This is a genomic window from Mesorhizobium sp. CNPSo 4684 (genome assembly GCF_057784315.1).
This window is the reverse complement of sequence record NZ_JBWLUX010000023.1, coordinates 1-56,857: the sequence shown is the minus strand read 5'-3', so window position 1 is coordinate 56,857 and position 56,857 is coordinate 1. Positions and strand designations below refer to the sequence as shown.

Genomic DNA, 56,857 nt, shown 5'->3' with positions numbered 1-56,857 from the left:
TTGAGATAGGCGATCAGCGCGCACAGCGTGATGACGCCCTCGACCACGAACAGGATGCGGAAATCGTTGGTCACGGCAGGCCCGGCGCCGGCCAGGAAGGACAGCAGCGCAGCTGCCAGACCGACGCTGATTGCCACCGCCAGCTGCCACAGAATGTAGTAGAGCGCGCTGAAGCGGGCGAGCTGGTCGGGCGCAATGTCGGAATAGGCGAGATTGCCGGTCGACGCCCACTGCGCCGAGCGCAGGACACCGAAGGCGAAGATATAGGCGAGCACGATCCAGACCGGTGTGGTGGCCTCTATCAAGGCGAAGCCGGCAACCATGGCGGCAACGATCGGCGTGTTGACGACCAGCACGCGGCGAAAGCCGAAGCGGTTGAGCAGGCGCGGCATGAAGACACGCATGATCAGCGATCCGATTGCGGCAACGAAGGTCAGCGATCCCGCCTGCACCGCGCTCATGCCGAAGCCGAGCTGGAACATCAGCGGCAGCAGGAAGACGACGGAACTTAAACCGATCGTGTCCAGCCCGCCGCCGGTGAGGAAGGAGATGCGGAAGGTGCGGATGCGCAGGAGCTTCAGGTCAAGCAATGGGTTGCGGGCACGCAGGCAGTAGAAGGAGGCAAGCGTCAGGATGACGATCGCCAGCGCCAACTCGGCCGCGATCATGCTGCCGGATGCATCTTTCGCAGCAAGTGAGTCCATGCCGAAGACCAGCAGCACCATGCCGCTGCCGACCAGCAGGAAGCCTGAAAAATCGAACGGCGTGCGCACCGGTTTGGTGACCGTAGGGAACAGCGACGCGGCAAGGACGGCTGCCGCCAGCGCGAACGGCACGTTGATGAAGAAGATCCAGCGCCAGGAGATGTAGGTGGTCAGCGCGCCGCCGACGAGCGGGCCGACCAAGGGGCCGGACTGGCCGGCCAGCGAGATATACATGTTGATCTTCAGCGTGCGGCTGCGCGGGAAGGTCGACAGAATGACGACCTGGCCGAGCGTGCCCATCAAGGCACCGCCGAACCCTTGCAGGGCGCGGGCGCCGACCAGCGTCCAGATGTCGTTGGACAGCCCGCAGAGCGCCGATGACGCAGCGAACACCAGCAAGGCAAAGCAGTAGACATTGCGCAGGCCGAAGCGGTCGGCGGCCCAGCCGCCGAGCGGCATCGAGATGATCAGGCTGGCGACATAGACGGTGATCAGCAGGCCGAGCTGGCTCGGCGGGCGGCCGAGGCTTTCACTGATGCCGGGCAGCGCGGTGACCACGACATTCTGGTCGAGGCTGGTCATGAACACGCCGCAGGCGACCGTCAGCGGCAGCAGGAGCAAGGCTCTGGCCGACACATCGGCGCGATCCGTGGCGCCGGCGGATAGTTCTGCGGTCATGGGGATGTTCGAACCAAACGACGATGCCGACCCTGAGACGGGATCTTTTGACCCCTTGGACCGGTTGGACGGCCACATCTTCCATCATGGGCGTCTGCAGCAGGATTCTCTAGCGGCAGAACCGGCTGGCCTTGATGCCAGGACGGCTATTCGGCCACCTACTGCACTTCGTAGCCGACTTCCTCACTGGCGTGACAAAGCGCCCTCCAGAACGAACGGGCGAAGGAGCGGAAGACATAGATGTCGAACTGGTCGGCGCCGGTGCGCTGGATCTGGGCGAAGATATCGTGATGGGTGGTTGAGCGGCCGGCGCCGGTGGGGAAGGCGGGCAAAGCGAAGTCAATGGCGAAGAATTTCGCCAGCACCCATTCGGCCTTCGGCCCGGCGATGCGGATGGCGGTGCGGCCATGCGACAGGTCGGTGACGGTGCTGATGGCCGGGGTGACGGCCTTGGAAAAGGCCGAAGCCAGGCCCTCGGCATCGTCAACGACCGTGAACTTTCCCGGCGCGAAGCCGAATACGGCCTTGCCGTCCCTGGCAACGCCGCCGCCGGCGCCATCGGGCAGCGCGAGGCCGGTGACCTTGCGGATCGCATCGATCAGCTGCTTCTCCGCGCCCGGCCATGCGGCAAGCTGCAGGATCGAGCCCGGCCGGGTCTCGGTCAGGATGACATCGACGCCGTGTTCGAAATTGCCGTGCGAACCCGGATGGAATACCGGCTCGAGCGGCGAAAGGCGTTCGGGTGATTGACGCTTAGCCATGCATGCGGCTCCCGTCCGGGTCGTAGAAGTGGTTGGAGACGATCTCGACCGGCCCGAAACGCTTGCGCAGCGGATCGGAGACGAACGCACGGGTCCCATGCCTCGCCTTGCCGCCCTCGACCAGGGCCAGCGCGATATGCTTGCCAAGTGCCGGCGAATAGCAGCAGGCGGTGATGTGGCCGAGCGAATCGTGCGGATTGGTCTCGTCCAGCTCCGCCACGATGTGGGCGCCGCCGTTAAGCGGCAGGTTGTCGAGCGAGACCAGGCCGACCAGCTGCAGCCGGTCGGGCGCGATCAGGCCTTCGCGGTCCATCATCGCCGAGCCGATGAACGGCTTCTTCTTCGATAGCATCCAGTCGAGATGCAGGTCGCGCGCCGTGGTGCGGCCGTCGATCTCGGCGCCGGTGACGTGGCCTTTTTCGATACGCATCGTGCCCAGCGCCTCCAGCCCGTAGGTGACCAGGCCGAACGGCTTGCCGGCTTCGATCAAGGCTTCCCAGACATGTGTGCCGTAGCCTGCGCCGGAATAGACCTCGAAGGCCATCTCGCCGGAGAACGACAGCCGGCAAATCATCACCGGAACGCCGGCAATCTGTCCATGCACAATGCCCATGAAGGGCAGGGTTGTGTTGTCGACGGCAGTGCCGGTGACGCAGGCGGCGAGGATGGCTCGCGCTTTCGGTCCGCCGATCGCGGCACCTGCCCATTCGTCGGTCACCGAGGTGACGTGCACCTTCAGCTCCGGCCAGATGACGTCGAGGAAATATTCCAGATGCTGCATCACCTTGCCGGCGTTCGCCGTGGTGGTGGTCATCAGGAAATCCTGTTCGCCGAGCCGCCATGTGGTGCCGTCGTCGAAGGCCAGCCCATCCTCGCGCAGCATCAGCCCGTAGCGGGCCTTGCCGACGGCAAGCGTCGAAAACATGTTGGTGTAGACGCGGTCGAGGAATTCCGCCGCATCCGGTCCCTGCACGGCGATCTTGCCCAGCGTCGAGACGTCGACGATGCCTGCGCTTTCGCGCGTGGCCTTGGCTTCACGAACATAGGCCTGCTCGATCGTCTCGCCGGCAAGGCCGTAGATCATCGGCCGGAACCAGAGACCGGCCGAATACATGGTCGCGCCATTGGCGAGGTGCCAGTCATGCATCGGCGTCAGCCGCTCGGGCTTCAGATCGCCGAAACGTTCGGCGGCGAGCGAGCCGATCGACACCGCCGAATAGGGCGGGCGGAAGCGTGTCGTGCCGACTTCGGGGATCGGTTTACCCAACGCCTCGGCCATGATGGCGAGACCGGGCACATTGGAGTTCTTGCCCTGGTCGGTCGCCATGCCGAGCGTGGTGTAGCGCTTCAAATGCTCGACCGAGACAAAGCCTTCGCGATGCGCCAGCCGCACGTCCTCGGCGGTGACGTCATGCTGGAAGTCGACAAAGCTTTTGCCTTTCGCCCTGATCTCGAACACCGGCGCCGGATCGGGATCCCCAGGGGCTGCTTCGACATCGGGCAAGGCTGCCGGCGCGCTTGCGCCGCCTGCCGAGGACAGGCCGGCGGCGCGGCCCTCAGTGATGGCTTCGACGGTCGAAAAGCTGCCATTGAAAGCGCCCGCACCGATCCAGCGCTGCTGCGTCGGCTTCGGTGGCAGGAAGGCCTGGCGGTCGGCGTTCCATTCTGCCCTGGCGCCAGCCTGGCTGGCGAGATGGATCGTCGGCGACCAGCCGCCCGACATCAGCAGGCAATCGGCGTGGATGCTGCGGGCGTCGCCGCTGAGCAAGCCGGAGTTCACGTCGAAGCGCTGTACCTTGAGGCCGGAGAGCGCCTTGCCGCCCTCGGTGGCGACCACGGCGTGGCCAGAGAGGATTTCAGCTTCGGCCTCGGTGGCGAGGCTTCGCATCTCAGAGGAAAGCTCGGGGCGCACGTCGACGATGGCGACAATGGCCGCGCCGGCCTTCTTCAGCGCCAGCGCCGAGCGATAGGCGCTGTCATTGTTGGTGAACAGCGCGATCCTGTCGCCGGCCAGCACGCCATAGTCATTGGCATAGCGCTCGGCCGCATGCGCCAGCATGACGCCCGGCCGGTCATTGCCTGGAAACACCAGCGGCCGCTCAAACGAGCCGGTGGCCAGCACCACCGTTTTGGCGCGGATGGCCCAGTAGCGATGGCGCGGTTCGCCCTTGCCAGGCACTTCCTTGTGATCGGTGACGCGCTCGAGCGCGGCCAGCGTGTTGCCGTCATAATAGCCCCACACCGTGGTGCGCGGCAGCAGGCGGACCGTGTCGTGGCCTTCGAGCTGGCTGACGGTGCGCGCCGCCCAGTCGGCGGCCGGCGCGCCGTCGATAGTCTCGCCGGACCAGTTTGCCGAGCCGCCAAAACGCGGCTCGAGCTCGGCCAGGATGACGCGCGCGCCCTGATCGGCAGCCGTCTTTGCGGCCGACAGGCCGGCCGGGCCGGAGCCGACCACCAGCACGTCGCAAAACGCATTCATCCGCTCGTAGCGCGAAGTGTCGGCGGCAATGCCGGCCTTGCCGAGACCCGCGGCGCGGCGGATGAAATGCTCGCAGAACATCCAGAAACGGGTGCCTTTCAGCGGACCGAAAACCGGCCCCATGAAGGTCTTGTAGTAGAAGCCGGCGGCCAAGATCTTGCCGCCAAGCTGGTTGATGGCGTTGACGTCCCAGGCGAGCGAGGGAAAGCGGTTCTGGCTGACAGCCACCAGCCCGTCATAGATCTCGACCATGGTCGCGGCGATGTTGGGCTCGCGCACTTCGCCGCGCAGCACCGTCACCAGTGCGTTCGGCTCCTCGACGCCCGCCGACAGCAGGCCGCGCGGGCGGTGGTATTTGAACGAGCGCCCGAACAGCGTAACGCCGTTAGCAAGCAAGGCCGAGGCCAGCGTGTCGCCGGCATGGCCGGTGTAGGGCACGCCGTCGAAGGTGAAGCGGAGGGTGCGCAGCCGGTCGATGCGGCCGCCGGTCTCGATGCGGCGCGGGCTCACGACTTGCCCCCCGCCTTGTGCCGGGCGGCGGCATTGTGGTCGCCGCGTACGAAACCGGTGCTGGAAATCTCATGCGTGACCGTGTTGCGCACCATTCTCAGATGCGTGCGGCAGCCGCCGGAATGCTGCCAGATCTCATTGTGGTCGCCAGCCGGGTTCAGCCGGTCGTAGACATAGGCGTTCCAGGCGTCGAGGTCCTGCGAGTTGGGCTGCGGGCGCTCGCGGTTGCCGTCGCCCTGATAGGTGAACTCGATGACGTCGCGCGGGCCGCAATAGGGGCAGGTGATCAGCATCTTGTTCTTTCCCTAGTGCAGCCGAGGCGTCGCGCCCTGGCCCTTGTCGTCTATGACGAGGCCACGGTGGAAGCGGTCGAGCGTGAAGGGCGCGTTGAAGTCATGCGGCTCGTCCTTGGCGATGGTGTATGCAAAGCACCAGCCCGAAGCCGGCGTCGCCTTGAAGCCGCCATAGCACCAGCCGCAATTGAGATACATGCCCGGCAGCGGCCCGGCGGTGATGATCGGCGAACCGTCCATCGACATGTCGCAGACGCCGCCCCACGAGCGCAGCATGCGCACGCGGGCAAGGCCGGGAAACAGCGCCAGCATCTCGCTCATCACCTCGTCGACGATCGGCAGGTTGCCGCGCTGGGCGTAGCTGTTGTAGCCGTCGATGTCGCCGCCATAGACGAGGCCGCCCTTGTCGGACTGGGACATATAGAAATGGCCCATGCCGAAGGTCAGCACCGTGTCGATGAAGGGCTTTAGCGATTCGGTGACGAAGGCCTGCAGCACATGGCTCTCGATCGGCATTCTGTCGACGCCGGCAAGCTGCATCACCCGTCCGGTGCTGCCTGCAACCGCCACGGCGACCTTCTTGCCGCGGATTTCGCCGCGCGTCGTTTGCACGCCGGTGATGCGGTCGCCGTCGCGCAGGAAGCCGCTGACCTCGCAATTCTCGATGATGTCGACGCCGCGCCGGTCGGCGCCGCGTGCATAGCCCCAGGCAACCGCATCATGGCGAGCGGTGCCGGCGCGCGGTTGCATCAGGCCGCCGACGATGGGAAAGCGCGCCGAGGCCGAAACGTCCAGCGCCGGCACCAGCCGCTTGATCTCGGCGGTGCTCATCAACTCGGCGTCGACGCCGAGATGGCGCATAGCGTTGCCGCGCCGTGCATAGTCATCGAACTGGGCAGGCGTATGGGCCAGGTTCAGGCAGCCGCGCTGCGAGAACATGACGTTGTAGTTGAGGTCGTGTGACAGGTTCTCCCACATCTTCATCGAATGTTCGTAGAAGCGGGTGTTGGAGGGCAGCAGGTAGTTGGAGCGCACCGCCGTGGTGTTGCGGCCGACATTGCCGGAGCCTAGCCAGCCCTTCTCCAGCACCGCGACATTGGTGATGCCGTGTTCCTTGGCCAGATAGTAGGCCGTCGACAGGCCATGGCCGCCACCGCCGATGATGATGACATCATAGGAGGCCTTGGGCTCCGGTTTGCGCCAGGCCGGCTTCCAGTCCTGGTTTCCCTTGAGCGCGTTCGTAAGAAGCGAAAGGGCTGAATATTCCGCCATTCTTCATGCCATCCCTAGAGCATGATGCCGAAAAGTGTGAAGCGGTTTTCGGACGACATCATGCTCTATATCTTTGATTTTTAGAGCCGGATGACTTCAGGTCGAACAGACCTGAAGTCATCCGGCTCGGGTGCGATGCGGCAGACTATAGAGCAGGCGGCGGGCGCAAAGCCAAGATTGCGCCATGGCTTTTCGACTGGCCGACGCCGCGATGCGACGGCTTGCCCCACGATATGGCCGTCTTTATCAAGGACAGGCGCTTTGAATGCCTTTGCCGCCCGTGAGTCGCCAATAGTCATGCTTTTGAGATTGCTTCGCCTCATTTTGGCTTTCACGCTGATCATTTCGGCGTCGCCTTCGTTCGAGGCGATGGCGCAGGCGCTGGGCCAGGGCTCCGCCGGCTTGATCACCGATCAGCAGAAGGTCATCCAGGGCCTGACGGCCAAGACCGACGATCTCGAGAAGAAAATACAGCAGGACGGCGAGGATGATGCCGCCCTCGTCGATATCCGTCTGCAGCTGGAGGATCTGTCGCGGGCGGCGCTGACCAGTGCGCTGGCGTTCCGTTCGCGGCTCACCGACATCAACAATCGCATCGAGGTGCTAGGTCCGCCGCCGGCGGCGGGCCAGCCGCAGGAGCCCGACATCGTGACCGGCGAGCGCCAGGCGCTGGCGTCGGAAAAGGCCGAGATCAACGCGGTTGTCGCCAGCGCTCAGAACCTGTCGATCCGCATCAGCGGGCTGATCGACAAGATCGGCAATATGCGCAGCGAACTGTTCCGCAACCTGCTGACCAAGCGCTATGTGCTGTCCGACGTGCTGAGCCCGCAGGTTTTTTCCGACGCCCGCGACGAATACGCCAACCTTTTCAGGGCGGTGTCGTCCTGGCTCACCTTTGCCTTCAAGTTCAAGTTCAAGGCGATGCTCGCGGCGACCTTCATGTCGTTGGGGCTGGCCGCGATATTGTTCATCGGCGGGCGCCGCCTGTTCGGGCGTATCTTCGAAGCCGATCCATCGGTCGAGGACCCCACCTATCTCAGCCGCCTGTCGGTGGCGTTCTGGTCGACCTTGCTGCCGACGCTGGCGGTCGGCGCCTTTCTCGCTTCGACGGTCTTCCTGTACAATTATAACAATGTGCTGCGCGGCGACATCGGCCTCTTCCTCAACGCGCTGGCTGGCGTCATCGCCGTCGTTTTCTGCGTCAACCGCCTGACCAATGCGGCGCTGGAACCGCGGCAGCCGAACTGGCGCCTGATCCAGGTTGAGACCGGCCCGGCGCGTTGGCTGGTCCGGCTGACGACAGCCATGGCGATTGTCATCGGCGTCCACTATTTCCTGGCGGTGGTCAACGACAGTATGGGCTCGCCGCTTTCGCTGACGGTCGCGAGAAGTTTTGTCGCCGCCATCATCGTCGGCGTCATCCTGATCCTGATGGCGCTGCTGAGGCCGTACAAGGGCTCCGACGGAAGCTGGCGGCCATGGCCGACCTGGCTGCGCTATACCGCCATCGTGCTCGGCCTGGCCACCATTGTGGCAGCGCTGTTCGGCTATATCGGCCTGGCCATCTTCGTTTCGGTCCAGGTCGTGGTCACCGGCACCATCCTGGTCACCGCCTATATCGGCTTCCTGTCGGCGCGCGAGATCGGCGAGGAGGGCGGTTTCGCCGGCACCTCGATCGGGCGCTGGCTGTCGGCCAATGCCAGCTACGAGGACACCGCGCTCGACCAGCTCGGCCTGGTGGTCAGCGTCGCCATCAATCTGATGATCGTGCTGGTGTTCCTGCCGCTGATCCTGTTTATGTGGGGGTTCCAGCCCGGCGACATCCAGGCCTGGGCCTACAAGCTGGCAACAGGCATCACCATCGGCTCGGTGACGATTTCGGTCACCGGCATCCTCAGCGGCATCGTCGTTTTCATCATCGGCTATTTCCTGACCCGCTGGTTCCAGGGCTGGCTCGACGGCTCGGTGATGGCGCGCGGCAAGGTCGATACCGGCGTGCGCAATTCGATCCGGCTGGCGGTCGGTTATGCCGGCGTCGCGGTCGCCTGTCTGGTCGGTATCTCGGCGGCGGGCATCGATCTCTCCAACCTGGCGCTTGTTGCCGGTGCACTTTCCCTCGGTATCGGTTTTGGCCTGCAGAATGTCGTGTCCAACTTCGTGTCCGGCCTGATCCTGCTCGCCGAGCGGCCTTTCAAGGTCGGTGACTGGATCGTCGCCGGCGACACCTCAGGCACGGTCAAGAAGATCAGCGTGCGCGCCACCGAGATCGAGACCTTCCAGCGGCAGTCGGTGATCCTGCCCAACTCGAACCTGATCAACAACGCCGTCGGCAACTGGACGCACCGCAACAAGCTGGGGCGTGTGGAGATCAAGGTCGGCGTCGCCTATGGCAGCGACGTCAAGCGGGTGCACGCCATCCTCTTGGAGATTGCGCGCGGCCATCCGCTGGTGCTGAAGAACCCGGAGCCCTTCGTGCTGTTCACCAATTTCGGTGCGGCGGCACTCGAGTTCGAGATCCGCGTGTTTCTTGCCGATGTGCTGAACGGGGCCATCGTGCAGAACGATATCCGCTTTGCCGTGCTCGATGCTTTTGACGCCGAACATATCGAAATCCCCTCGACGCCGCGCGCCGAAGTCAAGGTCAAGCAGACCGAGGCATGGCCGCTCGACGACGACAAGATCGAAGTCGAATTTGCCGAGAAGGAGCAGGCGGAGGCCGAAGCCGCCGCCGAGAAGGCGCGCCTGGCCAAATCAGGCCGCAAGGCGCGCAAACCCGATCCCAGCTAGGGCCCGGGCTTCCTCCCAAACCAATTGCGGCATGAATGCGGCATTCAGTTGCGGTTCAGCTTGCATCTCATATAAGCTCACATGCAAAGGCGAGAATGCCTTGCGAAATGCAACAGAGGCGGTGTGGAAACACCGATATTGCAAAATGTGGAAGTCGCTCGTCGTCGCCATCGCTCTTACCGCAGCGAATGGCTCGGCCTTTGCCGCCAGCGCGGTCAACAAGGACGCTGAGACCCGTACGCTGATTGTGACGGAAGGCGGCGGCAAGACGGAGCTGGCGCTGGCCGCCGGCGAAACAGTGGAATTCTGCCCCAACGGCTGTTTCGTCACCTTACCCAATGGTGACCTCGAGGCCTTGACCGGCTCGGAAACGGTCGAAATTTCGGGTGGCGTTGCCCGCATCAAGTAAAGTCGGCGGGCAGCTCTTGCAAAGGCCGGGCAATGCCCGGCCTTTTATTGTTCCTGGTAGTGATTGCTTAACAATGACGCGGGAAATATCGTCGCGCCTACCGGCTGCAACCAGGCGTTTTAACGTTCACTACGCCGTTCCACCGCTATACCCTTGCGAAGACGCCGAAACACGGCGCGACGGGTTTATGAGCAGGACAGGACAGACATGGATGCGCGGTCGGACAAGAACGCAATCCCACTTGCGGTCGACCTCGACGGCACGCTGATTGCGACCGACCTTTTGTGGGAAGGCCTGTTCATCCTTCTCAAGAAGAATCCGCTCTATATCTTCCTGGTTCCGTTCTGGCTGGCCGCCGGCCCGGCGCGGCTGAAGCAAGCCATCGCCGACCGCATCGACATCGATCCGGCCTCGCTGCCCTATCGCGAAGCGCTGCTGGAGCGCCTGCGCGCCGACCATGTGGACGGCCGCAAGATCGTGCTGGCGACAGGAACGCCACGCAAGTTCGCCGAGGCGATCGCCGCCCATCTGGGCATCTTCGACTATGTGCTGGCGACCGACGGTCCACACAACATGACCTCAGGCCGCAAGCGCGACGCGCTCATCGCCGCCTATGGCGATGGCGGTTTCGACTATGCCGGCAACAGCCGTCACGATCTCAAGGTTTTCGAAGCAGCGCGCGACGCCATCGTCGTGGCGCCCGACCGCCACGCGAAGCGCTGGCAGGCCGCGCATAGCGCCGAAATGGTGCCGGCGCCAAAAAGGACATTGAAGACATTCGTCAAGATGCTGCGGATGCATCAGTGGCTGAAGAATTCGCTGATCGCGGTGCCGATGGTGCTGTCGCACGAATACTTCAACGCCAACATGATCTGGCAATGCATGCTGGCGTTCGTCTCCTTCAGTGCGGTGGCTTCGGCGATCTACATCCTCAACGATTTCTTCGACCTTGCGCTCGACCGCAAGCACCCGACCAAACGCAACCGGCCGTTCGCCAGCGGCGCGCTGTCGATCCCGTTCGGCCTCGGCGCGATGGCCGGCCTGTTGGCGATCGGCATTGCAGCTGGGTTGCTGTTGCCGATCGAGTTCCTGGGTGTGCTCGCCGGCTACATTGTGGTGACCACGGCCTATTCGCTGTCGTTCAAGCGCATGCTTCTGGTCGACGTGCTGACGCTGGCCGGCCTCTACACGGTGCGCGTGCTGGCGGGCGCCGCGGCAACCGGCGTCGAGGTCTCGTTCTGGCTGCTCGCCTTCTCGATTTTCTTCTTCCTGTCGCTGGCGCTGGTGAAGCGCTATGTCGAACTGCGCACCACGGCCATTCCGGTGGGCGAGCGTATTGCAGGCCGCGGCTACCGCATCGAAGACCAGGACATCGTCGCCCAGGCCGGCATGGCGTCGGCCTTCTCCTCGGCGCTGGTGCTGGCGCTCTATATGGACAGCGCCGCCGTGCGCGAACTCTATCCGCATCCCTGGCTGGTCTGGCCGCTGGCGCCGATCGTGCTCTATTTGACCATGCGCGTCTGGATCCTGGCGCGCCGCGACGAGATGAATGACGATCCGGTCGTCTTCATCATCCGCGACTGGCGCAGCCAGATCATCGTGGCTATCGGCGCGGCACTGCTGGTCGCCGGAGGCTGGTAGAGCATGGCGGGCGAACGGTTCCAGAGTTTCGGCCGCGCCACGCCGGCCGCAAAGCGGACCATCGCGGCCGATACGGCTGTCGAACTGATGAAAAGCGGCAAGGCAAAGGCAAACGGCTTGCTCGCCTATGGCAACGGTCGCTCCTACGGTGATTCCTGCCAGAACGAGCCAGGCGCGGTCGTCGACATGCGGCCGCTGAACCGTATCGGCGCCTTCGACGCCGAGACCGGCCTGCTCGAGGCCGAAGCCGGCGTGCTCCTGTCCGACATCATTGCGCACGCCGCACCCTACGGCTTCTTTCCGGCGGTGGTTCCCGGTACCCAGTTCGTCACCCTTGGCGGCGCCATCGCCAACGACGTCCACGGCAAGAACCATCACCGGCGCGGCACCTTTGGTTGCCATGTCGAATCGCTGACGCTGCTGCGCTCGGACGGGCGGACCTACATTTGCTCGGCAACGGACAATGCCCGGCTGTTTGCGGCGACGATCGGCGGCATGGGGCTGACTGGCCTGATCCTGTCGGCCTCGATCCGGCTGATGCGGGTGCCTTCTCTCGACATCGTCGAGACGGCAGCGCGATTTGCCGACCTCGGTGAATTCTTCGAACTGGCCGAGGCCGCCGACCAGGCCAATGAATATGCCGTCGCCTGGATCGACCAGCTTGCCGGCGGCCATGGCCGCGGGCGCGGCCTGTTGTTGTCGGGCAATCACGCCGAGCAAGGCTCGCATGCGGCGTCGCGCGCCGGCTCCCGCCTTTCGGTACCGATCCAGCCGCCGTTCAACGTCCTCAACCGGCCGTTCCTGACTGCTTTCAACGCCGCCTATCGGTGGAAGAAAGGGCGCTCGGCGGCGCCGCGCCAAACCGGCTATCAGGGCTTTTTCTTTCCGCTGGACGGCGTCGGTGACTGGAACCGGCTCTATGGCCCCAAAGGTCTCTACCAGCACCAAAGTGTGGTGCCGGAACATGCCGCGCGCCAGACCATGCCGGCGCTGCTCGACGCGGCGCGGCGGGCCGGGCAGGGCTCTTTCCTCACCGTGCTGAAGCGCTTCGGGTCGATCCGCTCGCCGGGTCTGCTGTCGTTCCCGCGGCCAGGCTTTACGCTGACGCTCGATTTCCCCAATGGCGGCAGCAGGACGCTGGCACTGCTTGGCGAACTCGACCGCATCACGGTCGCGGCCGGTGGCGCGGTCAACCCTTACAAGGATGCGCGCATGAGCGTGGAGACTTTCGCCGCCTCCTTCCCGGATTGGCAGCTGTTGGAAGCGCTGCGCGACCCGGCGTTCATGTCCAGTTTCTGGTTGCGGACGGCGAAAAAACTGGAGATGCCAAGGGGACGCGTCGAGGCGGCGGAACAGGTGTAATTCGAACAAATCATGGTAAATAGATCGTAAATTCCATGGTTTACTCAAAACACTCAAAACATTGTCGTGACTTCACGAAATGTTTGCAGGTTAGTGGTAGGACCGTCGCAAGCGGCCGGTGGAAAATATGAAATATATCGTCTTTATTCTGTTCACAGTCATGACCAATGCCGCCGCGCAGCTGATGCTGAAGCAAGGCATGATGTCGCTCGGCCCGATCTCGTTCGAAGGCACCAACCCGCTTCTGAAGCTGTTGCAGATCGTCTTCAGCCCATGGGTGTTCCTCGGCCTGTGCACCTTCGTCATCTCGATGGCCTCGCATCTCTATGTGCTGTCCAAGGTCGAGCTCAGCTTCGCCTATCCGTTCCTCAGCCTTGCCTATGTCGCGGTCGCCATCTTCGCCTATTTCATCTTCCGCGAGGACCTCAACGCCTGGCGCATTGCCGGCATCGCCTTCATCTGCGTCGGCACGGTGCTGATCGCGCAAAGCGGGCGCGGGCATGACGATCAGACGGCTTCCCTTGACCCCGACAAGATCCAGACAAACGAGATCGTTCGATGAGACATATAATTTTCGGCGGTGACGGCTTCGTCGGCCGTCATCTTGCCCCGAAGCTTGTGGCCGACGGTGAAGAGGTTGTCGTTGCCGACATCGTCAAGAGCGAACTGCCGCATTATCGTTCGGTTCGCTTCGTCACCTGCGATGTCACCGATCCGGCCTCGGTGGCCAAGGTCGGATTGAAGGCCGACGACATGGTCTACAATCTGTCGGCCAAGATGCTGTCGCCGATCCAGGTGCGGGCCAAGCGCCACGACTTCTTCTTCCCGGTGAATTTCCACGGCACCGAACACATCATGCAGGCCATGGGCAAGGCCGGCGCACCCAAGCTCGTCCACTACACCACCGACATGATCTACGGCCACACGGTGACCCAGCCGATGACCGAGGAGCATCCGGTCGCGCCGCTCGGCGAATATGGCTGGTCGAAGCAGAAGACAGAAGAGCTCGCCGCCGAATGGCGCAAGCGCGGCATGTCGATCTCGCTGTTCCGGCCGCGCCTGATCATCGGTCCCGGCCGTCTCGGCATATTGGAAAAACTGTTCAAGCTGATCGACTGGAACCTTCCGGTGCCGATGATCGGTTCAGGCAAGAACCCCTATCAGTTCATTTCTGTTTTCGATTGTGCGGAAGCTGCGCGCGCGGCCTGGAAGGCCGGCGTACCGAATGAGGCCTATAATCTGGGCTCGCTCAATCCGCCGCCGGTTCGGAAATTGCTCAGTGACCTGATCAAGCATGCCGGGTCGAAATCACTGCTGATCCCGACGCCGGGCTGGGCGGTCAAGCGCACGCTCGACCTGCTCGATCTCATGAACATGCCGATCATGGATCCCGAACAATATCTGATCGCCGATGAGGAGTGCGTTCTCGATGTGTCCAAGGCCGAGCGCCAGCTCGGCTGGGTGCCGCAATATCGCGACGAGGACATGCTGATCGCCGCCTACAGCGAATACCGCGCTAAGAAGGACGGCCTTGCCGTCAACGCCAATCATGTCCCTGCCGAATAAGATGGGACGACCAGGAGAACTCCGAGATGACCGTCATGGCCAAGCCTGAGCAGACAAACGCGCGCACCATGGTCAGTGCGCCGGCGCTGTCGCCCACCACTATTGCCAAGCCCGATCTGATCAGCGTCGAGCAGGCGAAGTCGATGGATGTCGCGCGCATGACCGACCTGTTCAAGGCGCATCTCAACCCGGGCCAGCTGCATTTCATGAAGCTGCTCGGCTTCCACAAGATCAAGATCGAACGCGCCGAAGGCATGTTCTATATCGACCAGAACGGCCGCAAGATTCTCGACTTCTTCGGCGGCTTCGGTTCGCTCGCCTTCGGCCACAACCATCCGCGCATCCTGGAGGCCCGCCGCAAGTTCCAGGAGGAAAAGCGCCAGGAAATCGCCATCGCCTTCATGTCGCAATATGCGGCAGCGCTGGCGCACAACATCGCCAAATGCTCGCCCGGCGATCTCGACATGGTGTTTCTGGGTTCGTCCGGCTCGGAGGCTATGGAAGCAGCGGTGAAGCTCGCCGAGCGTGCCGCCGGTCCGAAGCGTCCGAAAATCGTCTACGCCGAGAATTCCTTCCACGGCAAGACCAAGGGTGTGCTGGGCATCACCGACGGCCAACTCTACCGCGCCGATTTCAAGATGGCGGACAACACGGTGCGCATCCCGTTCGCCGACATCGAAGCGGTCGAGAGACTGTTCCGCTCCGATCCGGAGGTCGGCGTCATCGTGCTCGAAACCATCCAGGGCGGCGGCGGCATCATCCAGGCGGAGGCGCAATACTGGCAGAAGTTGCGCGCTCTCTGCGACCAGTATGGCGTGCTGTGGGTGGCCGACGAAGTGCAGTGCGGCTATGGCCGTTCCGGCCGCTTCTATGCTTTCGAGCATTACGGCGTCGTGCCTGATGTGACCGCGCTGGCCAAGTCGCTCGGCGCCGGCAAGGCGGCGGTCGGCGCTATGATCGCGCGGCGCGAGGTCTATATGAAGGCCTATGGCACGCCGAAGACGGCGATGATCCATGCCATGGCCACCTTCGGCGGCATGGGCGAGGCCTGCATCACGGCGATCGAGGGCATCAACGTGCTCTATGACGAGGGGCTGATCGACAACGCCGCCTCAACCGGCGATTACTTGCTGCAGCGTCTGCAGGCGTTGAAGGAAAAATATCCAAAGATCATCAAGGATGTGCGCGGCAAGGGCTTCATGGTCGGGCTCGAGTTCCACGACTTTTCGCAGACCTTGCCGATGGTGCTGCGGCCGATCGTCAGCGTGCTCGACGACAAGCTGAAGGGTTCGCTGTCGGGTTTCGTCGGCGCGCTTTTGTTGCGCGACTATGACGTGCTCGTCGCCTTCACCGAATACAACCGCAACGTCATCCGTCTCGAGCCGCCGCTGATCTGCCAGCGCGAGCATGTCGATCGTTTCGTCGATGCCTTCGACAGCCTGTTGTCGCGAGGCATCGTGTCGATCGTGAAGGATTTCGTCAAAAGCCAAGTCCGTTAAGTCCCGAGCCTGACAATGCTGAGCAAGCCTCCCGCCGCGCAAAGCACACTCGACCGGCTGACCGCTGCCGCTCTCGCGTGGGGCGAGGGGACTTATGCGCGATGGGCGGCGCCGATCGGCGCGATCGCGTTTTCGCTCTGCATCCTGCTCACGGCTTTTACCGCCTGGACGATGCCCGACGCCAATTGGGACATGCTGCCCTATCTCGCGATTGCAGAAGAGGGCTCCTATCCCGACGCGCAGGCGCTGCATGATTATGCCTACAGCACGGTCCAGGCCGGTGTGCCGGCCGTCGACTACAAGGTGCTGACCGATGATGGTGGCGGCTTCCGCAGCCATATGGCTGAAAATGCCGCGGACTTCCACTCGCTGCTCGGCATGTACCGGATCAAGTTTCTCTACGCCGAAATTCTGTCGACGATGAGCGCGGTGATGTCGCCGGTCGAGGCGATGCGGGTGCTGCAGGTGGTCTCGGTGCTGCTGTTCGGGATGATCACACTGCTGTGGCTGCGAACCGAAGGCGCGCTGGCGCTGGCGCCCGTGGTCGGCGCCGTGCTGATCATGGCCGATTTCGGTGACGCGGCGCGCGCCTCGACGCCGGATCTGTTGTGCTCGGCGCTGTTCCTCGGCGGCCTGCTCGCCTATGTGCGCGGCCGCCAAGCAGCGACTGCAATCCTGCTCTTCCTCGCCTTCATGGCGCGGCCGGACAATATTGTTTTCCTTGCCATTTTCGCCGTGTTGCTGCTGGTTTTCCGGCAGCGGGCATGGGGGGCGCTGGCCGGCTTTGCCGCTTCCTTCGTCGCCTATTTCGCCATCTCGCACTGGGCGCAACATCCCGGTTGGTGGCCGCATCTGTGGTTCTCCAGCATCGAGCAGCACTACAATATGGATGGTTTCGAGCCGCCGTTTTCGGTTGGCGCGTATCTCAAGGCGTTCGCCGCGTCCTTCCTTCGCGCCATTGAGCTCAACAGCTGGGTCGGCGTCTCAGTGCTCGCGCTGGCCGGGTGGTTTGCGCTCAGCCGCGCCGGCTTTAGGCTCGATCGCCGCGCCGGCATTCTGCTGGCAGCACTTGTGCTCGGCGTGCTGGCCAAATTCACCGTCTTCCCGATCCACGATACCCGCATCTATTTCCCCAACCTTTTGCCGCCGTTCCTGCTGCTGGTGGGGCCGGTCATGGCACTGTGGACGTCGGCAAGCCCAGGTGGAAGGCGGCCCATCGCCTTGCAGCTCATACCAGGAGATAAGCCTTGAGTTCTGTATCCGGCCTGGTTCGCATTGCCCTTTCCCTCGGCCTTCCCGCCGGCCTGCTCGATCGCGGACCGTCGCTGCGCGGCACGAAATTCCTGGCCAAGGCGGCGCTGAAGGCGCGCTTTAGCGGCGGCGGGCAACCGTTCCAGATGGTCAATGTCGGTGCCTGCGACGGCGCGTTGTTCGACGACGTCACCCCATGGCTGCATCGTATTCCGCGGGCGCGGGCCGTGCTGGTCGAGCCGATCCCGTACAATCAGAAACGGCTGCGCGCCAACTACCCCGACACGGAACGCTTCATCATCGAGCCGGTGGCCGTGACAAAAGCCAAGGGCACGATCACGGTCCACACGTTCGATGCCGCAGCGCTCGAGGCCGGCACGCTGCCGATCGAGTTCATCGGCTGCTCGTCGGTAACCGACACCAATCTGATGTCGGGCAAGAATGCCTGGGGCGAGGCCGATGCCAATTTCAACAAATTTGCGCCCCACCTGAGGGATATCGAGGTGCCGTCTGAAACGCTGCAGACGCTGCTCGACCGCAACGGCGTCACGCATATCGACGCCTTCCTCGTCGATTGTGAGGGCGCCGACTGGATCGTCTTCGAACAGCTCGACCTCAAGCGTTACCGTCCCGGCATGATCAAGGTCGAGGTCGGCGCGCTGCCGGCCCCGGAAATCGGCCAGGTCGTGGTCAAGCTGAAGACCGCGGGCTACCAGGTCGGTTTCCAGGCCGAGGACATCTGGGCCTTCGCCTGAGATAGATCGCCACTGACGACACGCCGGCGCGCTGGTCGCGCCGCATCTGCGACGTGTCGCAAACAGGCGGTAGCTCCATCCGCGTCGTCTGCATATTGTGCGCCATTCGAACGGGCGCGGACGCGCCCGCTTTATCCCCTTGGAGTCGCGGGCAATGGCAGAGTTTCCGAAACAGGCGAAGGTCGTCATCGTCGGCCTGGGTGGTATTGTCGGCGCATCGATCGCCCATCACCTGATCGAACGCGGCTGGACCGACATTGTCGGCATCGACAAGTCAGGCATTCCGACCGATATCGGCTCGACGGCGCACGCCTCCGACTTCTGCTACACGACGAGCCATGATTTCCTGTCCTGCTGGACGACGCTCTATTCCATCGATTTCTACGAGAAGATGGGCCACTACGCGCGCATCGGCGGCCTCGAAGTCGCCCGCGTCGGCGACGACAGCCGCATGGACGAGATCAAGCGCAAGATCGCCTCGGCCAAATCCTTCGGCACCCGCGCGCGGTTGATCGAGCCGGCCGAGATCAAGGAAAAATTCCCGCTGATCGAAGAGTCCATGGTGCAGGGCGGCCTGTGGGATCCGGATGCCGGCCTCGTCATTCCGCGCTCGCAGACGGTCGCCGGCAAGCTGGTCGACCAGGCGGAAGCGTCGGGAAAACTCAAATCCTTCGCCAACACGCCGGCCAAATCCCTCATCGTCGAGGAGGGCCGCATCAAGGGCGTCGTCACCGACCGTGGCACCATCATGGCCGACTATGTCGTGGTCTGCGCCGGTATCTGGGGCCGGCTGATCGCAGAGATGGTCGGCGAAGACCTGCCGGTGATGCCGATCGACCATCCGCTGACGTTCTTCGGCCCCTACAATGAGTTTGCCGGCACCGGCAAGGAGATCGGCTGGCCGCTGCTGCGCGACCAGGGCAATTCGGCCTATATGCGCGACACCGGCGATCCCAAGACTGCCGAGGGCGGCCAGATCGAATGGGGCTATTACGAAGAGACCAACCCTCGCCTCTGCCATCCGCGCGACCTCCTGGAAAAGGACCAGGCACGGCTGTCGCCATCGCAGCGCGACCTCGACATGGAGCAGATCCTGGCGCCGCTGGAACGCGCCATGGAGCTGACGCCGATCCTGGGCGAGCTCGGCTACAATGAAAGCCATTCCTTCAACGGCCTTTTGCAGGTGACCGCCGATGGTGGCCCGTCGATGGGCGAGAGCCAGAAGGTGAGGGGCCTGTGGTATGCCGTCGCCATCTGGGTCAAGGACGGGCCTGGCATGGGCAAGCTGATCGCCGACTGGATGACCGACGGCCGCACCGAGATCGACCATCATGCCATCGACTATGCGCGTTTCTACCCGCACCAGACCAAGGAGCAGTTCATCTGGGATCGCTGCACCGAAACGGCGATGAAGGTCTACAATCCGGCGGTGCATCCGCGCGAGCCGTTCTCCAAGGGCCGCAACATCCGCCGCTCGCCGTTCTGGGAGCGCGAGAAGGAACTCGGCGGCTACTTCATGGAGCTGGGCGGTTGGGAGCGCGCGCATGGTTACGCCGCCAACGAGCACCTGCTGGAGAAGTATGGCAACCGGGTTCCCGTGCGCGAGAACGAGTGGGACAACCGCCATTTCTGGCGGGTCTCCAATGCCGAGCACCTGGCGATGAGCGAGGATTGCGGCATCGTCAACCTGTCGCATTTCTCCATGTATGACATCGAGGGTCCCGATCATGTCGCGCTGCTGGAATGGCTGTGCGCGGCCAAGATCGGCGGCGACAACAACATCGGCAAGGGCATCTACACCCACTTCCTCGACGAGGAAGGCATGGTGCGCGCCGACTTTACCGTCATCCGCATGGCCGACCGCTGCCGTCTGATCGATGGCGCCGACGCCGGCCCGCGCGACTTCCGCTACATGCAGCGCACCGCGCAGGACAAAGGTTTTGATGTCACCATCACCGACGTGACGGAGAAGTTTGTCACCATCGGCATCTGGGGTCCGAACGCCCGCACGACGCTGCAGAAGGTGGTCGAAAATCCGGACGGCCTGTCGCTCGAGAATTTCCCGTTCGCGGCGATCAAGCCGGTCAGGATCGGCGGCAAGGACGTCACCGCCTTTCGCATCTCCTATGTCGGCGAGCAGGGTTGGGAATTGCATATGCGCTACGAGGACGGTCTCGCCGTCTGGGACGCGCTGCGCTCGACCGGCGTGATGCCGTTCGGCGTCGAGACCTACGCCAACACACGGCGTATGGAAAAGAGCCTGCGCCTGCAGAACGCCGACCTTCTGACCGAGTACAATCTGCTCGAAGCCGATCTCGCGCGTCCAAAGGTCAAGGAGAACGATTTTTGCGGCAAGGCGAAGCACGTGGAGTACCGTGCCCGTGAGCACCAGCCGGCGATCCTGTGCACGCTGGTGATGACCGAGAACGTCGATTCGAAAGGCGTCGCCCGCTATCCCGTCGGCACCATGCCGGTGATGGATCCGAAGACCGGCGAGACGCTGGTCGATGAACTCGGCCGCCGCTCCTTCACCACCTCCGTGGCCTATGGCCCGACCATCGGCAAGAACATCGCGCTCGCCTATCTGCCCCGGGCCTATGCCCAGGAAGGCCGTAAGCTCAGTGTCGAGTATTTTGGCGAGACCTATCCCGTCGAGGTTGCTGGTGTCGGCTACAAGCCGCTCTACGATCCGGAGAATTTGAAGCCGAGAAGTTGAGCCGACGCCGCAATCGCGGAAGTATGAATGCAAAGCCCGGCTCATAGCCGGGCTTTTCCCTTTGTCAGCCGCCGATTCTCGCTTACCTTGCGGCATGTCTGCTTTTTCGCGCGCAGGACATTTCCTCTCAGGCAGCGCCGCACTGGCGCTGATGCTTTGGCTGACACCACCGATCCATGCCGCCGAGCCGGTCGATGTCGAGCTGGTGCTGGCCGTCGATGTGTCGCTGTCGATGTCGCCGGCCGAACTCGAAATCCAACGTCACGGCTATGCGGCTGCGCTGACGCACGACAATGTGCTGCAGGCCATTGCCGACGGCGCCTATGGCAAGGTCGCCGTCACTTATGTCGAATGGGCGGGAGCGACCACGCAACAGGTCGTCGTGCCGTGGACGGTGATCGCCAGCCGGGCCGACGCCGAGCGGGTGGCGGCGCAGCTTTCCGCCCATCCGCCGGCCAGCGCCCGGCGCACCTCGATTTCCGGCGCGCTCGAATTCGGCAGCGACCTTTTTGCCGAAAGCGGCTTCCAGGGGACAAAGCGCGTCATCGATATTTCCGGTGATGGCCCCAACAACCAGGGTGAACCCGTCGACATCGCCCGAGACGCGGTGGTCAAGCAAGGCATCATCATTAACGGCCTGCCGCTGATGACGCGCGGCGGCGGGTTTGGCGGCGCCTATGACGTCAACAATCTCGACCGCTATTACAGCGACTGCGTCATCGGCGGGCCCGGATCCTTCATGATCCCGGTCAATGACTGGACGCAGTTTCCCGAAGCCATTCGCCGCAAGCTGGTGCTGGAGCTTGCCGGCCCCGCTTCGCCGCAATGGGCTCGGGAGGAAGCCACTCATCCGCCGGTGGTGCTGGCGCAGGACCGGCCGACTGACTGCCAGCTCGGCGAAAAAATGTGGCGCGACCGCAGCTGGATGTTCGACGCGCGTTAGACCTTTGGCCCATGCCGCAATGCAGCATCAGTTTCATTGACAAGCCCATGGGCGTCTGTGACACAATTCCCCATCCGAAAAAAACAAGGGGAACTGACATGAACAGGACCATCGTCTTTGCCGCGGCATTGGCGCTTGCAGCGGGATTGTCCGCTCCGGCCAAGGCCGCCACGTCGGTGACCATCGGCATCAGCGGCTGGACCGGGTTTGCGCCGCTGACGCTTGCCAAGCAGGCCGGCATATTCGAGAAGCATGGCCTCGACGTGACCTTGAAGAAGGTGCCGCAGGCAAGCCGGCCGCTTGCCATTGCCAGCGGCGACCTGCAATGCGCCGCCACCACGGTCGAGACCTGGCTGGTCTGGAACGCCAGCGGCGTCACCACCAAACAGATCTTCCAGCTCGACAAATCCTATGGCGCCGACGGCATTGTCGTGCGCAACGACATCAAGACCGTCGCTGACCTCAAGGGCAAGAATGTCGCTTCTTCGGCGCCGGGCACGTCCCCCTATTTCATGCTGGCCTGGGTGCTGAACAAGAACGGCATGTCGACCAAGGATGTCACCGTGGTCAACCTGGAGCCGGATGCGGCCGCACAAGCCTTCCTCGCCGGCCAGAACGATGCGGCGGTCACCTACGAGCCGTTTATCTCGGCGGTGCGCGACAAGGCTGACCAGGGCCATATTTTGGCGACCACGCTCGACTATCCGATGGTGCTCGACACGGTCGGCTGCACGCCCGAATTCCTCACCGCCAATCCCGACGCCGCCAAGGCGCTCGCCGACAGCTATTTCGAGGCACTCGACCTGATCAAGAGCGATCCGCAGAAATCCTACGAGACCATGGGCGCCGACGTAAAACAGTCGGCCAAGGAGTTCGAGGATTCGGCGAAATATCTGAAGTGGGCCGACAAGGCGGAGAACAAGCAGTTCTTTACCAAGGAATTCCAGGACTTTTCCAAGACCGCCGGAGAACTGCTCCTGCAGATGGGGCTGATCAAGGAAGCGCCAGATGTCGCCACGCTGGCCGACACCAGCGCCGTATCGAACTGACGGGCTCGCCTTTGACCATCGGGCGGCGGCGCTTGGCGCCGCCTCCTCCTCCCGGACAAGTGGTGATTTGAAGATGCGGACGATCTGACGATGCGCCCCTTGCATGCGGTGTCGCCGGGCATTCGAACCGTGCTCGGCATTTCCTTCTTCGTGCTGTTCGTCGCCTTCTGGGCGTGGATCACGCTTGGCGGCCACGTCAACCGCATCTTCCTCGCCGATCCGCTGTCGATGCTCCGGGACGGCTGGCGGCTGCTGGTCGAGGACCGTTTCTGGCTCGACATCTTGATCACCATCTGGCGGGTCTTCGGTGGGTTCCTGCTGGCGTCGATCGTCGCCGTGCCGATCGGCATCGCCATGGGCGCCTGGAAGCCGGTGGAGGCGTTTCTGGAACCGTTCGTCTCCTTCGCACGCTACCTCCCGGCCTCGGCCTTCATTCCGCTCCTCATCTTGTGGGCCGGGATCGGCGAGTTGGAAAAGCTGCTGGTCATCTTCGTCGGTTCGGTGTTCCAGATCATCCTGATCGTCGCGGTCAAGGTCGGCTCGACTCGGCGCGACCTGGTCGAGGCGGCCTATACGCTGGGCTCGAGCAGCAATGGCATCGTCAAGCGCGTGATCATGCCGGCCAATGCGCCGGAGATCGCCGAGACCTTACGGCTGGTGCTGGGCTGGGCCTGGACTTATGTCATCGTCGCCGAGCTGATCGGTTCGTCCTCAGGCATCGGCTACATGATCATCAACAGCCAGTCGCGGCTGGCGACGGGCCAGATCATCTTCGGCATCATCGTCATCGGGCTGATCGGGCTGTTGTCCGACTTCGCCTTCAAGGCGTTCAACCGCTGGCTCTTCCCCTGGAGCCTGGCATGAGCAAGCTTTTGATCGAAGGCGTCTCGCGCACATTCGCCGGCGTGCGCGGCGGGCAGCCGGTCAAGGCGCTGATGCCGGTCGATCTGACGGTCGCTGCCAACGACTTCATCACCATTCTCGGGCCGTCGGGCTGCGGAAAGTCGACGCTGCTCAGGATTGTCGCCGGCCTTGAGGCGCCGAGCGAAGGCCGCGTGTTGCTCGACGGCAAGGCGGTGACGCGGCCGGGGCCGGATCGCGGCATGGTCTTCCAGTCCTACACGCTGTTTCCGTGGCTGACGGTGGCGCAGAATATCGCCTTCGGCCTGCGCGAACGCGGCATGGCCGAAAAGGATCGGGACGGGATCGTTGCCTCCTATGTCGATCTTGTCGGGCTCAAGGGCTTCGAGAACCATTGGCCAAAGCAGCTTTCCGGCGGCATGCAGCAGCGTACGGCAATCGCCCGAGCGCTGGCCAACGATCCCGAGATCCTGTTGCTCGACGAGCCGTTCGGCGCGCTCGACAACCAGACCCGCGGGCTGATGCAGGAGCTTTTGCTCGGCATATGGGAACGGCGCAAGAAGACGGTGCTATTTGTCACTCACGACATCGAGGAGGCGATCTTCATGGCCTCGCGGGTGATCGTGATGAGCGCGCGGCCGGGGCGCATCAAGTCGGATGTCGCCATCGACCTGCCGCATCCACGCCACTACACGCTGAAGACCAGCCCGGAGTTCTCGGCGCTGAAGGCGCGGCTGACCGAAGATATCCGCGTCGAGGCGATGCGGACGGCACAGGCGCAGCCGGCCGAGGCTTGATCTGAAGCGTTCGGTTCAGGCGGCCAGCAATTGCTTGCGGTCGACGCGCTCCTGCTGCGGCGAGCGGGCGTAGAGCTCGCGGTAGCATTTGGAGAAGTGCGAGGCCGAGACGAAGCCGCAGGCGACAGCCACCTCGACCACCGGCATCGACGACTGGATCAAGAGGTGCCTGGCGCGGTCGAGGCGGATTTCGAGATAGTAGCGGGCAGGGGACCTGCCCATCTCGGTACGGAACAGGCGCTCGATCTGGCGGCGCGACAGGTCGACATGGTCGGCGATCTCGATCAGCGACAGCGGCTCGGAGAGGTTGCCCTCCATCAATTCGATGATGGTCAGCACCTTGGAGTTCTGCACGCCGAGGCGGGCGCGCAGCGGCAGGCGCTGGCGGTCGGTCGGGCTGCGCACGCGGTCGGTCAGCACCTGTTCGCAGACGCGGTTGACCAGATTGTCGTCGAAGTCGTCGCCGATCAGCTTCAGCATCATGTCCAGTGCTGCTGTGCCGCCGGCGCAGGTGTAGATGTTCTGGTCGATTTCGAAGAGGTCGGCAAAGACGTTGGCCTTCGGGAAGGCCTCGGAAAAGCCCGGCAGGTTTTCCCAATGGATGGCGCAGCGCTTGTTGGAGAGCAGGCCGGCGGCGGCAAGGATATGCGCGCCGGTGCAAAGGCCGCCGACGGCGACGCCTCTGTTATACTCCTCGCGCAGCCAGGCGAAGGCCGACCTGTTCTGGTAGCGCTCGACATTCACGCCGCTGCAGACAATGGCCATGTTCGGCCGGTCCGGTCCGGCCATCTTCTTGCGCTCTTCCTCGAGCGAGGTGTTGACCGCGCATTCGACGCCATTGGAGGCGCGCACCGGCTTGCCGTCGATGCTGGCGAGGCGCCAGCGATAGGCCTCATAGCCAAGCATGCGGTTGGCCGAGCGCAGCGGGTCGAGCGCCGTCGCAAAGGCAATCATGGTGAAGTCGGGGACGAGGAAGAATACAAACGATCGCTTGATCGGATGCTTTACGGCGTTCAAGGGAACCTCACGCAGCCATGGCGCGAACAGGATGTCGCGAACAGCATAGCGTCATCAGGAAAAACCATTCCTGTCAATCGGCTAGGCGGCCAAGCGGCAACTAAATTTGCGACATGGGTCGCAAATGGGCAATCCTTGGGGACTGACAGGCACGGGGTGCCGCCGGATCGAGCATCGCTCTCCGGCAACATCGGCTTCAGAACGAAAAACGCCGCCTCGGTCAAACCGAAGCGGCGTTGTTATCGACTGTCGACAGCGGCAGGGAGCGCTGCGCGGTAGTCGTGATCTCAGGCGACGAAGCCAAGGCGCACCGCGTTCATGGCGCCGGTCTGGCCGGGCATGGTGTTGGCAAGGCGCTGGCGCTCGAGAGCGGTGGTCAGGTTCATTTCGCGGCGGGGGAAAAGGCGGGCAAAAAGCTTCATCATCATCTCCTATCGGTTGCTCAGACGGGTCGCCTTCGCTTGATGGAGTGGGGCAGCTCGTTTGCTGGCGCCGATATAGGCTTGTGTGGGCAGAAACTAAATCGCAAATGCGAAGCGCTTGATATGAAAAGCGACATCAATTGCGACATTTTTGGGCAGATTGCCTTGGATTTGTGATTACTTACAAGGCGTTAATGCAGAAATTGGGCCGGTATGCAGCTTGCTCATATGCGCCATGCAAGGGCGACATGGCTCTGAAATTCATTTGAGTGCAAATAAGTTAGAGAAGGTCTGGGCTAAAACAGAGAAGGCCTGCCGGGCTGGTTCTGCGCGGCAGACCTTCAGCACATGGTACACAATGGTTTACTTTGCTCCAGCCCAGGATCCGACGCCGTGGCGTCCACCGGTCTTGGTGTCGGCAGCTTCAGGCCAGCCGATATCCTTCTGCAGTTCGATCGGCAGCGAGCGGATCGCACGTTCGGTCTGGAAGCGGGCACGGGCCGCGCTGAACTCGGTCGCAAGCCGACCGATGGATGACAGGATAGACATTTCATTCTCCTTTGGTTGTGGCACGTCCCGCATGAACGCGTTCTGTGACCGGGATATTCCGCATCGAATGCAATTTCGTGTCAGGAGCTTTTCGATCCGGGGCACGTCCTGCCTTCGATGGAGTTGACTATCCTCCCAATCTGATGTTCAATCAAACGAAATGGAATGATGCTTCACATCAGAAAAATTGAAGGTCTATCCCGATGAACGCCCCACTCAATCACCCGCTGCCGCTGCTCGATCTCGACGTTTTGCGCACCTTTGTGGCCATTGCCGAGACCGGTAGCTTCACCACCGCGGCCAATGCGGTGTTCCGCACGCCGTCGGCGGTCTCCATGCAGATCAAGAAGCTCGAGGACATTCTCGGCCGCTCGGTCTTTGCGCGCGATGCGCGCTCGGTGACGCTGACCACCGATGGCGAGATGCTGCTCGGCTATGCCCGCCGGCTGTTGTCAATCAACCGCGAGGTGGTGTCGAAATTCATCATCCCCGAGATCGTCGGCGTGGTGCGGCTCGGATCGCCGGACGATTATGGTGAGCGCGTGCTGCCGCATGTGCTGAAGCGTTTCGCGCAATCGCATCCGTCGATCGCCGTCGACGTCACCATCGACCAGAGCAGCAATCTGCGCCGGCGCATGGACGATCGGGCGCTCGACCTCACGCTGTTGACCAATTCCTACAAGACCAGCGCGCTTGGCGCCGAGGTGCTGCTGACAGAGCCGATTGTCTGGGCCGGCGCCAAGGGCGGCAGCGCGCATCTGCGCGAGCCATTGCCGGTATCGCTGTGGGAAGAGGGCTGCGCCTGGCGGGCCGGCGCGCTCGATGCGCTCAGCCGTGAGGGCCGCAACTACCGCGTCGCCTATATGAGCGCGCACACGGCCGGCCAGCGCGCCGCCATCATGTCGGATCTCGCGGTTGCGCCGCTGCCGAAGTCATTCCTCGGCAACGACATGGTCGAGCTCTGCCCGAAGGACGGCATGCCCGATATCGGCACCTACAATCTGGCGATGGTGGTGTCGCCGGACGCCAGCGCGCCGGTCAAGGCCGTCGCCGACCATATCCGCGCGACCTTCGAACTGTTCCGCGAAACCGGCAAGTTCTGAGTTATTCCGCTGCCTCGGCAGGGCGCGCCGCGAAGGCGGTTCGCGCTCTGCGACGCGCAGTTGCGCGCCGCTTGGCGGGCTCACCTTCAAGGAAGGTGACGATGCTGTTTCTGGCGCGACGCGCCTCCGGCATCTCGATCAGCGGCCAGACGTGGAACATCCCTTCCTCGTAGACGACGTCGATATCGACGCCGGCAGCGCGCGCTTTTTTGGCGAAGATCAGATTGTCGGGGCTGAGCAGGTCGTGCGAGCCGGTCAGAAGCAGGGTCTGCGGCAGCACCGAGAGGTCGCCGTAGAGCGGGCTGATATGCCAGTCGCTGCGATCGATGCCGGCGCTGTACATGCGGATCGCTTCCAGCCCGCCTGATATACCGAGCCACGGATCGTTGCGTTCCGCCTCGAACACTTCCGGGTTGGACAGCGACATGTCGAGGCCGGGTGAAATCAGCACGTGGCGCGACGGCAAGGACAGGCCTTCTTCGGCCGCCATCATGGTCAGCACCACGGCCATGTTGCCGCCGGCGGAATCGCCCATGAAAACGATATTTTCGGCGTCCGTCTCGTCCAGCATCTGCCGGTAGACGTCGCCGACCATGCCGAACATGGCGTGGAAATCGTGTTCGGGCGCGATGGGGTAGATCGGCACCGTGATGCCGAAACCCAGCCGCTCGGCCATCTCGGCGATCAGCCCCCAATGATAGGAGGTGATCTGGAAGACATAGGCGCCACCATGCATGTAGAGGATGCGCCGGCGCTCGCCGGCTTTCGGCGCGATCTCGTAGACGGGGAAACCATCGACGCTACGCTCGGTGATGTGGAGGCGCTCGCGCAGCAATGCCGGAGGATGGTGGTCCTCGGTCTTGCGCGCATAGGCGATCCAGCGCTGCAGGTTTTCGGGGCTGGCAAATGCCTTCTTCCGGCTGTGCCGGAGGATGAAGGAAACGACGTGGCTTTTGAAACTGGGCATTCGAATACACAAGCTCGGCAGCAGCCGACTAAGAGAATTTCCCCACTATTTCGAAGATCGCGCCTCCAGCCGAAATGTCAAGAATTTGGACCAACGCAACACGGTTGTTTGATCGACCGAGTTTGCGGTTTTCCGCCAACGGCCTCAGCGCCGGGGCAGCAGCGCGGCGCGCAGCTTGATGTCAGGCGCAGCCGGGACCACGCGGCGGCCCCGGCGTTTTGCCAGCAATTTGCATTTGTCGGCGAAGGTCATTAGCGGCCCGAGCCCAGGATCAGGCGCGTCAGGTTGGCCTGGGCGTCGATGCGCGGGGACACGGGCCAGCCAATGTCCTTCTGTACTTCAGGCGGCAGGCTGTTCATGGCCCGCACGGACTGGGCATGCTTGATGGCCGCACGAAAACGGCCGAGGCTGTCGAACATCGACATCTTCATTCTCCTTTTGAAGCGTTGTGACGGCGCAATAGTCCGGCCCGCAATTCGGTGTCCGTTAAATGCTTCACGTCTGTATCGGGTGGATTGCGCGAAAACAGCGCTTCGGTTTCCAGATCGGAGCGATCTGGAAACATTTGCATACAAACGAAATTGAAGACTGGTGGCCGGCTTACTCGCGGCTGCGCCTGGCCGCGTGGCCTTCGCGCGAACGCCGGCGTGGGGCGGCGTCGCCGGCGACGCCATCCTCGCTCACGGTCTTGCGTGGCGGCAATTTCACCGCCGCCGATAGTTTCGGGAACGGATCGACCTTGTTGGGCAGCGCCATGGCGTAGACGAAATGCTCCTGGAATTTCGGCTCCAGCGCGGTCTCGATCTTCTCGATATGGCTGACCGTGTCCTCGATTTCGCGGCGATAGCCGCGGTTGAGCAGCGCCATGCGCGCGCCGGCGCCGGCTGCGTTGCCGACGGCCGAGACCTTGTCGAGGTCGCAATCCGGGATCAGGCCAAGCACCATGGCGTATTTCGGGTCGATGAAGGAGCCGAAGGCGCCGGCGAAATGGATGCGGTCGACGTGCTCGGTGTTCTGCTTTTCCATCAACAGCTTGGTGCCGGCATAAAGGGCCGCCTTGGCGAGCTGGATGGCGCGCACGTCGGTCTGGGTGATGGTGATCTTGGGTTCGCCTTCCTTCAAGACATAGGAGAAGGTGCGGCCATTGGCGGTGACACGCGGCGAACGCTCGGCCAGCGATCCGTCGACGACGCCATCCTCGGAGATGATGCCGGCGAGGTACATTTCGGCCACGATCTCGATAATGCCGGAGCCGCAAATGCCGGTGACGCCGGTGGCTTGGACGCTGTCGAGGAAGCCTGGCTCGTCGGACCAAAGTTCCGAACCGATGACACGGTATTTCGGCTCCAGCGTTTCGGGATCGATGCGGACGCGCTCGATCGCGCCGGGCGCGGCGCGCTGGCCGCCGGAGATTTCAGCGCCCTCAAAGGCCGGACCGGTGGGGGAGGAGGCCGCGACAACGCGCGAGCGGTTGCCGAGCACGATCTCGGCATTGGTGCCGACATCGACGATCAGCATCATTTCATCCTGGCGGTGCGGACCTTCCGACAAAGTCACGGCGGCAGCATCCGCGCCGACATGGCCGGCGATGCAAGGCAACATGTAGAGACGCGCGCCCTGGTTGAGCTTCAGGCCGATATCGGAGGCTTTGATGCGCACCGCGCCCGAGACGGCGAGCGCGAAGGGCGCGCCGCCGAGCTCGGTCGGATCGATGCCGAGGAACAGGTGGTGCATGATCGGATTGCCGACGAAGACGCTGTCCAGGATGTCATTGCGCTGGACATTGCCTTCGGCGCAGACCTTGTCGACCAGGCCGGAGATCGCCTCGCGCACGGCGACCGTCATGCCTTCGCGGCCGTCCGGGTTCATCATCACATAGGAGACGCGGCTCATCAGATCCTCGCCGAAGCGGATCTGCGGATTGGACGTACCGGACGACGCGGCGACGCGGCCCGACAGCAACGACACCAGATGCATTGCGATGGTGGTCGAGCCGATGTCGCAGGCCAGCCCATAGGCTTCGTTCTTGAGGCCGGGCCACAGTGCTATGACGCGGGCAATGTCGCTTTCGGCATCCTTGTGGATGGCGGCAGTCGCCGTCCAGTTGCCCTTGCGCAAAATGCCTTGCACCTGCGGCATCAGGTAGAAATCGAATTCGAGGTTTTTGAAGCCCCAATCCTTCATCAGGGCGATCTTCAGGCGGTCGAGATCGCCGAGCGGCTTGTGCATGTCGGGTTCTTCGATCTCGACATAACACATGCGGATTGCCGCATCGCGGGCGATGACGCGGGTGTCGGCATCCTTGCGGATGGTCTGCGCGTTGATGACCGTGTCCTGCGGCACGTCGATGACGAGGTCGCCGAGGATCTGCGCCGAGCAGGAGAGGCGGCGGCGCTCGGGCAGGCCGCGCACGCGCTCGTAGCGCTCTTCCTTGGCGCCCTTCTGCGAAATATGGTCGTTGGAGGAGACGATCTTGTGCTTGGCGAAATTGCCTTCCTGCACCTCGATCTGGCAGCGACCGCAAGTGGCGCGGCCGCCACAGACGCTTTCGACATAGACGCCGAGCTGGCGCGCGGCGTCGAGCACCGATGTGCCAACGGGAAACCGCCCGCGCTTGCCTGACGGCATGAACAGCACGAGCGGATCGGTAATGTTTGCAGGCGAGTTCACGATTGCGCGCTTATCCTCGAGCCATCCGGGCTTCGCGGCCGCCACGGCGGCGGCCACCATTGGCAGCGCCATCGCCCGGCGCGTTGACCTGCGTCGGCGCGGCAACCGCCTGGCCGCCTTCGGCCGGCTTGTAGTCCTTGTAGGTCCTGATCCAGTTGGTGCAGTTCTCGTCAGTGCCGTTCAGCACATTGGCGCCGCGCACGGCTTCCATTTCCTGCGGCCGCACCGGGTTCATGATGGCGCTCGTCATGCCGGCGCCGATCACCATCGGGATGAAGGCGGCGTTGATGCCGTGGCGGTGCGGCAGGCCGAACGAGATGTTGGACAGGCCGCAAGTGGTGTTGACCTTGAGCTCTTCGCGCAGCCGACGCAGCAGCGCAAACACCTGGCGGCCGGCATCGCCCAGCGCGCCGATCGGCATGACCAGCGGATCGACGACGACGTCATGCGCCGGAATGCCGAAATCGGCGCAGCGCTGCACGATCTTCTTGGCGACGGCGAAGCGGACGTCCGGATCCATCGAAATGCCGGTCTCGTCATTGGAGATGGCCACGACCGGTACATTGTACTTCTTGACCAGCGGCAGGATGGCTTCGAGCTTTTCTTCCTCGCCGGTGACGGAGTTGACCAGCGGCCGGCCCTTGGCGACCTTTAATGCGGCTTCGATTGCGGCGCTGACGGAGGAATCGATCGACAGCGGCAGATCGACCAGACCCTGGACGATCTCCAGCGTCTGCACCAGCAGCGCCGGCTCGGTGGCGTTGGGGTCGACAGCGGTGACGCCGGCATTGACGTCAAGCATGGTGGCGCCGCAGGCGGCCTGTTCCAGCGCATCCTTGATGACGGTCTCGAAATTGCCGGCGATCATCTCGGCGGCCAGCTTCTTGCGGCCGGTCGGGTTGATGCGTTCGCCGATGACGCAGAAGGGCTGGTCGAAGCCGATGATGATCTCGCGTGTCGCCGAGGCGACGATGGTCCGGGTCATGAAGTCTCTCCGCCTGATATAAAGTGCTTCTTTATATCGTCTCTGGTTTCGTTCCAGGGTCTGGTGCTTGGCCGCGCTTAGTGCGCGGTCTTTACCATGTCCACCTGCGTTTCGGTAATCTCGTCATGCAATATGTGGTCGAGCCGGTCGGCGACCATCTGGTCGTCGCGGCGGATCTCGCGTTTCCACGGCTGGCGGCCCTTCAGCACGCCCGATTCATCGACGATCTCGGCGACATATTCCTCCTGGCGATAGGCCATCACATGGACGCCGGCGACGCCGGCGATTTCCTTCACCTCGTTGATGATGTCGATGCAGAGCTGCTTGCCTTCCTTCTTCTGGTCCTGGGCTCCTTCCAGCCGCTTGATGATGGCGTCCGGGATATGGATGCCGGGCACGTTGGAGCGGATCCATTTGGCCGTCTTGGCCGAGGCCAGCGGGCCGACGCCGCACAGGATGAACACCTTTTCGGTGTGGCCGAGATCGCGCGCCTTCTGCATGAAGGTTTTGAACATCGGCACGTCGAAACAGTATTGCGTCTGCACGAACTGCGCGCCGGCGGCGATCTTCTTGCCAAGATGGATCGGTCGGAAATCGAAAGGCGGCGCGAACGGATTGACGGCGGCGCCGAGGAAAATCTGCGGCGGTGTCGTCAGCTTGCGGCCGGACAGGAACTTGCCGTTGTCGCGCATGATGCGGCAGGTTTCGAGCAGCGACATGGAATCCAGATCGAACACCGGCTTGGCGCCGGGCTGGTCGCCGGCCTGTACACCGTCGCCGGTGAGGCAGAGCATGTTGGCGACGCCCATCGCCGCACCACCCAGCACATCGCCCTGGATGGCGATGCGGTTCTTGTCGCGGCAGGCGATCTGCATGATCGGGGCATAGCCCATGCGGGTCAAAAGCGCGCAGATGCCGACCGAGGACATATGGCAGTTGGCGCCGGAGGCATCGACCGCATTGATGGCGTCGACCCATCCGTCGAAGATCTTGGCCCGGTTGTAGACGTCTTCCGGATCGGCGCTGTCGGGCGGGTTGAGCTCGGTGGTGACAGCGAATTCGCCGCGCCGCAGCACCCGCTCCAGCCGGCCGCGTGAGGAGTGGCCGGGCAGGGGATCGAGCGGCAGATGGATGCCGGCCGGGTTCTCGTCGCGCTGGCGGCCGATCATGCGGCGGCTCCGGTTTTGGCATTGGCCGCGGCTTCGCGGGCTGCCGCCGACTGCGCAGTCACCCGCAGCCAGGCTGAGGTTTCCCGCAGCGACTGGTCGACGGGCTTTTGCACGTCGAGGATCTTGTCGCCATGCACCATGTTCTTGGAGCCTTCCCAGGCCTTGACCCAGACGCAAGGCATGTCGGGCTCGACCTCGCAATTGCCATTGGCGCGCACGCCGCCGCAGGGGCCGTTGCGCAACTGCTTCGGGCAGTTCATCGGGCACGACATGCCGGTCGAGGACAACACGCACTGGCCGCACATGCGGCAGTCGAACATGAAGCCTTTGACGCGTTTTTCGACAAACTTGATCGGGGCCTCGACCCGCCCGTAGCCAAGGCCTTTCCACAAAGGATGGAGAAGCAGGAACATGTCGGCGAACCGAGAATAGAACCATTCGAGCAGGCGCGAATGCCGGACCGACCACAGCCTGACTGCAAACGAGCGCTGCACGCGCCGCTGCGGCGACACATCGGCCGGCTTGTAGTCGGATTTCGGCGCTGCCTTCTTGACCAGGGTGGCCTGGGTAACCGCCGGGCCTTCTTTGGCAGGAGTGGTTTCAGACATTTTCTTTCCCGCCCGCCTTGACCAGAGCGACCAGCCGCTCGCGGTCGTATTTTGCGTCGATGTCGCTGAAAGCCTTCTCGACCTCGGCCTCGAGATCGTCGCCGACCGGAACCGGATCGGCCTTGCGCCACTCGGCGAGATAATCGTCGGTGCCGCCGGCGCCGGTGCGCATGGCGCACATGTCGATCGCCTCGGTGAAACGCAGCGGCAGTTCGCGCTTGGCGTTCTGCCGGCCCTTCTTGACGATCACCTGGGCGGGTATGTCGCGCCAGTAGACGACGATCAGATCGGCCATGAATTCTCACTCCCTGCCGAGCGCAGTGCGTCCGCTTGGACGCACGAAGGACGCTCGACCACTCTAGTCAGCAGGTGCGAGCATTGCCGGATGCGCAGTGGGGCTGCTTGTTATGGGACGACGCGCGCGCATTCAAAAGCGACGCTATTCGACGTCGCAAAAAGAAAGGCGAGAATCTTTGACTTTGTTGCGGGCTGAGATGGCCTGAGGCGACGGTAAGAGGGTGCCTACAAACCGTCTGGTAGGGTGAAACATCGCCGCTTTTTCCAACAGCGTCATCATTCGTCTTCGAAGCCATTTTGTTTCAAATCCGCGACCCGAACAATCATGCTGCGTTTTGGGTCGAATGGGAGATCTTCAAAGTCGAAGGTGCGATAGAACCCTCTTACGGCATCATCGAGCGGATGTGTCAGGACACCGAAGCAGCCTATTTCCCTTGAAAATCGCACCGCGGTCCTCAGGGCGAAGAGAAGAAGCGAGCGTCCGCAGCCATGACCTTGATAGCGCCGATCCACGGCAAGCTGGCCGAGCAAAATGATTGGAATGGGATCGGGGCGGTTGCGTTGTGCTGATTTTGGCAGATGGGCTCGCTCGATTTGACCCGTGCTCAAGGTGACATAGGCGGCGATAACTCCGGTCGTGCGATCACAGATGACGCTGGTACGCGAGGTCCCATCCTGTTGATTGCGCCAGGCATGACGGCGAAGCCAGTTGTCGAGCGACTCGCGACCACAATCGAAGGCGTCTCTGTCGTCATCGGCCGCAAGAGGCCGAGGAGGCGTCAGTCCTGCCATACAGGTCGTGAGGTAGCGAGCTTCCGTAGCCCGGTAAGAGTTTTCGGGGGAGACTTTGCCCACGCCTCGAACTTTTCCCATTCGGCTGCCGGGATCGTCACGATACGTCCGTCCAGCACTTCCATTTCGGCGGCTTCGACCGCCTTGCGCCGGATGAAGTCACTGAGATTGGTGTTTGCCTGACTGGCAGCGGCTTCAAGAATGTCACGTTCGTCAGAGGTGACGCGGACGCTGAGGGGGGCCATGTTCGACATCGGTAAACTCGCTTTCTGTATGACAATAGCATACAAAGCGTCAGATTGACAGCGCCTACCACACGCCTCGGCGCACACCGGTCCAGAGATAGAACCAGATCGTCGGGTGGTACCATTGTTTGGACGGCAGATCCGGCTTGATGGTCGCCAGTTTGCTATCCAGCGCATCGCGGACCGCCTCGACACAGATGTTGCGTGAGAATGCCGCCTGGCGCAGCGCATAGCTTGAGATGGTGTCGCCGGGCTCAGGTTTGCCGCGCGCCTGTTTCAGCACGCCACCGGTGTCGACGCCGGCATCGACCAGATGCACCGTGGTTCCGAAATTCTGGGGATCGCCGGAAGCCAGCGCCCAGTAGCCGCCATTCATGCCGCGGTATTTCGGGGCGATGCCAGCGTGATAGTTGAGCACCGGGCAAGGCATTTGCGCCAGCGTCTGCCGGGACAAGAGCCGGCAGCCGGCAAGCAACACCACACCCGGCCGGATGTCGGCGATCGCCTGCAGGCAATCGGGCGCGTTGGCAGAGGAGACGTGGATGATCTTCTGGTTCGGCCTTGGTTCGGTCTCAAGTTTCTGCCCGGCAATCAGCTGCGCCGCATGGCCGGCAAAGAAGCGTTTGCCCAGCCTGGTCAGCACCATCGTGCCGAGCTGGCCGATGGCAGAAAACCAGCCCTGGCGGCGGGCGCGGCCGAGCAGCAATTGCTTTTTGGATTCAGGGTTTTCCAGGATGACGCTGACAGGGCCTAGACGGTCGGCGATGGCGTTGACGATGGCCCAGATGTGCGGGCCGCCTTCCGTGACGACAACGATCGCAGCACTGTTCTTGTCAGCTGAAGCCATGGCGCGCCTTCTTGCCGGCGCGCAACCGTCTTCCCGTGCGCTGCCTGGCTCAATTCTGTGCCAAGCGGGGTTAAATCTTGATGACCGCCCGGCCGGTGAGAGGCCAGCGGGATCAGCGCTTCAATTCCATGATGTCGAGATGCGATTCGTAATAAGGCGCCGGGAATTCGATGCGCCATGCATTGGCGCTGTTGCGGAAGGCGTAGCCGACCTGGTCGCTTTCCGGACCGCTGCCATAGCGCTTTGGTTTGTTGTCATTGACATAACCGGAACCGAGATAGATGGCGCGCTTTTCGCCATCATCGAAGAAACGGCCCGTGGTGCGCTGCGAGCCGCTGATCTTTTCCAGCCGCCAGCCGGAGCCATCGTCGCTCACCTTGCATTTGAACCAGCCATAGATGACCAGCGGGCCGATGCCGCCGACCTTGATGGTGCGGCATTGCCAGTTGCCGGTCAGATCCTTGTCGGAAAAGGCGACCAGGGGCTTTGCCAGCAAGGCGTTGAGCTCACTAACCTCGGCCGGGTCGCCGGCCTTCGCCTCTTCAAGGGCAGCTTTCCGGGTCTCGCCATATTTGTCGAGCCGCGCCTTGTCGGCTGGCGTGATCAACTTCTGCACCTCGCCGTCGGCATAAGCGGGCAGGGCGAAACAGAGGAGGCTAAGGGCGGCGATCAACAGGCGAGGGGTCATCGGGGGCTTTCCATGTTTCAAATGGCTGAATCAGCCTGTTTGCTTGGCGCACAACTTATCTGTTCGCAGCGGCCTGTCATCCGTGCTTGAAAGCGTTTCTGCTCCAGAATTGCTTCAGACGTGTGCGGCCACCCGCGCGAGTTCGCCTGTAAGGTCGCCATAGCCGGTCGCGCGGCGCTCATAGACGAGGCCGAGCAGTTTCGCAGCCTTCTCGGCAACCTTGTCGAGTTCGGGATCGTCGGTCTGGGCGATGTAGATCAGCTTCTGGTAATTGCCGAAATAGTCCTTGATCAGCTCCGGATGCTTGTCGAGGCCGAGCGGCTTCATGAAGAAGGCGTCGAACTGGCGGCATAGGAAGTCGGTCATGTAGAACGACATCATGTCGTCGTCGGCGACCTTCGCGTAGGCATCCATGCCCTGATAGAAGGCAAAGCAGTGCGGGCCGGCCATGCGCTCGACACCGTGCTTCTCCAGCACCCGGTCGAGCAGGCCGCCGGTGCCGCAATCGGCATAGCCGACGAAGATATGCTCATAGCCTTCCGCCTTGGCCTTTTCGATTGCCTTGTCCATCGCCGGGGCGATGCGGTCGGGGTAGAAATGGAACTCCGCCGGCAGGCAGGTCAGGTCGAGATGGTCGAGCTTGAGCTGCTCCTTGACGGCCAAAACTTCGCGCGCAATCATTCCGCAGGCGATGACCAGCAGCCTGTCGTCTTGATTCGGTTTCGTTTTTTGCATCCTTGCCATGGAACCCGGTCGAAGCGGCCTTCGTTGCTGTGGGGCGAATCTATCGAGAGAGGGATAAACCGTCCATGAAACTGTTACGCGTTGCGCCGATTGCAATCCTTGCCTGCGCCCTGGCGCTTACGGCCTGCGCCAACACCGTCCGCGGCGTCGGCCGGGATCTCAAATCGACCGCGAAAGCCATCGACGACACCGTCACCAAACCCTGACACGCGGACCCTCTGTCACCAACATCTGGTAACAAAAAAGCCGCGCTGCAAGGCGCGGCTTTGATTCTGGCCAGACGCCTTGCTGAAGAAAATCAGGCTGAAGCGCGCACGTTGTGCTTGCGCTTCATGAAGTCCTTGGCGGTCTCGACCGCCACTGCCGCGTCGCGGCAATAGGCATCGGCGCCGACGGCCTTGCCGAATTCCTCGTTGAGCGGCGCACCGCCGACCAGCACGACATAGTCGTCGCGAATGCCCTTTTCCTTCATCGTGTCGATGACGACCTTCATATAGGGCATGGTCGTGGTCAAAAGCGCCGACATGCCGATGATGTCGGGCTGGTGCTGCTCGATGGCGTCGAGATATTTCTCGACCGCATTGTTGATGCCGAGGTCGATGACGTCGAAGCCGGCGCCTTCCATCATCATGCCGACGAGGTTCTTGCCGATGTCGTGGATGTCGCCCTTGACGGTGCCGATGACCATCTTGCCCTGCTTGGGTGCGCCGGTGGCGGCGAGCAGCGGGCGCAGGATGAACATGCCGGCCTTCATGGCGTTGGCCGACAGCAGCACTTCGGGAACGAACAGGATGCCGTCGCGAAAGTCCTCGCCGACGATGCGCATGCCCTCGACCAGCGCCTCGGTCAGCACCTTGTAGGGCGCCCAACCGCGCTCGAGCAGGATGTTGGTGCCTTCCTCGATCTCTTCCTTCAGCCCGTCATAGAGATCGTCGTGCATCTGCTGCACCAACTCGTCGTCGGAAAGCTCGGAGAGGATGATCTCGTCGTCGGACATTTTTCTCAGGCTCCTTGCCGCGCGGGATGAGATCGCGGCGGCTCAAATTTATCGCGTCAATACCTAACCCGGCAGGGGCAGGTATCCATAGCTGATTTGCGACTTCCCGCAAAAGGAAAGCGACCGCAAATCTATTGGAATTCTTGTCGATTTTGCGACAGGCGTTGGCGCTGGCGGGCCGTTTCGAATAGGGTGCATGGCTACGATCCGGGCGAGAAGCCGCGATACGCGGCCGCAAACGGTTTTTAGGGAAAACGATCATGAGTGAGAACGCGTCAGTCGACCAGGAAGCGTCCAATGCGCGACGCGGGCGTGCGGCCAGCGGCGGCGCGGCGGCAAGGCGCGCGGCGCGCTCCGGCGGCGGACCGGGCACGCAGCTCACCTACATCAAGCGCAAGATCAACATCTATGAGGTCCTCAACGAGGAAGGTCTGGCGATCATCGAAAACAACACCGACACGGTGCTGGAGGAGATCGGCATCATCTTTCGCGACGACGCCGAGGCGCTGCAGCTGTGGAAAGACGCCGGCGCCGACGTCAAGGGCGAGCGAGTGCATTTTCCCAAGGGCCTGTGCCGTTCGCTGCTCAAGACCGCGCCGCCCATCTACACCCAGCATGCGCGCAATTCCGAGCGTTCGGTGCAGATCGGCGGCAACGCCACCGTCTTCGCGCCTGTCTACGGCCCGCCCTTCGTGCGCGATCTCGACGGTGTCAGGCGCTACGCGACGATCGAGGATTTCCAGAATTTCGTGAAGCTCGCCTACATGGCGCCGTCCATCCACCATTCGGGCGGCACGGTGTGCGAGCCGGTCGACGTGCCGGTCAACAAGCGCCATCTCGACATGGTCTATTCGCACATAAAGTATTCCGACAAGCCGTTCATGGGTTCGGTGACGGCGCCGGAGCGGGCCGAAGACACGGTCGCCATGGCCAAGATCGTGTTCGGCGACGATTTCGTCGAAAACAACACGGTGCTGACCAGCCTGATCAACGCCAACTCGCCGATGGTGTTCGACGAAACCATGCTGGGCGCGCTGAAAGTCTATTCGCGCCACAACCAGGCCTGCATCGTCACGCCCTTCATCCTTGCCGGCGCGATGAGCCCGGTGACCGTTGCCGGCACGTTGACGCAGGTTCTGGCCGAGGTGCTGGCCGGCGCGTCGTTCACGCAGCTGATCCGACCCGGCGCGCCGGTGCTGTTCGGCACCTTCGCCTCGTCGATCTCGATGCAGTCGGGTGCGCCGACCTTCGGCACGCCGGAGCCGTCGCTGGTCTCCTATGGCGCCGCACAGCTGGCGCGCCGGCTCGGCCTGCCGTTCCGCACCGGCGGCTCGCTCTGCGCGTCCAAGGTTCCGGACGCGCAAGCCGCCTATGAAAGCGCCAACACGCTGAACTCGACAATCCTGGCCGGCACCAATTTCGTCCTGCATTCGGCCGGCTGGCTCGAAGGCGGACTGGCGTCCTGCTACGAAAAATTCATGATGGACATCGACCAGCTCGGCATGCAGCAGAAATTCGCCGAGGGCGTTGACTTGTCGGAAAATGGCCAGGCGATGGACGCCATCCGCCAGGTCGGCCCGGGCAGCCACTATCTCGGCTGCGACCACACGCAGGCGAATTTCCAGACCGCCTTCTACCGTTCCAGCATCGCCGACAACAATTCCTACGAGCAGTGGCTGGCCGAGGGCGAAAAGACCGCGCCGCAACGCGCAAACGAACTCGCCCGCCGCTGGCTGGAAAGCTACGAGGCGCCTTATCTCGATCCGGGCATCGACGACGGGTTGAAGGACTACATCGCGACGAAGAAGGCGTCGATGGCGGACGCCTTCACTTGAAAGGAGCCCGAGTCAGGCGGGGCTAAAGTCGCCAACATCATCCACAAGGAAGTCTGGCGGAGCGCTTTCTCTGACCCGGACCAAAAGGGATGATTGTGCGCGGCACCGCTGACGAGATAGCGGCCGCGCTTTCCGCCAACGGCCTCATCCTGCGCGGCTGCGTCACATTCGCCGAAGGCGAGGAGGCACCCTCTGGCCTGTCAGGTGCTTCCGCCAAATCAGCCATTTTGGTCGGGCAGGCGGGTGCCGAGCCCTGGCCGCATTTCCTGCGTTGGCGCGAACGGCAACCGCAAGCCATTGCCAATCCGCTCGACACCTGGTCACGCCAGGTGATCGGTGCGGTGGCGGACACATTCGGCGCACGGGCGGTTTCGCCATCCGACAGGCCGTATCTGCCGTTCCAGCAATGGGCGATGCAGGCGGAGGGGCTGAAACCGTCGCCGCTCGGCATTCTCATGCATCCGACGTACGGGCTTTGGCACGCCTATCGCGGCGCTTTGCTTTTCGAGGACGAGATTGGGGTCGAGGCGTCTCAGGCATCGATTCACCTTTGCGACACATGTGTCGCAAAACCCTGCATGAAATCCTGTCCGGTCGACGCCTATTCGAAGGATGGCTTTGCCTATCAATCCTGCCTCGCGCATGTGCGCGGAGCGACCGGCTCGCCTTGCCGGACCGGCGGTTGCCTCGATCGCAACGCCTGTCCCTATGGTACGGCCTATCGCTATCCCCCTGACGTACAGGCCTTTCACATGGCGGCATTCGCGCGCTGAGTTTCCGTTCCAGCGGCCGGGCGATACGGATTTGTGAACGCGGCGCGCCTTCGATTGACTTGCCCAGCCGTCTGTCCCGGATATGTATCGCGCGACACTCAAACGGAGCGGGCCATGGCCAAGCAGGACATCGAGATCAAGACCAAGGACGGCGTGGCCAAAGCCGGGCTGTTTCGCCCGGCTGGCGCGGCCGAGGCCGGGATCATCCTCTACATGGACGCTTTCGGGCCGCGTCCGGTGCTCGATGAGATGGCGGAGCGGCTCGCCGGGCAGGGCTATGCGGTGCTGGTGCCGGACCTGTTCTACCGCAATGCTCCCTACGGCCCGTTCGATGCCAAGACGGCTTTTGCCGTGGAGGAGACGAAGGTGGCGCTGATGGCGCTGGTCACCGGCACGACGCAGGACATGACCATCCGCGACAGCGGCGCCTTTCTCGACGCGTTGGCTTCTGAAGGCATCACGGGACCGGTTGGCGTCGTTGGTTATTGCATGGGCGGCGGCCGAGCGCTGAATGCGGCGGCGACCTATCCCGATCGGATCGCTGCCGCGGCGAGCTTCCATGGCGGCAATCTGGCGAGCGAGGCTCCCGACAGCCCGCACCGCAAGGCGGCCTCGATCAAGGCGCGTGTCTATGTCGGCACCGCCGGCGTCGACCGCAGCTTTCCGCCGGAGCAGTCGGCGCGACTGGCGGAAGCGCTGCGCGTGGCGGAAGTCGACCACGCCATCGAGAACTATGCCGGCATGGCGCATGGCTGGTGCGTGTCGGATCACAGTGTCTTCAACGCCACCGGCGCGGAGCGCCACTGGAAGCGATTGACGACGCTGTTTGCCGAGACGCTGGGCTGACGGTGGTCTTGCCCGTTGGTTGCCTGACGCGGTAGAGGCAGATCCATTGGCGCGGCCTGCCAGGATAGCGCGGTCGATCGGGAACGAACAGCCTGATGCAATCCTATGATGTCGTGGTGATCGGCGCCGGTGCGGCCGGGATGATGTGCGCCATCGAGGCAGGCAAGCGCGGCCGCTCGGTTCTGGTGCTCGATCACGCGGCAAAGCCCGGCGAGAAGATCCGCATCTCGGGCGGTGGGCGCTGCAATTTCACCAACATCCATACCAGCCCGAAGAATTTTCTCTCGGGCAATCCGCATTTCTGCATCTCGGCGCTCAGCCGTTACACGCAGCGCGACTTCATCGCACTCGTGGAACGCCATGGTATCGCCTATCACGAGAAGACGCTGGGGCAGCTGTTTTGCGATGGCTCTGCGCGCCAGATCATCGACATGCTGGTTTCCGAAATGCAGGATCGGGGTGCGGAACTAGCGGTGTCGACCCAGGTGAGGGATGTCAGCCGGACCGCGGAAGGGTTTACCCTGAGCCTCTCCAGCGGCACCGTCGCCTGCCAATCGCTGGTCGTGGCTTGTGGCGGCAAGTCGATCCCCAAGATGGGCGCGACGGGGTTTGGCTACGAGCTTGCGACGCAATTCGGCCTGGCCGTGGTGGAGACGCGGCCGGCGCTGGTGCCGCTCACCTTCGACGCAAGAACGCTCGAGCGGCTGGCGCCCCTGGCGGGCAATGCCGTCGATGCTGAAGTCGGCTGTGGCAAGACACGGTTTTCGGAGGCGATGCTGTTCACGCATCGCGGGCTGAGCGGGCCGTCCATCCTGCAGATATCGTCCTATTGGCGCGAGGGCGATGAGATCCGCATCGCCATGCTGCCTGGAATGGATGTGGCCGAACTGCTTCGCGCGGCACGGCGCGTCAATGGCAGGCAAGCGGTGCAGACGGTGCTGGCAAACCATCTGCCTAAGCGCCTGGCACAAGCGATGGCCGAGCGCACCGGGATTGACGGCAATCTCGCTGATTTGACGGATGTTCAGATGAAAACCGTCGACGCCGCCGTCAACGACTGGCGCATCAAGCCGGCCGGCTCGGAGGGCTATCGCACCGCTGAAGTGACGCTTGGCGGCGTCGACACCAACGGGCTCGACCAGAAGACGATGCAGGCGAAATCCGTGCCGGGACTGTTTTTCATCGGCGAAGTCGTCGATGTCACGGGCTGGCTTGGCGGCTACAATTTCCAGTGGGCGTGGTCGTCCGGTTGGGTGGCAGGACAAGCCGTCTAGTTTCAAAAAGCGCCTGCCTGAAAAAAATCTTTCCATAACCCCAAGGATTGGCCATTAGCCTTCGTCCAACAGGCAAATGATGGCGATGATGCTGGATGAAAGCGAAGCCTCCGACGCCGAGTTGATCGGGCGGGCGAAGGGCGGAGACAGGGGTGCCTTCGGCAAATTGCTGGAGCGGCACTACGACTTCGTCTATCGCGCCGCCTATCGCTGGTGCGGAAAAAAGCCCGATGCCGAAGACATTGCCCAGGAAGTTTGCGTCCGGCTCGGCAAGGCCATTCGCGACTATCGCGGCGGCGGCGCGTTCACGACATGGCTTTATTCCGTGACGATGAATGCGGCGCGCGACATGATGCGCAAGACCACACGCGAAAACGTCAAGACCGAGGCCTACGGCGCCTACAGCATGATATCGGGAGAGGCGTCCGCCGAGCCCGAAGATCCGACTGAGGCGCTCTGGGCAGCGGTGCGGCAATTGCCCGACAAGCAGCGCGATGCAGTACTTCTGGTCTATGGCGAAGGTTTGAGCCATGCGGCCGCCGCCGAGGCGATGGCAATCTCGGAGACGACGGTTTCCTGGCACATCCATGAAGCGAAGAAACGGCTGAAGACTTTGATGCGTTCAGCCGGGGAAGTGTGACCATGGTCGACGACAACGAACTCAACAGGCTGCGCGATGCAGCAGTACCGGCGCCGGGCGAGAGCGCGAAGGCACGCGCCTTCGAAGCCGCCATGCGCGCCTATGATCAGGAAAATATTTCTGCCGTCACCCAAGGATCGGTTGGCGGGCTTCGTCTCACAGAGCGAGCACAAAAGCTCTGGAGCGAGATCATGCAAAAGAAACTCATTGCCACGCCGGCCATTGCCGGGCTCGTCGCCCTGCCGATCGCCGGATACGCCACCTTCCACATGCTGAGGGAACAGCCGTCGCCGTTCGGCGGCGACGAGAAGATCACCGAAACGTTGGCCGACAAACCGGCAACCAGTGGGCCGGCGATCAATGCGCCGGCAAAAGAAAAGCAGGCGCCCGAAGGCGACCTGAAGAAGGCCGATGCCGACGCAGAAGTGCGGAGCCGCGACGTCACCGATGCGCTTGTTACGCCGACCGCGCCCCCGAAGACCGAGGCTCCGGCGACGGTGAACCAACGCGAGAACGGCACTTTGCAGACTTACCAGCAGGCGCCTGAGCCTGCGCCAAGCACCGAGGCCGCACCATCGGGTGGCAGAGTTACCATGGGATTTTCACGAGCTGCGCCAGCGGCAGATGGCGCACGGGCCAGCCGTGTCCAGGGGACGGCCGAATCCAAACTGATGGCGCCGCAGCAGCCTTCGACGTTGCCAGCCGACCAGATTGCGCCGCAGGAGCCAAACCGCGACCGCATCGAGGATTTCAAGACCAATCCCGTGCACGCAGCCCTTCAGGATCCGGTCTCGACCTTCTCGATCGACGTCGACACGGCCTCCTATTCCTTTGTGCGCAGCTCGCTGAAGCAGGGCTACCTGCCGCAGGCCGATACGGTCCGTGTCGAGGAGATGGTCAATTACTTCCCCTATGACTGGAAGGGTCCGGATTCGGCCTCGACGCCATTCAACTCAACCGTCAGCGTCATGCCGACGCCGTGGAACGGGCACACCAAGCTGATGCACGTCGCCATCAAGGGTTTCGACGTCAAGCCGGTCGAGCAGCCCAAGGCCAATCTGGTGTTCCTGATCGACGTGTCGGGTTCGATGGACGAGCCGGACAAGCTGCCGCTGCTCAAGTCGGCTTTCCGGCTGCTGGTCAGCAAGCTGAAGGCTGACGACACCATCTCGATCGTCACCTATGCCGGTGACGCCGGCACGGTGCTGATGCCGACCAAGGTCACCGAGAAGGACAAGATCCTCAATGCCATCGACAATCTGACGCCCGGCGGCTCGACGGCCGGCGAGGCAGGCATCAAGGAAGCTTACAAGCTTGCCCAGCAGTCCTTCGTCAAGGACGGAATCAACCGTGTGATGCTGGCCACAGACGGCGACTTCAATGTCGGCCAGACTGATGACGAGGACCTGAAGCGATTGATCGAGCAGGAGCGCAAAACTGGCGTCTTCCTGTCGGTGTTCGGCTTCGGCCGCGGCAATCTGAACGACCAGATGATGCAGACCATCGCCCAGAACGGCAACGGCACCGCCGCCTATATCGACACGCTGGCCGAGGCCGAGAAGGTTCTGGTCGAGGATGCCTCCTTGACGCTGTTCACCATCGCCAAGGACGTCAAGATCCAGGTCGAGTTCAACCCGAACAAGGTCTCGGAATACCGGCTGATCGGCTATGAGACCCGCGCGTTGAACCGCGAGGATTTCAACAATGATCGCGTCGATGCCGGCGATATCGGCTCGGGCCATTCGGTCACCGCCATCTACGAGATCACGCCGAAGGGGAGTGGCGGCGAGCAGATGGATCCGCTGCGCTACGGCCAAGCAACGGTCAACAATGGCGGTGTGGCCAATGCCGACGAATATGCTTTCGTCAAGATCCGCTACAAGCTGCCGAACGAAGACGTCTCGAAGCTGATCACCACGCCGGTGACGTCGGCCAACGAGGTCCAGTCCTTCGACCAGGCTAGCACCGACCAGCGTTTCTCCGTCGCTGTCGCCGCCTTCGGCCAGAAGCTGCGCGACGAGGATGCGACCGCGAAGTTCGGTTACGACAAGATCATGGAGATTGCCACCGCCGCCCGAGGAGCCGACCCGTTTGGGTACAGGTCCGAGTTCCTTTCGCTTGTGCGCCTTGCCTCGGCGCTGGGCGGTAACCGGTAGTGGCAATACAGCCGGTTCCTTTCAGACGGGGATCGTTCTGATACGGAGGAACCGGCTACGGGCGGGTGAGGCAGGCCGGCGAGGGATCTTTTCCTTGCCGGCCTTTTTTCGGATCTGCCGATATTCAGGTGCTCCTCGAACAAAGGTGCCGGATCGTTAAATTGTGCGGCAATTCCGGAACGGGATCGCAATTTCCTCTTGTTACGAAGAGCTAATACAGGGCTTTGGGGGCCGAATTGCAGATCAAAGACAGTGCGACTTCGATGCCGGCGGCAAGGTCGACCACTTCGCAGCCGCATTCGGCGGAATCTCGGCGCATCATGAATGACGTGGCCGCGGCCAGGACCACTGCGATGTCGGCGCTGAACAACGACCGCTTCCGCGTCATGCTTGAGCAGATCACCGACCCCGGCGCATCGGGTACGCTGATGACCATGGGCGGCGGCGCCGGCAGCACCAGCACGGATTTCAAGACGGCGCTGTCGCGCTACGCTGAAAACAGCGAATAATTCCAGATCGATATCAGGCTCGGCTGCGGCGACGTTCGCGGCGGGCTTCGCTGGTCTCGGCGGTGTTTTCCGTCGCCACCTTGTTGCGCATCGGGCCGATGCGCCCGACGATCGTCTCGACGGTTGGGCGTTCGGATTTGGTGTGCGCGTCGAGCGCCTTGCGCATGGCGGCAAGGTGCTGGAATGAGGTGCCGCAGCAGCCGCCGACGATCTTGGCGCCGGCATCGACCGCCAGCCTGACATAGTCTGCCATCAGTTCCGGCGTGCCGGAATAGTGGATCTCGGTGCCACGGAATTCCGGGATGCCGCAATTGCCCTTGACGATGATCGTCGCCTCCGGCTTGGCCTCGGTCATGTCGAGCAGCGACGCCAGGATGTCGGAGGCGCCGACACCGCAATTGGCGCCGACACCGAGCGGGTTTTGCGACAGCCCGTCGACGACGCCGTGGATGTCCTTGGGCAACAGACCCATCATGGTGCGGCCGGCGGTGTCGAACGACCCGGTATAGGTGTAGGGCAGGCCGACGCGGATGGCGGCTTCGGCGGCGGCGCGGATTTCGTCCGGGGCCGACATGGTCTCGATCCAGGCGACTTCGGCGCCGCCTTCCTTCAAACCCTCGATCTGTTCGGCGAAGGCCTCGACCGCTTCGTCATAGGTCATGGCGCCGAGCGGCACCAGCAACTCGCCTGTCGGGCCGACCGAGCCCGCGACGATGACTTTCCTGCCGGCCTTGTCGGCGACAGCGCGGGCGATTTCGGCGGCCCGCTTGTTCAGCGCATGGACGCGGTCCTGCGCATGATGCAGCTTCAGCCGGTGGCGGGTGCCGCCGAAGGAGTTGGTGAGAATGATGTCGGCGCCGGCATCGACGAAATTCTGGTGCAGGCTGGTGATGGTGTCAGGCGTTGTCTCGTTGAGCAGCTCGGGCGCTTCGCCGGCCTCCAGACCCATCGCGAACAGATTGGTGCCGGTGGCGCCGTCGGCCAACAGCACGCCCTTTTCGGCCAGCAATGCGTCGATGGGATTGGTCGTGGTCATCGGATCGGCTTTCAAATCTTCGAATGGAATAAGGATATAAAGAAGTCTTTATGTCCAGTCAATGTGTTTGCGGCCCGCGGTCGCCGCGCTGCGAACCTTCGGGGCGTTGACGATCAGGCAGAACCCGACGGGAACGACGCACCGGCCAGATTGCGCGCGAAGGCGGCTGCTTCGTGCGGGTTGACGTCGGCGGCGCGGATCAGATTGTCGAAATGCCGGGTCAGCGCCTGCACCGGCTGGGTGGCATTCAGCACCACATACATGTCGCCGACATAGATGGCGGCGCGGTAGGGACCGAAGATGGTCAGCGGGATCGAGTAACGCATGCGGCCGTCATAGAGAAACAGGCGGAAGGTCGGGTAGAGATCGTCAAGCAGCGTCGCCATATGGGCGAGCTGCTGCCGCCGGTCTGCCTCGGGAAAACGATCCCAGACGCCGAGGCCGCGGGCAAAAATCTCCAGCGTGTGGCGCGGCATGCAGACCTCCATGTCGGTCTCCGGGCGCCTGTTATACTCGATGCGGTACTGGGTCTCGCTGGCCTGCGCCAGACGGCTGCGGTTGGTGATGTTGGCTTCGTAATCGACCAGCTGGCGTGTGCGCAGGAGGTCGGGAATGCCGGCCGGCACATAGCGGATCTTGGTGCCCGCGGCTTCCGCAAACCATTTGGCCAAGAGCGTGCGGTCGAAACCGTCGGGCGCCTCCTCGATCTCCAGGCTTTCGCGGATTTCGCCGGTGACGCCTTCGTCCTGGCTCAGCCCAAGCAGCCAATCCAGAGACACTTTGAATTCGGCGGCGATGTTGAGCAGCGTCTCGGCGCGCGGCAGCCGCGTCGAATCGCCGGACATCAGTTGCGACAGCGCCGACCGATCGATGCCGACCGCTGACGCGAAGGCCGACTGGTTGAGGTCGGATCGTGTCAGGAGCAGCTTCAGACGCTCCCGAAAGATGGCTGACAGGTCCCGTTTGTCCACTGTTTGTCTCCGCGCTCTTTGAGGAAAAATTTGCGCCAGAGCCGTCGAATCAGGGCTCCAGGCGTAAATGAATCCGTAAGGTTGTTTACAATGTGTAACATGTGCGGTCAAAAATGCGCAATCGCAACATTTTGTACACTTTGTCTCGTTGAGTGGAATCGCTTCTCCTGACACTATGCTGTCAGGAGCCAATTGGGGCTCCGGCGACTGAAGGACAGTGGTCGATAGCATGGCAGGCAAGAGCATCAAGCGACGCAACGCAGCGGCCATCGAATGGCCGACCGTGGTCCTCGCTTTCTTCTGTTACGGAACATGGGTTGCTGTCGGTCTGCTGTTCTGGCCCTCTTATCCGATCCTGGCTCTCATTCTCCTCGGCTTCATCCTGGCCCTGCAGTCGTCAATCATGCACGAAGTGCTGCATGGCCATCCGACGCGCAGCGCGCTGATCAATGAAGCCTTCGTCTTCCTGCCGATCGGCCTGGTCTGGCCGTTCCGTCGCTTCAAGACGCTTCACTTGCGCCACCACGCCGACGAGCGGCTGACCGATCCGCTCGACGATCCCGAGAGCTATTACCAGGCGCTGTGGATGCATGACGATCTGCCGCCGACGATGAAATTCCTGCTCAAGATCAACAACACCATGGTCGGACGTTTCTTTCTCGGCCCCTGGCTGTCCTGCATCGGTTTCTTCATCGACGACGCCAAGCACATGATTGCCGGTGACAGGGTGATCGGCAAGGCATGGCTGCTGCATGCGATCGGTCTCGCCATCGTGCTGCCGGTCGTGCAGTTCGGCTTCGGCATCTCCGTATGGCTCTACATTCTGGTGCCGGTCTGGCTCGGCCAGTCGCTGATCGCTGTCCGCACCTTCGCCGAGCATCAGTGGTCCGAGCATCCTGAGGGACGCACAGTGATCATCGAGCGCTCGCCGCTGTCGTTCCTTTTCCTCAACAACAATCTGCACTTCGTCCATCACAAGACGCCGACGGTGGCCTGGTACAAGCTGCCGAAGCTGTTTCGCGACCGCCGCGACGAGTGGCTGCGGATGAACAATGGCTATGCCTACCCGAATTATTTTGCGCTGATCAAAGCCTACGCCTTCAAGGCCAAGGAGCCGATCGTTCACCCGGTGCTGCGCCGCCAGGCCGAGCCGGGCAGGGCGTTCAAGCCGCGCGTCAGGGCACGCAGTATTAGCGGGCTCGGCAGCGCGCCGGTTCCCGCCGAGCCGCCCAAGGAATAATTTCGGGGCATCCCGGGCCCCGTGTCGGCCAATTCTGATTGGACGCCGCGTTTTTGCGATCCTTTCCTGAGACATGATGATTGGGTGTCGGGATGAGTGACTTGGTTGCGGCTTTGCCGATGTATGACTGGCCAGAGGTGCGCGACGAGGTCGACGCGCAATGGGCCGGGTTGCGCGAGGCTTTCAGGCAAAAAGGCATCGATGCGCCGCAGGCTATCGTGCGCCGCAATGGTGACCTGCCGCAGGTGCCGGGCGGCATCCACGACGCCGAGGGCAGACTGATTGCGCCCGATCCGGTAACGCTGCCGCCGAACGAACTCGACTATCACCAGCTCTGGCTGCATCCGGCGCTGCTGTTCGCGCAGACCTGCTGGGGGCCGATGGAGCTGGGCCTGTCCAGGCAGGTGCAGGTGGTCGGGCAGCCGAGCTACGACGCTTACGAGGGCGGTCAGGGCGAACTCTATTCGAGCGCGCTGGTGATGCGGACGGGCGAGGGGCCACAGGTTCGGTCGCCTGCGGACGGCAAAGCCTTGCTGCCGCTCGATCTCATGCGTGGCAAGCGCTTCACCTTCAACAGTCTCGATTCGATGTCGGGCGTCATTGGGCTGACGCGAGACCTGCAAGCGGCCGGCGAAAGTCTCGATATCTTTTCGTCGCGCAGCGAGAGTGGCGGCCATCGCGGTTCGATCGTCGCGGTTGCCGAGGGCAAGGCGGATATCGCCGCGATCGACTGTGAGAGCTGGGCGCTGGCGCAGCGTTTCGAGCCTGCCGGCCAAAAGGTGGCGGTCGTCGGTTGGACGGCAAGGCGCAAAGGCCTGCCCTACATCACCGCCATGACGACGCCGAAAAAAACAGTCAGGGCGCTGCGCGAGGCGCTAGCCGCACTAGCCGAGCAGCCTCGCATCCAACGGGTAGGTTGAAAGCTGCTCGTTGCCGGTCGCGGTGATCAGGATCTGCTCCTCGATCTTGACGCCCTCATGGCCGCCAAGCCTGCCGATATAGCTTTCCACGCACAGTACCATGCCCGGCTCCATCACGCCGTCAGGCGTGCCCGGCGTCCAGTCGCTGGCATGCGGCAGGGTCGGATATTCGTCGGCCAGACCAACACCGTGATAGAGCACGCCGTATCGGGTCGGGAAGCAATCTCCCGGCGGTACCACGGAGCGTTCGACCAGGTCACGGAAGGAGATGCCGGGCTGCATCAGTTGCGTGTTGTGGGCGATCTGGTCGGCGGCGATGCGGAAGAGGTCACGCTGCTCGTTCGACGGCCTTTCGTCGCCGCAAAGGAAGGTGCGTGAGAGATCGGCGCAGAAGCCGTAGGGGCCGATCAGGTCGGTGTCGAAGGCGACGAGGTCGCCTGCTTCGATGACGCGTGACGAGCATTCCTGGAACCATGGATTGGTGCGCGGCCCCGACGCGAGCAGCCGGGTTTCGATCCATTCGCCGCCGCGCGCTATGTTGCCGCGATGCAGCTCGGCCCAGAGTTCGTTTTCGGAAATGCCCGGCTTCAGCGCCGCTTCCATCTCGCCCATCGCCGCCTCGCACGCGACGATGGCGCGGCGCATGGCGAGGATCTCGTCGGGCGACTTGATCAGCCGCGCGTTTTCCATCACCGCTTCGCCATTGCCGATGGCAATACCAAGCCGGGCGAGTTCCTCGACGCCTTCCGGGTTGATGTGGTCGACGGCGATGCGGCTGTTGCCGCCGCCATGTTCTCTGACCAGATCGGCGATGCCGGCGCCCCAGCGGCGGACCTTCTGTTCGGTCAACTCGCCGCCATAGAGATACATCCACGACACGGCCGGTCGCACCTCGTCGACGACGCCGGAATGGTCGGAGAGATGCTCGCAGGAGAAATAGTCGAACAGCACCACCGGTCCCTCGGTGGCGACGAAGCAGTGGCGGGTCGGATTGTGCGCCACCCACAGCTGCATGTTGGTCGAATCGGTGGCGTAGCGGATGTTGACCGGGTCGTAGAGCAGGGCGCCGGCATAGCCGCGGCGCTTCAGCTCAGCGCGGATGCGCTCGAGCCGGTATTTACGCATCGCGGGCAGGTCGGGTGCTGCGATGCCGGCCGCTTGCCATTCGGACTCAGCCAGCGCGCCATAGCCCAGCACATGCTGGTTCAGCGACGCCGCCTTCTGGCGCGAGGCGTCGCGCAAAGCCTCGACCGAGCCCGGCTCGAACGGCATGATCTTGCGGTGACGACCGAACCCTTGCCTCTCCACCCGACGCCTCCCTGTCGATGCTATTGTGGTGTTGCGCCTGCCGCGGCCGCCACCTTCTTCAGGCGCGTGACGGTTACAGTGCGGGTGGGCGGGTCGCTGCCGAACAGCATGGGCACGGCCAGCTGCTGCGGCGGTCCATCCGCTGCGTAGCCGGCCTCATCCAGCAATTTGAGGATACTTTCGACCCCCACCCTGTCGTCTGCCGTAACGAACACCGCCGGCTCTTTCAGCAATTGGCCGAAGTCCGGCAATTCTCCATCGAGGACGACGAGATCGGGGTCGACCAGGCGCAGATTTCCCAACCAGTGCCAACTCGATACGGTGGTGCGGATCGGTCCGTTTGCCGTCAACTGGCTGTAGAGCGAATTGTAGTCGACGCGCACGATGCTGCCGCGGCTGTCGCCGCCATTGAGGTGCGCGTACCAAGTCACCGGCAGCACCAGGATGGCGAGCGTCGCGCCGACAAAGACGATGACGTCCTGCACTTTCCTGCCCTTGTCGCCCCTGGCGTCCATGCGAAGGGCGAGTGCGACAGGCAGCAAGACAAGGATGGGGAGCATCCAGCGATCGCGAAATTCCGTCGCGCCGCTCGCCAGGACGAGCACGATCGTGATGGCAAGGGCAAAGGCGATGGTGCGCCACACCAGTCTTTCGGGCCAGGGGGCCGGTTGCGGGGTCGGCGCGGGCCTCTTCCATGCGATGAGGAAAGCCACTGCGAATATACCGACCGGCAGCAGGGCGAAAAACAGGATCGCCCTGCCCAGCCCGCTTATTCCGTCGAATGCGGTCTGTAACGCCTCGCTTTCCCTGGCCGCGCCGAAGAAACCGCCGCTATGCGACAGCAGTTGGTCGGTATGCGTCAGGCTCCAGTAGAGTGTCGGCAGGCAAAGCACCACAGCCACCGCCATGCTGATCAAAAACTGGCGGTTGAGGATCACGCCGCGTGTTTCGCGCAGCGACAGGGTGGACAGCACCAGCGCCGCGAGAAAAATCACGTTGTTGTATTTCGACAGGAGCGCGGCTGCGATGGCCACGCCGAACGACACGTAGGCGGTCAGCGATCGGCGTTGCACAAGTTCGACGAGCGCAAGAAACAGCACCACTGAAAAACAGAAGGCGGCAATCGAGTGGGTGAGGGCATGCTGCATCTCCCACACCATCTGCGGAAACAACAACAGGCCGAACATGGCGGCGGCGCCAGCCCGGTTGGAATAGCCGAGACGGCGGACAGCGATGAAAGCCGACGCCAGCGCCACGCCGATCAGAAGATACTTCACGATCTTGAGCGCGAGTATGTTCGTCCCGACCACGCCGGCGACGAGGCGGGCAAGCCACGTATAGAGAGGCGGCTGCGAGCCGCCATAGCCGGCCCAGAGATAATGCATGTACATCAGCTGTTCGGAATCGTCGACGCCGACGCCGGTTCCCACGATGTGGGACAACAGCGCCATCACCACGATCTGGACAAGGCAATAGACCGCGAGACAGACCAGCGCGGCGTTGAAGGGACCGACCTTGCCTTCGCACAGCCAGTCCGTCCATTTCTCTAGATACTGCAAGGGGATCGTCTTCTCATCGAGGGAAAAGCCTGCGGCCACCGCCGATGGCCCCTTACACGATCTCACACACGCTGTCGCCTTTTTAGGTCCGCATCTTCTCGCCGCTGGGGTCGAAGGGCGCCTCGACATTGATGCGGGCGGAACGCCGATGGCCGAGGATCTCGATCTCGAACAGGCCAGCACTTTCGTCCTCGGCAAGCGCAGCCGGCACATAGCCTTGCGCCATCGATTTCTGCACGGAATGCGCATAGCCGCCCGAGGTCACCCACCCGACCACCCGCCAGTCGCCATCGACGATGCCGCGCACGGCCGAAGCCCCTTCCGCCGCTTTCGAGCCGCGGACTTCCTTGCCCGCTGTGTCGAAGCGCGGCGCGCCGTAACCATGCGGCTTTTCAACCGTGCCGTAGTCCTTGCTGACCTTGGCCCAGATCGGCTCGTCGCCCATCACATCCGCGTCGGTCGCATCGACGATGAAGGAGACGCGGCGCAGCTTCGGCCCTTCCGCCTGTTCCTTGGCGGCGGCCTCGCGGCCGATGAAGTCGTTCTTCTCGAGCTTGATGAAGCGGTCCATCGAGCCTTCGAACGGCCCGTAGATCGGGCGCAGCTCACGGAACCAGGTCGGGAAGTTCTTTTCCAGGCGCATGGAGAGCAAAGCGCGCATGCCGAAATCGACCAGGCCGAACTCCTCGCCGGCGTCCTTGATGGCCTTGTAGACCAGACGCTGATAGGCCGGCGCCATCCAGATCTCGTAGCCGAGATCGCCGGTGTAGGTGATGCGGTTGACCATGCAGGGCGCGCCGCCGACCGCCATCTCCCGGAAGTCCATGAAGCGGAAGGCCTTGGTCGAAATGTCGACATCGACCAGCTTCTGCAAGAGGTCGCGCGATTTTGGACCGGCGATCGAGAGACCGACCAGCGTCTGGTCGAAGCGGTGGATGCGCACCGAACCGTCCCTAGGCAAATGCTTTTCGAACCAGCGCATGTGGTATTTCTGCGCGGCGGACGAACCCCAGATCATGAAGCGGTCCTCGCCGGCCTTGGCGATAGTGAAGTCGCCGATCAGCTTGCCGAATTCGTTGATCATCGGCGTCAGCACGATGCGGCCGATCTTCGGCATGCGGTTGGTCATCAGCCGGTTGAGGAAATCCTCCGCCGCAGGCCCCGACACTTCGTATTTGGCGAAGTTGGCGATTTCGGTGACGCCGACCTTCTCACGCGTGGCGCGCACCTCCTCGCCGATCGGGCCGAAATCGTTGGAACGGTGGAAGGAGACGATGTCCTTCGGCTCCTTGCCCTTCGGCGCGAACCACAGTGGCGTTTCGAGACCCCAGCTATCGCCCATGACGGCGTTGTTGGCGAGCATGGTGTCGTAGAGCGGCGTCGTCTGCGCCGGCCGAGCCGCCGGCAATTCCTCATTGGGGAAGCGAATGGAGAAACGGCGCGAATAGTTTTCGCGCACCTTGGCGTTGGTGTAGCGCAGGCCGGCCCACTCGCCGAAGCGGGCGACATCCATGCCCCAGACGTCGAAGCCCGGATCGCCATGCACCATCCAGTTGGACAGTGCGAGGCCGACGCCGCCGCCCTGGCTGAAGCCGGCCATGACGGCGCAGGCGCACCAGAAATTGGTCAGGCCCTGCACCGGTCCGACCAGCGGGTTGCCGTCGAGCGCGAAGGTGAAGGGGCCGTTGATGATCTGCTTGATGCCAGCCTTCTCGATGCCGGGGAAATGCTTGAAGCCGATTTCGAGCGATGGCGCGATGCGGTCGAGATCCGGCGGCAGCAGTTCGTGGCCGAAATCCCACGGCGTGTTGACCGGCGACCACGGCTTGCAGGCCTTTTCATAGGTGCCGAGCAGGATGCCGTTGCGCTCCTGGCGGGTGTAGATCTCGCCCTTGAAGTCGAGCACGCCGATCATCTCGCGGCCGGTCGACTTGTTGAACTCCTCGACCTCCGGCATCGGCTCGGTGAGCAGGTACATATGCTCCATCGCCAGCACCGGCAGTTCGACGCCGACCATGCGGCCGATCTCGCGCGCCCACAGGCCGCCGCAGTTGACGACATGCTCGGCGTGGACCGTGCCCTGTTCGGTGACGATGTTCCAGGTGCCATCAGGCTGCTGGGTCAGGTCGATGACGCGGTTGCGCAGCACGATCTCGGCGCCGAGTTTCTTGGCTGCCTTGGAATAGGCGATGGTGGTGCCGGAGGGATCGAGATGACCTTCGACCGGATCCCACATGGCGCCGACGAAATTCGTCTCGTCCATCAGCGGGAACATCGCCTTGGCTTCGGAGGGTGTGATCAGCTCGGTGTCCATGCCGAGATAGCGGCCCTTGGCATGGGCCAGGCGCAGAAAATCCATGCGCTCGGGCGTGTCGGCCATCATGACGCCGCCGGTCAGATGCAGCGAGCAGGACTGGCCGGAGATTTCCTCGATCTCCTTGTAGAGCTGGACTGTGTATGCTTGGAGCTTGGCGACGTTCGGGTCGCCGTTCAGCGTGTGGAAGCCGCCCGCCGCATGCCAGGACGAACCGGAGGTCAGCTCCGAACGCTCGATCAGCATGATGTCGGTCCAGCCGGCCTTGGCCAAATGGTAGAGAACCGAGCAGCCGACGACGCCGCCGCCAATGACAACTGCTTTGACGTGAGATTTCATAAAGATGGGTCCGTTTTTGAAGAGATTGATTCGATTGGGCGGAGCGTGAAAACAAAGCGCAGATCGGATGCAGTGACGCTCTCGGCCAGCCTGCCATCAAGCGCGGCAAGGATGGTTTCACAGACGGAAGTGCGATGTTTCAGGACGTCATGGTTCCAGACACGCAGGATCGAATAGCCTTGGGCGCGCATGAAGTCGTCGCGGCGGCGGTCATGGGAACTGTCGGCGTGTTGGTGCCCGTCGATTTCCACGACAAGCCAATTTTCGCGGCAGGCGAAGTCTGCAAAGAAGGGGCCTATGGAAAACTGACGCGTAAAGCGATGGCCGCCAAGCTTACGCGCTTTTAGCTCAAGCCACAGCAATGCTTCCGCCTGATTGCCCGCCTGGCGGAGATTTCGCGCTCGCTTCGTTGTTCCCGTTTTGCGACGGCTGCGGGTTTCATGAACGCCTTCCCCCACTCCGTCGCCGCTTCGCGGCGCCACCTCTCCCCCCTCCGGAGGGAGAGGAAGGGAGCCAGCCTGCGTAAGCTCGCGCCTTTCCTCTCCCCCGTCGATCGGGGGAGAGCGACTATCTGGGGGGTCAAGTTGCATTTGCGAACTCACTTCTCGCGCCGCGTGCTTTTGCATTGAGGATGACGAGAAGTTTTCTGGCAAGCGCGATGCGGATGAGCATTTTGGGCTTTCCCGCCAGTTGCAACCTTTGAG

At 62.8% G+C, this 56,857-nt stretch carries 52 protein-coding genes and 1 pseudogene (1 of these 53 cut by a window edge); 25 read left to right on the top strand and 28 right to left on the bottom strand.

What is annotated here, in order from left to right; translation table 11 throughout:
• The 5 genes from AC04SG_RS21405 to AC04SG_RS21385 form a co-directional block, all read right to left on the bottom strand.
• Nucleotides 1–1,382, bottom strand: the 5' portion of a protein-coding gene (locus tag AC04SG_RS21405; RefSeq protein ID WP_488552680.1) for an MFS transporter. The gene continues 61 nt to the left of window position 1, outside the view; only the first 1,382 of its 1,443 coding nucleotides appear in the window; the start codon lies at nt 1,380–1,382; the stop codon falls past the left edge of the window.
• A 158-nt stretch (nt 1,383–1,540) separates the two neighbouring features.
• A complete protein-coding gene (locus AC04SG_RS21400; protein ID WP_488552679.1) occupies nt 1,541–2,143 on the bottom strand; it encodes a sarcosine oxidase subunit gamma in 603 nt (200 codons plus the stop codon).
• Nucleotides 2,136–5,132: a sarcosine oxidase subunit alpha gene (locus AC04SG_RS21395; protein WP_488552678.1), complete on the bottom strand. Its 2,997-nt coding sequence runs from the start codon at nt 5,130–5,132 to the stop codon at nt 2,136–2,138. Before AC04SG_RS21395 ends, AC04SG_RS21400 begins: the two co-directional genes overlap by 8 nt.
• Entirely contained in the window at nt 5,129–5,425 is a 297-nt protein-coding gene (locus AC04SG_RS21390; protein ID WP_488552677.1) for a sarcosine oxidase subunit delta, read from the bottom strand. Before AC04SG_RS21390 ends, AC04SG_RS21395 begins: the two co-directional genes overlap by 4 nt.
• 12 nt (nt 5,426–5,437) lie before the next feature.
• The gene (locus AC04SG_RS21385; protein WP_488552676.1) at nt 5,438–6,697 is read right to left on the bottom strand and encodes a sarcosine oxidase subunit beta; all 1,260 of its coding nucleotides are present in this window, start codon (nt 6,695–6,697) and stop codon (nt 5,438–5,440) included.
• Nucleotides 6,698–6,994: 297 nt separating this feature from the next.
• Between AC04SG_RS21385 and AC04SG_RS21380 the strand changes: the two genes are divergently transcribed.
• The 14 genes from AC04SG_RS21380 (at nt 6,995) to AC04SG_RS21315 (ending at nt 24,333) form a co-directional block, all read left to right on the top strand.
• Nucleotides 6,995–9,484, top strand: coding sequence for a mechanosensitive ion channel family protein (locus AC04SG_RS21380; RefSeq protein WP_488552675.1), 2,490 nt, complete (start codon nt 6,995–6,997; stop codon nt 9,482–9,484).
• 145 nt (nt 9,485–9,629) lie between these two features.
• On the top strand, nt 9,630–9,893 hold the full coding sequence (locus tag AC04SG_RS21375) for a hypothetical protein (RefSeq protein WP_112565226.1): 264 nt from the start codon (nt 9,630–9,632) through the stop codon (nt 9,891–9,893).
• Nucleotides 9,894–10,100: 207 nt separating this feature from the next.
• Complete coding sequence (locus AC04SG_RS21370) at nt 10,101–11,534, top strand: UbiA family prenyltransferase (RefSeq protein WP_488552674.1); 1,434 nt, start codon at nt 10,101–10,103, stop codon at nt 11,532–11,534.
• A gap of 3 nt (nt 11,535–11,537) precedes the next feature.
• A complete protein-coding gene (locus AC04SG_RS21365) occupies nt 11,538–12,896 on the top strand; it encodes an FAD-binding oxidoreductase (RefSeq protein WP_488552673.1) in 1,359 nt (452 codons plus the stop codon).
• 127 nt (nt 12,897–13,023) lie between these two features.
• Nucleotides 13,024–13,458 (top strand): EamA family transporter, encoded by a 435-nt coding sequence (locus AC04SG_RS21360; RefSeq protein ID WP_488552672.1) that lies wholly within the window; start codon nt 13,024–13,026, stop codon nt 13,456–13,458.
• Entirely contained in the window at nt 13,455–14,462 is a 1,008-nt protein-coding gene (locus AC04SG_RS21355) for an NAD-dependent epimerase/dehydratase family protein (protein ID WP_488552671.1), read from the top strand. The genes AC04SG_RS21360 and AC04SG_RS21355 overlap by 4 nt, the downstream gene beginning before the upstream one ends.
• 68 nt (nt 14,463–14,530) lie before the next feature.
• Nucleotides 14,531–15,961, top strand: coding sequence for an aspartate aminotransferase family protein (locus tag AC04SG_RS21350; RefSeq protein WP_488552712.1), 1,431 nt, complete (start codon nt 14,531–14,533; stop codon nt 15,959–15,961).
• A 15-nt stretch (nt 15,962–15,976) separates the two neighbouring features.
• On the top strand, nt 15,977–17,212 hold the full coding sequence (locus AC04SG_RS21345) for a hypothetical protein (RefSeq protein WP_488552670.1): 1,236 nt from the start codon (nt 15,977–15,979) through the stop codon (nt 17,210–17,212).
• Nucleotides 17,209–17,967, top strand: coding sequence for an FkbM family methyltransferase (locus tag AC04SG_RS21340; protein WP_488552669.1), 759 nt, complete (start codon nt 17,209–17,211; stop codon nt 17,965–17,967). Before AC04SG_RS21345 ends, AC04SG_RS21340 begins: the two co-directional genes overlap by 4 nt.
• A 154-nt stretch (nt 17,968–18,121) precedes the next feature.
• Nucleotides 18,122–20,683 (top strand): GcvT family protein, encoded by a 2,562-nt coding sequence (locus AC04SG_RS21335; protein WP_488552668.1) that lies wholly within the window; start codon nt 18,122–18,124, stop codon nt 20,681–20,683.
• A gap of 94 nt (nt 20,684–20,777) precedes the next feature.
• Nucleotides 20,778–21,626 carry a DUF1194 domain-containing protein gene (locus AC04SG_RS21330; protein WP_488552667.1) on the top strand — a complete coding sequence of 283 codons (849 nt, stop codon included), beginning with the start codon at nt 20,778–20,780 and terminating at the stop codon, nt 21,624–21,626.
• 98 nt (nt 21,627–21,724) lie between these two features.
• A complete protein-coding gene (locus tag AC04SG_RS21325) occupies nt 21,725–22,675 on the top strand; it encodes an ABC transporter substrate-binding protein (protein ID WP_488552666.1) in 951 nt (316 codons plus the stop codon).
• 90 nt (nt 22,676–22,765) lie between these two features.
• Nucleotides 22,766–23,539, top strand: coding sequence for an ABC transporter permease (locus AC04SG_RS21320; protein ID WP_488552665.1), 774 nt, complete (start codon nt 22,766–22,768; stop codon nt 23,537–23,539).
• The gene (locus tag AC04SG_RS21315) at nt 23,536–24,333 is read left to right on the top strand and encodes an ABC transporter ATP-binding protein (RefSeq protein WP_488552664.1); all 798 of its coding nucleotides are present in this window, start codon (nt 23,536–23,538) and stop codon (nt 24,331–24,333) included. Before AC04SG_RS21320 ends, AC04SG_RS21315 begins: the two co-directional genes overlap by 4 nt.
• A gap of 15 nt (nt 24,334–24,348) precedes the next feature.
• Here AC04SG_RS21315 and AC04SG_RS21310 read toward each other — a convergent pair whose 3' ends face one another.
• The 3 genes from AC04SG_RS21310 to AC04SG_RS21300 form a co-directional block, all read right to left on the bottom strand.
• Nucleotides 24,349–25,287, bottom strand: coding sequence for a GlxA family transcriptional regulator (locus AC04SG_RS21310; protein ID WP_352560327.1), 939 nt, complete (start codon nt 25,285–25,287; stop codon nt 24,349–24,351).
• A gap of 350 nt (nt 25,288–25,637) precedes the next feature.
• On the bottom strand, nt 25,638–25,772 hold the full coding sequence (locus AC04SG_RS21305) for a hypothetical protein (protein WP_112565447.1): 135 nt from the start codon (nt 25,770–25,772) through the stop codon (nt 25,638–25,640).
• A gap of 363 nt (nt 25,773–26,135) precedes the next feature.
• Nucleotides 26,136–26,321, bottom strand: coding sequence for a hypothetical protein (locus AC04SG_RS21300; protein WP_488552663.1), 186 nt, complete (start codon nt 26,319–26,321; stop codon nt 26,136–26,138).
• Between the two features lie 203 nt (nt 26,322–26,524).
• On the opposite strand from AC04SG_RS21300, the gene AC04SG_RS21295 reads away from it, so the two are divergent.
• Nucleotides 26,525–27,424, top strand: coding sequence for a LysR substrate-binding domain-containing protein (locus tag AC04SG_RS21295; RefSeq protein WP_192257530.1), 900 nt, complete (start codon nt 26,525–26,527; stop codon nt 27,422–27,424).
• A gap of 1 nt (nt 27,425) precedes the next feature.
• Here AC04SG_RS21295 and AC04SG_RS21290 read toward each other — a convergent pair whose 3' ends face one another.
• The 12 genes from AC04SG_RS21290 to AC04SG_RS21235 form a co-directional block, all read right to left on the bottom strand.
• Complete coding sequence (locus AC04SG_RS21290) at nt 27,426–28,391, bottom strand: alpha/beta hydrolase (RefSeq protein WP_488552662.1); 966 nt, start codon at nt 28,389–28,391, stop codon at nt 27,426–27,428.
• A 251-nt stretch (nt 28,392–28,642) separates the two neighbouring features.
• Nucleotides 28,643–28,816 carry a hypothetical protein gene (locus AC04SG_RS21285; protein ID WP_185970170.1) on the bottom strand — a complete coding sequence of 58 codons (174 nt, stop codon included), beginning with the start codon at nt 28,814–28,816 and terminating at the stop codon, nt 28,643–28,645.
• Between the two features lie 175 nt (nt 28,817–28,991).
• On the bottom strand, nt 28,992–31,121 hold the full coding sequence (locus AC04SG_RS21280; RefSeq protein WP_488552711.1) for an ASKHA domain-containing protein: 2,130 nt from the start codon (nt 31,119–31,121) through the stop codon (nt 28,992–28,994).
• A complete protein-coding gene (locus AC04SG_RS21275) occupies nt 31,072–32,046 on the bottom strand; it encodes a methyltetrahydrofolate cobalamin methyltransferase (RefSeq protein WP_192257524.1) in 975 nt (324 codons plus the stop codon). The genes AC04SG_RS21280 and AC04SG_RS21275 overlap by 50 nt, the downstream gene beginning before the upstream one ends.
• A gap of 77 nt (nt 32,047–32,123) precedes the next feature.
• Nucleotides 32,124–33,215: a methylenetetrahydrofolate reductase gene (locus tag AC04SG_RS21270; protein WP_488552661.1), complete on the bottom strand. Its 1,092-nt coding sequence runs from the start codon at nt 33,213–33,215 to the stop codon at nt 32,124–32,126.
• Nucleotides 33,212–33,823 carry a methylenetetrahydrofolate reductase C-terminal domain-containing protein gene (locus AC04SG_RS21265; RefSeq protein ID WP_488552660.1) on the bottom strand — a complete coding sequence of 204 codons (612 nt, stop codon included), beginning with the start codon at nt 33,821–33,823 and terminating at the stop codon, nt 33,212–33,214. The genes AC04SG_RS21270 and AC04SG_RS21265 overlap by 4 nt, the downstream gene beginning before the upstream one ends.
• Complete coding sequence (locus AC04SG_RS21260; protein ID WP_192257521.1) at nt 33,816–34,118, bottom strand: virulence factor; 303 nt, start codon at nt 34,116–34,118, stop codon at nt 33,816–33,818. Before AC04SG_RS21260 ends, AC04SG_RS21265 begins: the two co-directional genes overlap by 8 nt.
• 278 nt (nt 34,119–34,396) lie before the next feature.
• Nucleotides 34,397–34,912, bottom strand: a complete 516-nt coding sequence (locus tag AC04SG_RS21255; RefSeq protein WP_488552659.1) for a GNAT family N-acetyltransferase — start codon at nt 34,910–34,912, stop codon at nt 34,397–34,399.
• On the bottom strand, nt 34,900–35,166 hold the full coding sequence (locus AC04SG_RS21250; RefSeq protein ID WP_488552658.1) for a type II toxin-antitoxin system TacA family antitoxin: 267 nt from the start codon (nt 35,164–35,166) through the stop codon (nt 34,900–34,902). The genes AC04SG_RS21255 and AC04SG_RS21250 overlap by 13 nt, the downstream gene beginning before the upstream one ends.
• 55 nt (nt 35,167–35,221) lie before the next feature.
• A complete protein-coding gene (locus tag AC04SG_RS21245; protein ID WP_488552657.1) occupies nt 35,222–36,004 on the bottom strand; it encodes a formyl transferase in 783 nt (260 codons plus the stop codon).
• A 112-nt stretch (nt 36,005–36,116) separates the two neighbouring features.
• Nucleotides 36,117–36,692, bottom strand: coding sequence for a DUF4893 domain-containing protein (locus AC04SG_RS21240; RefSeq protein WP_488552656.1), 576 nt, complete (start codon nt 36,690–36,692; stop codon nt 36,117–36,119).
• Between the two features lie 114 nt (nt 36,693–36,806).
• Entirely contained in the window at nt 36,807–37,436 is a 630-nt protein-coding gene (locus tag AC04SG_RS21235) for a DUF1638 domain-containing protein (RefSeq protein WP_488552655.1), read from the bottom strand.
• Nucleotides 37,437–37,501: 65 nt separating this feature from the next.
• On the opposite strand from AC04SG_RS21235, the gene AC04SG_RS21230 reads away from it, so the two are divergent.
• Entirely contained in the window at nt 37,502–37,642 is a 141-nt protein-coding gene (locus AC04SG_RS21230; protein WP_112565267.1) for an entericidin A/B family lipoprotein, read from the top strand.
• 92 nt (nt 37,643–37,734) lie between these two features.
• On the opposite strand, the gene AC04SG_RS21225 is transcribed toward AC04SG_RS21230, so the two are convergent.
• Nucleotides 37,735–38,433: a corrinoid protein gene (locus AC04SG_RS21225; protein WP_013531175.1), complete on the bottom strand. Its 699-nt coding sequence runs from the start codon at nt 38,431–38,433 to the stop codon at nt 37,735–37,737.
• A gap of 260 nt (nt 38,434–38,693) precedes the next feature.
• Between AC04SG_RS21225 and AC04SG_RS21220 the strand changes: the two genes are divergently transcribed.
• The 7 genes from AC04SG_RS21220 (at nt 38,694) to AC04SG_RS21190 (ending at nt 46,466) form a co-directional block, all read left to right on the top strand.
• Entirely contained in the window at nt 38,694–40,268 is a 1,575-nt protein-coding gene (locus tag AC04SG_RS21220; RefSeq protein WP_203278449.1) for a trimethylamine methyltransferase family protein, read from the top strand.
• An 89-nt stretch (nt 40,269–40,357) separates the two neighbouring features.
• Complete coding sequence (locus AC04SG_RS21215) at nt 40,358–41,041, top strand: hypothetical protein (RefSeq protein ID WP_488552654.1); 684 nt, start codon at nt 40,358–40,360, stop codon at nt 41,039–41,041.
• A gap of 114 nt (nt 41,042–41,155) precedes the next feature.
• Nucleotides 41,156–41,887, top strand: coding sequence for a dienelactone hydrolase family protein (locus AC04SG_RS21210; protein ID WP_488552653.1), 732 nt, complete (start codon nt 41,156–41,158; stop codon nt 41,885–41,887).
• Between the two features lie 95 nt (nt 41,888–41,982).
• Entirely contained in the window at nt 41,983–43,161 is a 1,179-nt protein-coding gene (locus tag AC04SG_RS21205) for a BaiN/RdsA family NAD(P)/FAD-dependent oxidoreductase (protein WP_488552652.1), read from the top strand.
• A gap of 79 nt (nt 43,162–43,240) precedes the next feature.
• A complete protein-coding gene (locus tag AC04SG_RS21200) occupies nt 43,241–43,801 on the top strand; it encodes an RNA polymerase sigma factor (protein ID WP_488552651.1) in 561 nt (186 codons plus the stop codon).
• Between the two features lie 2 nt (nt 43,802–43,803).
• The gene (locus AC04SG_RS21195; RefSeq protein WP_488552650.1) at nt 43,804–45,957 is read left to right on the top strand and encodes a vWA domain-containing protein; all 2,154 of its coding nucleotides are present in this window, start codon (nt 43,804–43,806) and stop codon (nt 45,955–45,957) included.
• Nucleotides 45,958–46,277: 320 nt separating this feature from the next.
• Nucleotides 46,278–46,466: a hypothetical protein gene (locus AC04SG_RS21190; RefSeq protein WP_352560257.1), complete on the top strand. Its 189-nt coding sequence runs from the start codon at nt 46,278–46,280 to the stop codon at nt 46,464–46,466.
• Between the two features lie 13 nt (nt 46,467–46,479).
• Here AC04SG_RS21190 and bmt read toward each other — a convergent pair whose 3' ends face one another.
• On the bottom strand, nt 46,480–47,502 hold the full coding sequence (gene bmt, locus AC04SG_RS21185) for a betaine--homocysteine S-methyltransferase (protein ID WP_488552649.1): 1,023 nt from the start codon (nt 47,500–47,502) through the stop codon (nt 46,480–46,482).
• 113 nt (nt 47,503–47,615) lie between these two features.
• Nucleotides 47,616–48,473: a helix-turn-helix domain-containing protein gene (locus tag AC04SG_RS21180; RefSeq protein ID WP_488552648.1), complete on the bottom strand. Its 858-nt coding sequence runs from the start codon at nt 48,471–48,473 to the stop codon at nt 47,616–47,618.
• 229 nt (nt 48,474–48,702) lie between these two features.
• Here AC04SG_RS21180 and AC04SG_RS21175 point away from each other — a divergent pair, with 229 nt between their 5' ends.
• Together AC04SG_RS21175 and AC04SG_RS21170 are read left to right on the top strand one after the other, a co-directional pair.
• Nucleotides 48,703–49,713, top strand: coding sequence for a fatty acid desaturase (locus AC04SG_RS21175; RefSeq protein ID WP_488552647.1), 1,011 nt, complete (start codon nt 48,703–48,705; stop codon nt 49,711–49,713).
• 92 nt (nt 49,714–49,805) lie between these two features.
• The gene (locus tag AC04SG_RS21170; protein WP_488552646.1) at nt 49,806–50,633 is read left to right on the top strand and encodes a phosphate/phosphite/phosphonate ABC transporter substrate-binding protein; all 828 of its coding nucleotides are present in this window, start codon (nt 49,806–49,808) and stop codon (nt 50,631–50,633) included.
• Here the strand turns inward: AC04SG_RS21170 and AC04SG_RS21165 are convergent.
• The 5 genes and pseudogenes from AC04SG_RS21165 to AC04SG_RS21145 all read right to left on the bottom strand — a co-directional run.
• Nucleotides 50,598–51,905, bottom strand: a complete 1,308-nt coding sequence (locus AC04SG_RS21165; protein ID WP_488552710.1) for a M24 family metallopeptidase — start codon at nt 51,903–51,905, stop codon at nt 50,598–50,600. The two genes, AC04SG_RS21170 and AC04SG_RS21165, sit on opposite strands and share 36 nt — an antisense overlap.
• Before the next feature lie 56 nt (nt 51,906–51,961).
• On the bottom strand, nt 51,962–53,539 hold the full coding sequence (locus AC04SG_RS21160; protein WP_488552645.1) for an ArnT family glycosyltransferase: 1,578 nt from the start codon (nt 53,537–53,539) through the stop codon (nt 51,962–51,964).
• Nucleotides 53,540–53,582: 43 nt separating this feature from the next.
• Nucleotides 53,583–56,153, bottom strand: a complete 2,571-nt coding sequence (locus AC04SG_RS21155) for a GcvT family protein (RefSeq protein WP_488552644.1) — start codon at nt 56,151–56,153, stop codon at nt 53,583–53,585.
• Complete coding sequence (locus AC04SG_RS21150; protein ID WP_488552643.1) at nt 56,150–56,635, bottom strand: endonuclease domain-containing protein; 486 nt, start codon at nt 56,633–56,635, stop codon at nt 56,150–56,152. Before AC04SG_RS21150 ends, AC04SG_RS21155 begins: the two co-directional genes overlap by 4 nt.
• A gap of 97 nt (nt 56,636–56,732) precedes the next feature.
• A pseudogene (locus tag AC04SG_RS21145) lies at nt 56,733–56,857 on the bottom strand (IS110 family transposase); the annotation flags it as partial.

Excerpts from the sequence above, each read along its gene's own strand:
- AC04SG_RS21275 (WP_192257524.1), bottom strand. The coding sequence starts at position 32,046 with ATGACCCGGACCATCGTCGCCTCGGCGACACGCGAGATCATCATCGGC.
- AC04SG_RS21375 (WP_112565226.1), top strand. The coding sequence starts at position 9,630 with ATGTGGAAGTCGCTCGTCGTCGCCATCGCTCTTACCGCAGCGAATGGC.
- AC04SG_RS21365 (WP_488552673.1), top strand. The coding sequence starts at position 11,538 with ATGGCGGGCGAACGGTTCCAGAGTTTCGGCCGCGCCACGCCGGCCGCA.
- AC04SG_RS21240 (WP_488552656.1), bottom strand. The coding sequence starts at position 36,692 with ATGACCCCTCGCCTGTTGATCGCCGCCCTTAGCCTCCTCTGTTTCGCC.
- AC04SG_RS21285 (WP_185970170.1), bottom strand. The coding sequence starts at position 28,816 with ATGTCGATGTTCGACAGCCTCGGCCGTTTTCGTGCGGCCATCAAGCAT.
- AC04SG_RS21355 (WP_488552671.1), top strand. The coding sequence starts at position 13,455 with ATGAGACATATAATTTTCGGCGGTGACGGCTTCGTCGGCCGTCATCTT.
- AC04SG_RS21325 (WP_488552666.1), top strand. The coding sequence starts at position 21,725 with ATGAACAGGACCATCGTCTTTGCCGCGGCATTGGCGCTTGCAGCGGGA.
- AC04SG_RS21195 (WP_488552650.1), top strand. The coding sequence starts at position 43,804 with ATGGTCGACGACAACGAACTCAACAGGCTGCGCGATGCAGCAGTACCG.
- AC04SG_RS21190 (WP_352560257.1), top strand. The coding sequence starts at position 46,278 with ATGAATGACGTGGCCGCGGCCAGGACCACTGCGATGTCGGCGCTGAAC.
- AC04SG_RS21370 (WP_488552674.1), top strand. The coding sequence starts at position 10,101 with ATGGATGCGCGGTCGGACAAGAACGCAATCCCACTTGCGGTCGACCTC.
- AC04SG_RS21310 (WP_352560327.1), bottom strand. The coding sequence starts at position 25,287 with ATGATTGCCTTTGCGACGGCGCTCGACCCGCTGCGCTCGGCCAACCGC.
- AC04SG_RS21390 (WP_488552677.1), bottom strand. The coding sequence starts at position 5,425 with ATGCTGATCACCTGCCCCTATTGCGGCCCGCGCGACGTCATCGAGTTC.
- AC04SG_RS21280 (WP_488552711.1), bottom strand. The coding sequence starts at position 31,121 with ATGGTGGCCGCCGCCGTGGCGGCCGCGAAGCCCGGATGGCTCGAGGAT.
- AC04SG_RS21320 (WP_488552665.1), top strand. The coding sequence starts at position 22,766 with ATGCGCCCCTTGCATGCGGTGTCGCCGGGCATTCGAACCGTGCTCGGC.
- AC04SG_RS21350 (WP_488552712.1), top strand. The coding sequence starts at position 14,531 with ATGGTCAGTGCGCCGGCGCTGTCGCCCACCACTATTGCCAAGCCCGAT.
- AC04SG_RS21155 (WP_488552644.1), bottom strand. The coding sequence starts at position 56,153 with ATGAAATCTCACGTCAAAGCAGTTGTCATTGGCGGCGGCGTCGTCGGC.
- AC04SG_RS21245 (WP_488552657.1), bottom strand. The coding sequence starts at position 36,004 with ATGGCTTCAGCTGACAAGAACAGTGCTGCGATCGTTGTCGTCACGGAA.
- AC04SG_RS21215 (WP_488552654.1), top strand. The coding sequence starts at position 40,358 with ATGATTGTGCGCGGCACCGCTGACGAGATAGCGGCCGCGCTTTCCGCC.
- AC04SG_RS21305 (WP_112565447.1), bottom strand. The coding sequence starts at position 25,772 with ATGAAGCTTTTTGCCCGCCTTTTCCCCCGCCGCGAAATGAACCTGACC.
- AC04SG_RS21290 (WP_488552662.1), bottom strand. The coding sequence starts at position 28,391 with ATGCCCAGTTTCAAAAGCCACGTCGTTTCCTTCATCCTCCGGCACAGC.
- AC04SG_RS21385 (WP_488552676.1), bottom strand. The coding sequence starts at position 6,697 with ATGGCGGAATATTCAGCCCTTTCGCTTCTTACGAACGCGCTCAAGGGA.
- AC04SG_RS21315 (WP_488552664.1), top strand. The coding sequence starts at position 23,536 with ATGAGCAAGCTTTTGATCGAAGGCGTCTCGCGCACATTCGCCGGCGTG.
- AC04SG_RS21230 (WP_112565267.1), top strand. The coding sequence starts at position 37,502 with ATGAAACTGTTACGCGTTGCGCCGATTGCAATCCTTGCCTGCGCCCTG.
- AC04SG_RS21170 (WP_488552646.1), top strand. The coding sequence starts at position 49,806 with ATGAGTGACTTGGTTGCGGCTTTGCCGATGTATGACTGGCCAGAGGTG.
- AC04SG_RS21300 (WP_488552663.1), bottom strand. The coding sequence starts at position 26,321 with ATGTCTATCCTGTCATCCATCGGTCGGCTTGCGACCGAGTTCAGCGCG.
- AC04SG_RS21335 (WP_488552668.1), top strand. The coding sequence starts at position 18,122 with ATGGCAGAGTTTCCGAAACAGGCGAAGGTCGTCATCGTCGGCCTGGGT.
- AC04SG_RS21205 (WP_488552652.1), top strand. The coding sequence starts at position 41,983 with ATGCAATCCTATGATGTCGTGGTGATCGGCGCCGGTGCGGCCGGGATG.
- AC04SG_RS21225 (WP_013531175.1), bottom strand. The coding sequence starts at position 38,433 with ATGTCCGACGACGAGATCATCCTCTCCGAGCTTTCCGACGACGAGTTG.
- AC04SG_RS21265 (WP_488552660.1), bottom strand. The coding sequence starts at position 33,823 with ATGTCTGAAACCACTCCTGCCAAAGAAGGCCCGGCGGTTACCCAGGCC.
- AC04SG_RS21330 (WP_488552667.1), top strand. The coding sequence starts at position 20,778 with ATGTCTGCTTTTTCGCGCGCAGGACATTTCCTCTCAGGCAGCGCCGCA.
- AC04SG_RS21380 (WP_488552675.1), top strand. The coding sequence starts at position 6,995 with ATGCTTTTGAGATTGCTTCGCCTCATTTTGGCTTTCACGCTGATCATT.
- AC04SG_RS21220 (WP_203278449.1), top strand. The coding sequence starts at position 38,694 with ATGAGTGAGAACGCGTCAGTCGACCAGGAAGCGTCCAATGCGCGACGC.
- AC04SG_RS21200 (WP_488552651.1), top strand. The coding sequence starts at position 43,241 with ATGGCGATGATGCTGGATGAAAGCGAAGCCTCCGACGCCGAGTTGATC.
- AC04SG_RS21165 (WP_488552710.1), bottom strand. The coding sequence starts at position 51,905 with ATGCCGTTCGAGCCGGGCTCGGTCGAGGCTTTGCGCGACGCCTCGCGC.
- AC04SG_RS21400 (WP_488552679.1), bottom strand. The coding sequence starts at position 2,143 with ATGGCTAAGCGTCAATCACCCGAACGCCTTTCGCCGCTCGAGCCGGTA.
- AC04SG_RS21235 (WP_488552655.1), bottom strand. The coding sequence starts at position 37,436 with ATGGCAAGGATGCAAAAAACGAAACCGAATCAAGACGACAGGCTGCTG.
- bmt (WP_488552649.1), bottom strand. The coding sequence starts at position 47,502 with ATGACCACGACCAATCCCATCGACGCATTGCTGGCCGAAAAGGGCGTG.
- AC04SG_RS21255 (WP_488552659.1), bottom strand. The coding sequence starts at position 34,912 with ATGGCAGGACTGACGCCTCCTCGGCCTCTTGCGGCCGATGACGACAGA.
- AC04SG_RS21345 (WP_488552670.1), top strand. The coding sequence starts at position 15,977 with ATGCTGAGCAAGCCTCCCGCCGCGCAAAGCACACTCGACCGGCTGACC.
- AC04SG_RS21250 (WP_488552658.1), bottom strand. The coding sequence starts at position 35,166 with ATGTCGAACATGGCCCCCCTCAGCGTCCGCGTCACCTCTGACGAACGT.
- AC04SG_RS21210 (WP_488552653.1), top strand. The coding sequence starts at position 41,156 with ATGGCCAAGCAGGACATCGAGATCAAGACCAAGGACGGCGTGGCCAAA.
- AC04SG_RS21270 (WP_488552661.1), bottom strand. The coding sequence starts at position 33,215 with ATGATCGGCCGCCAGCGCGACGAGAACCCGGCCGGCATCCATCTGCCG.
- AC04SG_RS21360 (WP_488552672.1), top strand. The coding sequence starts at position 13,024 with ATGAAATATATCGTCTTTATTCTGTTCACAGTCATGACCAATGCCGCC.
- AC04SG_RS21260 (WP_192257521.1), bottom strand. The coding sequence starts at position 34,118 with ATGGCCGATCTGATCGTCGTCTACTGGCGCGACATACCCGCCCAGGTG.
- AC04SG_RS21175 (WP_488552647.1), top strand. The coding sequence starts at position 48,703 with ATGGCAGGCAAGAGCATCAAGCGACGCAACGCAGCGGCCATCGAATGG.
- AC04SG_RS21295 (WP_192257530.1), top strand. The coding sequence starts at position 26,525 with ATGAACGCCCCACTCAATCACCCGCTGCCGCTGCTCGATCTCGACGTT.